General features: G+C 47.3%; 63 protein-coding genes and 1 tRNA gene (1 of these 64 only partly in view). 36 read left to right on the top strand and 28 right to left on the bottom strand.

Annotated elements, in window-relative coordinates; all coding sequences use genetic code 11:
• The 7 genes in view from A4V09_RS21845 to A4V09_RS21815 are tightly spaced (at most 49 nt apart) and all read right to left on the bottom strand, a layout consistent with a single transcriptional unit that may run on beyond the window.
• Positions 1 to 67, bottom strand: the beginning of a protein-coding gene (locus tag A4V09_RS21845) for a DUF5702 domain-containing protein (RefSeq protein WP_065544185.1). The gene continues 1,325 nt to the left of window position 1, outside the view; only the first 67 of its 1,392 coding nucleotides appear in the window; its start codon is at positions 65 to 67; its stop codon lies off the left edge, out of view.
• Between the two features lie 10 nt (positions 68 to 77).
• Positions 78 to 245 (bottom strand): Flp1 family type IVb pilin, encoded by a 168-nt coding sequence (locus tag A4V09_RS21840; RefSeq protein WP_065544184.1) that lies wholly within the window; start codon positions 243 to 245, stop codon positions 78 to 80.
• A 49-nt stretch (positions 246 to 294) separates the two neighbouring features.
• Complete coding sequence (locus tag A4V09_RS21835) at positions 295 to 1,530, bottom strand: type II secretion system F family protein (protein ID WP_084043721.1); 1,236 nt, start codon at positions 1,528 to 1,530, stop codon at positions 295 to 297.
• Positions 1,520 to 2,257 (bottom strand): type II secretion system F family protein, encoded by a 738-nt coding sequence (locus A4V09_RS21830; RefSeq protein ID WP_084043815.1) that lies wholly within the window; start codon positions 2,255 to 2,257, stop codon positions 1,520 to 1,522. Before A4V09_RS21830 ends, A4V09_RS21835 begins: the two co-directional genes overlap by 11 nt.
• A complete protein-coding gene (locus tag A4V09_RS21825) occupies positions 2,247 to 3,440 on the bottom strand; it encodes a TadA family conjugal transfer-associated ATPase (protein WP_065544182.1) in 1,194 nt (397 codons plus the stop codon). Before A4V09_RS21825 ends, A4V09_RS21830 begins: the two co-directional genes overlap by 11 nt.
• Complete coding sequence (locus A4V09_RS21820) at positions 3,418 to 4,431, bottom strand: P-loop NTPase family protein (RefSeq protein WP_065544181.1); 1,014 nt, start codon at positions 4,429 to 4,431, stop codon at positions 3,418 to 3,420. The genes A4V09_RS21825 and A4V09_RS21820 overlap by 23 nt, the downstream gene beginning before the upstream one ends.
• Positions 4,428 to 4,937, bottom strand: a complete 510-nt coding sequence (locus A4V09_RS21815; RefSeq protein WP_065544180.1) for an A24 family peptidase — start codon at positions 4,935 to 4,937, stop codon at positions 4,428 to 4,430. The genes A4V09_RS21820 and A4V09_RS21815 overlap by 4 nt, the downstream gene beginning before the upstream one ends.
• 387 nt (positions 4,938 to 5,324) lie before the next feature.
• On the opposite strand from A4V09_RS21815, the gene A4V09_RS21805 reads away from it, so the two are divergent.
• Positions 5,325 to 5,939, top strand: coding sequence for a GDSL-type esterase/lipase family protein (locus A4V09_RS21805; protein ID WP_065544178.1), 615 nt, complete (start codon positions 5,325 to 5,327; stop codon positions 5,937 to 5,939).
• Positions 5,940 to 6,008: 69 nt separating this feature from the next.
• Here the strand turns inward: A4V09_RS21805 and ybaK are convergent, their stop codons facing one another.
• The 3 genes from ybaK to cysK are packed head-to-tail and all read right to left on the bottom strand — an operon-like array spanning position 6,009 to position 8,808.
• Positions 6,009 to 6,503: a Cys-tRNA(Pro) deacylase gene (gene ybaK / locus A4V09_RS21800; protein ID WP_065544177.1), complete on the bottom strand. Its 495-nt coding sequence runs from the start codon at positions 6,501 to 6,503 to the stop codon at positions 6,009 to 6,011.
• A 12-nt stretch (positions 6,504 to 6,515) separates the two neighbouring features.
• The gene (locus A4V09_RS21795) at positions 6,516 to 7,859 is read right to left on the bottom strand and encodes an MATE family efflux transporter (protein WP_065544176.1); all 1,344 of its coding nucleotides are present in this window, start codon (positions 7,857 to 7,859) and stop codon (positions 6,516 to 6,518) included.
• Between the two features lie 19 nt (positions 7,860 to 7,878).
• Positions 7,879 to 8,808, bottom strand: coding sequence for a cysteine synthase A (gene cysK / locus A4V09_RS21790; RefSeq protein WP_065544175.1), 930 nt, complete (start codon positions 8,806 to 8,808; stop codon positions 7,879 to 7,881).
• Between the two features lie 142 nt (positions 8,809 to 8,950).
• On the opposite strand from cysK, the gene A4V09_RS21785 reads away from it, so the two are divergent.
• Entirely contained in the window at positions 8,951 to 9,220 is a 270-nt protein-coding gene (locus tag A4V09_RS21785) for a hypothetical protein (protein WP_065544174.1), read from the top strand.
• A 54-nt stretch (positions 9,221 to 9,274) separates the two neighbouring features.
• Here the strand turns inward: A4V09_RS21785 and A4V09_RS21780 are convergent, their stop codons facing one another.
• The 7 genes from A4V09_RS21780 to A4V09_RS21745 all read right to left on the bottom strand — a co-directional run bounded on the left by A4V09_RS21780 (position 9,275) and on the right by A4V09_RS21745 (position 18,140).
• Entirely contained in the window at positions 9,275 to 10,708 is a 1,434-nt protein-coding gene (locus A4V09_RS21780; RefSeq protein ID WP_065544914.1) for a CapA family protein, read from the bottom strand.
• A gap of 725 nt (positions 10,709 to 11,433) precedes the next feature.
• Entirely contained in the window at positions 11,434 to 12,606 is a 1,173-nt protein-coding gene (locus A4V09_RS21770) for an NAD(P)-dependent malic enzyme (protein WP_065544172.1), read from the bottom strand.
• A 114-nt stretch (positions 12,607 to 12,720) separates the two neighbouring features.
• Positions 12,721 to 13,950: an ABC transporter substrate-binding protein gene (locus A4V09_RS21765; RefSeq protein ID WP_065544171.1), complete on the bottom strand. Its 1,230-nt coding sequence runs from the start codon at positions 13,948 to 13,950 to the stop codon at positions 12,721 to 12,723.
• Positions 13,951 to 13,960: 10 nt separating this feature from the next.
• On the bottom strand, positions 13,961 to 15,070 hold the full coding sequence (locus A4V09_RS21760) for a glycoside hydrolase family 172 protein (protein ID WP_065544170.1): 1,110 nt from the start codon (positions 15,068 to 15,070) through the stop codon (positions 13,961 to 13,963).
• A 17-nt stretch (positions 15,071 to 15,087) separates the two neighbouring features.
• A complete protein-coding gene (locus tag A4V09_RS21755) occupies positions 15,088 to 15,942 on the bottom strand; it encodes a carbohydrate ABC transporter permease (RefSeq protein ID WP_065544169.1) in 855 nt (284 codons plus the stop codon).
• Between the two features lie 10 nt (positions 15,943 to 15,952).
• On the bottom strand, positions 15,953 to 16,810 hold the full coding sequence (locus A4V09_RS21750; protein ID WP_065544913.1) for a carbohydrate ABC transporter permease: 858 nt from the start codon (positions 16,808 to 16,810) through the stop codon (positions 15,953 to 15,955).
• Between the two features lie 85 nt (positions 16,811 to 16,895).
• Entirely contained in the window at positions 16,896 to 18,140 is a 1,245-nt protein-coding gene (locus A4V09_RS21745) for an ABC transporter substrate-binding protein (protein ID WP_065544168.1), read from the bottom strand.
• Positions 18,141 to 18,332: 192 nt separating this feature from the next.
• On the opposite strand from A4V09_RS21745, the gene A4V09_RS21740 reads away from it, so the two are divergent.
• Both A4V09_RS21740 and A4V09_RS21735 read left to right on the top strand, forming a co-directional pair.
• Positions 18,333 to 20,159, top strand: a complete 1,827-nt coding sequence (locus tag A4V09_RS21740; protein WP_065544167.1) for a sensor histidine kinase — start codon at positions 18,333 to 18,335, stop codon at positions 20,157 to 20,159.
• Complete coding sequence (locus A4V09_RS21735) at positions 20,134 to 21,735, top strand: AraC family transcriptional regulator (protein ID WP_065544166.1); 1,602 nt, start codon at positions 20,134 to 20,136, stop codon at positions 21,733 to 21,735. Before A4V09_RS21740 ends, A4V09_RS21735 begins: the two co-directional genes overlap by 26 nt.
• Before the next feature lie 20 nt (positions 21,736 to 21,755).
• Here the strand turns inward: A4V09_RS21735 and A4V09_RS21730 are convergent, their stop codons facing one another.
• The gene (locus A4V09_RS21730) at positions 21,756 to 23,075 is read right to left on the bottom strand and encodes a sodium-dependent transporter (protein ID WP_065544165.1); all 1,320 of its coding nucleotides are present in this window, start codon (positions 23,073 to 23,075) and stop codon (positions 21,756 to 21,758) included.
• A 205-nt stretch (positions 23,076 to 23,280) separates the two neighbouring features.
• Here A4V09_RS21730 and A4V09_RS21725 point away from each other — a divergent pair, with 205 nt between their 5' ends.
• On the top strand, positions 23,281 to 23,919 hold the full coding sequence (locus A4V09_RS21725) for a trimeric intracellular cation channel family protein (RefSeq protein WP_065544164.1): 639 nt from the start codon (positions 23,281 to 23,283) through the stop codon (positions 23,917 to 23,919).
• Positions 23,920 to 24,039: 120 nt separating this feature from the next.
• Positions 24,040 to 24,486: a GatB/YqeY domain-containing protein gene (locus A4V09_RS21720; protein ID WP_065544163.1), complete on the top strand. Its 447-nt coding sequence runs from the start codon at positions 24,040 to 24,042 to the stop codon at positions 24,484 to 24,486.
• Between the two features lie 127 nt (positions 24,487 to 24,613).
• Here the strand turns inward: A4V09_RS21720 and A4V09_RS21715 are convergent, their stop codons facing one another.
• The gene (locus A4V09_RS21715) at positions 24,614 to 25,636 is read right to left on the bottom strand and encodes an SDR family oxidoreductase (RefSeq protein ID WP_065544162.1); all 1,023 of its coding nucleotides are present in this window, start codon (positions 25,634 to 25,636) and stop codon (positions 24,614 to 24,616) included.
• A 147-nt stretch (positions 25,637 to 25,783) separates the two neighbouring features.
• Positions 25,784 to 26,578, bottom strand: a complete 795-nt coding sequence (locus tag A4V09_RS21710) for a SagB/ThcOx family dehydrogenase (RefSeq protein ID WP_065544161.1) — start codon at positions 26,576 to 26,578, stop codon at positions 25,784 to 25,786.
• Positions 26,579 to 26,827: 249 nt separating this feature from the next.
• On the opposite strand from A4V09_RS21710, the gene A4V09_RS21705 reads away from it, so the two are divergent.
• Positions 26,828 to 27,283 (top strand): helix-turn-helix domain-containing protein, encoded by a 456-nt coding sequence (locus A4V09_RS21705; protein WP_242963886.1) that lies wholly within the window; start codon positions 26,828 to 26,830, stop codon positions 27,281 to 27,283.
• 223 nt (positions 27,284 to 27,506) lie between these two features.
• Here A4V09_RS21705 and A4V09_RS21700 read toward each other — a convergent pair whose 3' ends face one another.
• Both A4V09_RS21700 and A4V09_RS21695 read right to left on the bottom strand, forming a co-directional pair.
• Positions 27,507 to 28,187, bottom strand: coding sequence for a nuclease-related domain-containing protein (locus A4V09_RS21700; protein ID WP_065544160.1), 681 nt, complete (start codon positions 28,185 to 28,187; stop codon positions 27,507 to 27,509).
• A 43-nt stretch (positions 28,188 to 28,230) separates the two neighbouring features.
• Positions 28,231 to 28,578, bottom strand: a complete 348-nt coding sequence (locus tag A4V09_RS21695) for a helix-turn-helix transcriptional regulator (RefSeq protein WP_065544159.1) — start codon at positions 28,576 to 28,578, stop codon at positions 28,231 to 28,233.
• 197 nt (positions 28,579 to 28,775) lie between these two features.
• Here A4V09_RS21695 and A4V09_RS21690 point away from each other — a divergent pair, with 197 nt between their 5' ends.
• From A4V09_RS21690 to A4V09_RS21635, 13 genes are all read left to right on the top strand, one after another.
• Positions 28,776 to 28,967, top strand: a complete 192-nt coding sequence (locus A4V09_RS21690; protein ID WP_065544158.1) for a hypothetical protein — start codon at positions 28,776 to 28,778, stop codon at positions 28,965 to 28,967.
• Positions 28,964 to 29,167: a hypothetical protein gene (locus A4V09_RS21685; RefSeq protein WP_065544157.1), complete on the top strand. Its 204-nt coding sequence runs from the start codon at positions 28,964 to 28,966 to the stop codon at positions 29,165 to 29,167. Before A4V09_RS21690 ends, A4V09_RS21685 begins: the two co-directional genes overlap by 4 nt.
• Positions 29,168 to 29,461, top strand: coding sequence for a hypothetical protein (locus A4V09_RS21680; RefSeq protein ID WP_065544156.1), 294 nt, complete (start codon positions 29,168 to 29,170; stop codon positions 29,459 to 29,461).
• 659 nt (positions 29,462 to 30,120) lie between these two features.
• Positions 30,121 to 30,456 (top strand): hypothetical protein, encoded by a 336-nt coding sequence (locus A4V09_RS21675; protein ID WP_065543344.1) that lies wholly within the window; start codon positions 30,121 to 30,123, stop codon positions 30,454 to 30,456.
• Between the two features lie 9 nt (positions 30,457 to 30,465).
• Positions 30,466 to 31,011, top strand: coding sequence for a hypothetical protein (locus A4V09_RS21670; protein ID WP_065544155.1), 546 nt, complete (start codon positions 30,466 to 30,468; stop codon positions 31,009 to 31,011).
• A gap of 13 nt (positions 31,012 to 31,024) precedes the next feature.
• Positions 31,025 to 31,201 (top strand): hypothetical protein, encoded by a 177-nt coding sequence (locus tag A4V09_RS24730; protein ID WP_157123516.1) that lies wholly within the window; start codon positions 31,025 to 31,027, stop codon positions 31,199 to 31,201.
• Positions 31,202 to 31,218: 17 nt separating this feature from the next.
• Positions 31,219 to 31,383 carry a major coat protein gene (locus A4V09_RS24725; RefSeq protein WP_157123517.1) on the top strand — a complete coding sequence of 55 codons (165 nt, stop codon included), beginning with the start codon at positions 31,219 to 31,221 and terminating at the stop codon, positions 31,381 to 31,383.
• A 153-nt stretch (positions 31,384 to 31,536) separates the two neighbouring features.
• Positions 31,537 to 33,108, top strand: coding sequence for a hypothetical protein (locus A4V09_RS25020; protein WP_065544154.1), 1,572 nt, complete (start codon positions 31,537 to 31,539; stop codon positions 33,106 to 33,108).
• 303 nt (positions 33,109 to 33,411) lie between these two features.
• Positions 33,412 to 34,116: a zonular occludens toxin domain-containing protein gene (locus A4V09_RS21655; RefSeq protein ID WP_065544152.1), complete on the top strand. Its 705-nt coding sequence runs from the start codon at positions 33,412 to 33,414 to the stop codon at positions 34,114 to 34,116.
• Between the two features lie 164 nt (positions 34,117 to 34,280).
• Positions 34,281 to 35,888, top strand: a complete 1,608-nt coding sequence (locus A4V09_RS21650) for a hypothetical protein (RefSeq protein ID WP_065544151.1) — start codon at positions 34,281 to 34,283, stop codon at positions 35,886 to 35,888.
• Positions 35,889 to 36,116, top strand: coding sequence for a hypothetical protein (locus tag A4V09_RS21645; RefSeq protein ID WP_065544150.1), 228 nt, complete (start codon positions 35,889 to 35,891; stop codon positions 36,114 to 36,116).
• Between the two features lie 24 nt (positions 36,117 to 36,140).
• A complete protein-coding gene (locus A4V09_RS21640; RefSeq protein ID WP_065544149.1) occupies positions 36,141 to 36,374 on the top strand; it encodes a hypothetical protein in 234 nt (77 codons plus the stop codon).
• 9 nt (positions 36,375 to 36,383) lie between these two features.
• Positions 36,384 to 37,361 (top strand): tyrosine-type recombinase/integrase, encoded by a 978-nt coding sequence (locus A4V09_RS21635; RefSeq protein WP_065544148.1) that lies wholly within the window; start codon positions 36,384 to 36,386, stop codon positions 37,359 to 37,361.
• A 201-nt stretch (positions 37,362 to 37,562) separates the two neighbouring features.
• Here A4V09_RS21635 and A4V09_RS21630 read toward each other — a convergent pair.
• From A4V09_RS21630 to trmB, 4 genes are all read right to left on the bottom strand, one after another.
• A tRNA-Lys gene (locus A4V09_RS21630) sits at positions 37,563 to 37,635 on the bottom strand.
• 159 nt (positions 37,636 to 37,794) lie between these two features.
• A complete protein-coding gene (trxA, locus tag A4V09_RS21625; protein WP_065544147.1) occupies positions 37,795 to 38,112 on the bottom strand; it encodes a thioredoxin in 318 nt (105 codons plus the stop codon).
• Positions 38,113 to 38,180: 68 nt separating this feature from the next.
• On the bottom strand, positions 38,181 to 38,324 hold the full coding sequence (locus A4V09_RS24715) for a hypothetical protein (protein WP_156087474.1): 144 nt from the start codon (positions 38,322 to 38,324) through the stop codon (positions 38,181 to 38,183).
• A 79-nt stretch (positions 38,325 to 38,403) separates the two neighbouring features.
• Positions 38,404 to 39,057 carry a tRNA (guanosine(46)-N7)-methyltransferase TrmB gene (trmB, locus tag A4V09_RS21620; protein ID WP_065544146.1) on the bottom strand — a complete coding sequence of 218 codons (654 nt, stop codon included), beginning with the start codon at positions 39,055 to 39,057 and terminating at the stop codon, positions 38,404 to 38,406.
• A gap of 259 nt (positions 39,058 to 39,316) precedes the next feature.
• Here trmB and A4V09_RS21615 point away from each other — a divergent pair, with 259 nt between their 5' ends.
• From A4V09_RS21615 to A4V09_RS21575, 9 genes are all read left to right on the top strand, one after another.
• Positions 39,317 to 39,628, top strand: a complete 312-nt coding sequence (locus A4V09_RS21615; RefSeq protein ID WP_065544145.1) for a hypothetical protein — start codon at positions 39,317 to 39,319, stop codon at positions 39,626 to 39,628.
• A 4-nt stretch (positions 39,629 to 39,632) separates the two neighbouring features.
• The gene (locus tag A4V09_RS21610; RefSeq protein WP_065544144.1) at positions 39,633 to 40,673 is read left to right on the top strand and encodes a V0D/AC39 family V-type ATPase subunit; all 1,041 of its coding nucleotides are present in this window, start codon (positions 39,633 to 39,635) and stop codon (positions 40,671 to 40,673) included.
• Between the two features lie 17 nt (positions 40,674 to 40,690).
• Entirely contained in the window at positions 40,691 to 42,640 is a 1,950-nt protein-coding gene (locus A4V09_RS21605) for a V-type ATP synthase subunit I (RefSeq protein ID WP_065544143.1), read from the top strand.
• Between the two features lie 21 nt (positions 42,641 to 42,661).
• Positions 42,662 to 43,099 (top strand): ATP synthase subunit C, encoded by a 438-nt coding sequence (locus A4V09_RS21600; protein ID WP_065544142.1) that lies wholly within the window; start codon positions 42,662 to 42,664, stop codon positions 43,097 to 43,099.
• A 40-nt stretch (positions 43,100 to 43,139) separates the two neighbouring features.
• Positions 43,140 to 43,448: a V-type ATP synthase subunit F gene (locus A4V09_RS21595; RefSeq protein WP_018595531.1), complete on the top strand. Its 309-nt coding sequence runs from the start codon at positions 43,140 to 43,142 to the stop codon at positions 43,446 to 43,448.
• Between the two features lie 18 nt (positions 43,449 to 43,466).
• A complete protein-coding gene (locus tag A4V09_RS21590; protein ID WP_065544141.1) occupies positions 43,467 to 44,054 on the top strand; it encodes a V-type ATP synthase subunit E in 588 nt (195 codons plus the stop codon).
• Positions 44,047 to 45,813 (top strand): V-type ATP synthase subunit A, encoded by a 1,767-nt coding sequence (locus A4V09_RS21585; RefSeq protein ID WP_065544140.1) that lies wholly within the window; start codon positions 44,047 to 44,049, stop codon positions 45,811 to 45,813. Before A4V09_RS21590 ends, A4V09_RS21585 begins: the two co-directional genes overlap by 8 nt.
• A gap of 12 nt (positions 45,814 to 45,825) precedes the next feature.
• A complete protein-coding gene (locus A4V09_RS21580) occupies positions 45,826 to 47,214 on the top strand; it encodes a V-type ATP synthase subunit B (protein WP_065544139.1) in 1,389 nt (462 codons plus the stop codon).
• Between the two features lie 79 nt (positions 47,215 to 47,293).
• Entirely contained in the window at positions 47,294 to 47,914 is a 621-nt protein-coding gene (locus A4V09_RS21575) for a V-type ATP synthase subunit D (protein ID WP_065544138.1), read from the top strand.
• An 80-nt stretch (positions 47,915 to 47,994) separates the two neighbouring features.
• On the opposite strand, the gene A4V09_RS26910 is transcribed toward A4V09_RS21575, so the two are convergent.
• A complete protein-coding gene (locus A4V09_RS26910) occupies positions 47,995 to 48,243 on the bottom strand; it encodes an ATP-binding protein (RefSeq protein WP_369858284.1) in 249 nt (82 codons plus the stop codon).
• Entirely contained in the window at positions 48,152 to 48,946 is a 795-nt protein-coding gene (locus A4V09_RS24710) for a histidine kinase dimerization/phospho-acceptor domain-containing protein (protein WP_157123542.1), read from the bottom strand. The genes A4V09_RS26910 and A4V09_RS24710 overlap by 92 nt, the downstream gene beginning before the upstream one ends.
• A 382-nt stretch (positions 48,947 to 49,328) precedes the next feature.
• Between A4V09_RS24710 and A4V09_RS21565 the strand changes: the two genes are divergently transcribed.
• The 7 genes from A4V09_RS21565 to A4V09_RS21535 all read left to right on the top strand — a co-directional run bounded on the left by A4V09_RS21565 (position 49,329) and on the right by A4V09_RS21535 (position 55,897).
• Positions 49,329 to 50,282 (top strand): substrate-binding domain-containing protein, encoded by a 954-nt coding sequence (locus A4V09_RS21565; RefSeq protein ID WP_065544136.1) that lies wholly within the window; start codon positions 49,329 to 49,331, stop codon positions 50,280 to 50,282.
• A gap of 63 nt (positions 50,283 to 50,345) precedes the next feature.
• The gene (gene pstC / locus A4V09_RS21560) at positions 50,346 to 51,224 is read left to right on the top strand and encodes a phosphate ABC transporter permease subunit PstC (RefSeq protein ID WP_065544135.1); all 879 of its coding nucleotides are present in this window, start codon (positions 50,346 to 50,348) and stop codon (positions 51,222 to 51,224) included.
• On the top strand, positions 51,217 to 52,080 hold the full coding sequence (gene pstA, locus A4V09_RS21555; protein ID WP_065544134.1) for a phosphate ABC transporter permease PstA: 864 nt from the start codon (positions 51,217 to 51,219) through the stop codon (positions 52,078 to 52,080). Before pstC ends, pstA begins: the two co-directional genes overlap by 8 nt.
• 30 nt (positions 52,081 to 52,110) lie before the next feature.
• Positions 52,111 to 52,869, top strand: coding sequence for a phosphate ABC transporter ATP-binding protein PstB (gene pstB, locus A4V09_RS21550; RefSeq protein ID WP_065544133.1), 759 nt, complete (start codon positions 52,111 to 52,113; stop codon positions 52,867 to 52,869).
• A 1-nt stretch (position 52,870) separates the two neighbouring features.
• Positions 52,871 to 53,542 carry a phosphate signaling complex protein PhoU gene (phoU, locus tag A4V09_RS21545; protein WP_065544132.1) on the top strand — a complete coding sequence of 224 codons (672 nt, stop codon included), beginning with the start codon at positions 52,871 to 52,873 and terminating at the stop codon, positions 53,540 to 53,542.
• A 10-nt stretch (positions 53,543 to 53,552) separates the two neighbouring features.
• Positions 53,553 to 54,230, top strand: coding sequence for a response regulator transcription factor (locus tag A4V09_RS21540; RefSeq protein WP_065544912.1), 678 nt, complete (start codon positions 53,553 to 53,555; stop codon positions 54,228 to 54,230).
• On the top strand, positions 54,227 to 55,897 hold the full coding sequence (locus tag A4V09_RS21535; protein WP_065544131.1) for a sensor histidine kinase: 1,671 nt from the start codon (positions 54,227 to 54,229) through the stop codon (positions 55,895 to 55,897). Before A4V09_RS21540 ends, A4V09_RS21535 begins: the two co-directional genes overlap by 4 nt.
• The last annotated feature ends 324 nt before the right edge of the window (positions 55,898 to 56,221 follow it).

The raw sequence follows: 56,221 nt of genomic DNA, 5'->3' as shown, positions 1-56,221 counted from the left end.
TAAGGATTCCAAGCATTACAGAGAGCATCATACACATGGCAATTGTCATACTTCCCTTTTGTCTCATTAGGACCTCACTAAATACTGTTACTCTGGCTTGTGATTTTTGAAAGAATGCTCTGTATGAGGCTGGTGAGCTGTTTCTTAAAAATGATGACAAGCCCAATCAGCACCACCAACACCAGCACGATTTCAATCACAGTGATTCCTGATTCATCATCATAAAAATCCCTGAATATCTTCATGATCATCACCTCCTTTCTAAACATTTTTATGGCTTTTTTCTTATATCGGCTAATAAAAACTCAGAAAAGCAGGAATCATGATCAGTGCCATAACCAACCCAAGCTGTATAAACATAGGGCCTAAAAGTTTTGTAGATGCCTGCTCCCCGCTAATTTTTGCCGCCCTTTTCCGCTCCTCCACAGCAGCCGTAGTTTCCCGTTCCAGAAGGGCTAATACACCCTGATTTCCCTTCTTTAGATTCTGTACCAACAGCACGGAAAGCACCTTATATTCCGGTGTATTACAACGGTTTCCCAACCTCTCATATGCCTGTATCTCGGGCATACCGCCTTCCATTTCTCTATAAGTCTCCACAAGTTCTTCATAGGCAGCGCGCTTCTTTTGACCATACATTTTGCAACTGTTGATGTAGTCTTTTGCAATCTTTTCCACTGCACTGTGCACCGTCAGTCCTGCCTGCAGAAACAGTAATATCCTGCTCACAATATCGGGATAATCTGCCTGCATTTGGGCCTTTTTTTCCCTGTCTTTTTCCTTCTCTTTTTCTCTGTACAAAGGGAGGATCAGCAGACCAAAAGATGTCCCGAAAAGGCAGATCAGCACGCCGTTTCCGCTCTGTTCTTTCTGAAAAATGACCTTGGTTCCGTCCACTTTTCCCGGCAGTTTTATCTTCTCCTCAGAGACATTGTTCTGTGTATCCACCACCTTCTGCACCTCCCTCTGCAGTCTTTCTTCACGGGTGATCTTCTCCGGATAGACCGTCACTTCTTTTTCCCACCGTTCCGTCTCCTGCCCCAGACTCAACTCGCACGTTAGGTTTACTTTTGTGCCGCCCTCCCCAGTATTTTCTCCGATTTTTCCTTCCCAGTTCAACACTTCAGGCATGTCAGTGCTCCACGACATATTTACAGGAAAATCAGGGCTGCGATCCGGCAGATGAAGGGGATAGCGGATTTTATCCAGGCTGCTGTTCTTCCCTGGGATAAGTGAGGGCATCTTATCTTTTACCCGATTGAGAATTTCTCTTGCCTCACTCGGTTTGTATTCTTTTTCACGGACACGGACCGTTATATTCTGCTTTCCCTGCCCTGACTTTACTGTCAGTTCTTCCTCATAATCACCCTGGCCATATTCCCGCCGCTCCAGATATTCCATTTTCTCTTTTCCGGCCCGCTTATTTTCCAGGATATACGTGGTAAGGCCGGCCGCATTCGCCAGTAAAACAACTGCCATGCCGGCTGCAAACGCTTTTTTCTCCCCAGTCAGGGTTTTCTTATACTTCAATCTCCACAATCCTCCTGCCCCAGATAAAAGCTCCCGCGTAACAGCCAAGTCCGGCAGTCATAATGCAGACCCCGGCAGCATTGTGGTACAGCACATCCATAAACCCCGGTGAGGTCAGACGCATATAGAGTATAATACCAACCGGCATGAAGCTCATGATGTTCTGTTCCATTTTTCTTGCAGCCAGCATGGCGTCAATCTCCTTTTTTACATCAATCTTATCCTCCATGATCCTTACACAGTTCTGAATGGTCTCCCGCATATTACCTCCCATACGCTTAGACTGTGCCAGAATCTCGGAAAAACTGCGGATATCCTCCACCCGGCTTCTGTGTCCCAGGTCATAAAATAGTTTTTCCACCGGAACGCTGACGCGCATCTGTGCTGCCATATATGCAAGTTCTCTGGATATCTCCCTGTCAGGCCCGTATATCCGGTTCATATCCTTTCCGGCTTCCAAAACCGCGTTCTCCAGGGAATATCCGGCTGAGATTCCCGCCCCCAGCGCATTCAGCGCATCCCTGAACTGGTGATGGAGCCTTCTGCGCCTCAGCAGAAGGAGCTGCCTTTTTCTCTGCCTGATATACCAGAAAGGAATGGGCAGCATAAACAGAAAGGTGATCAAACTCTGGTAGCACAGCGCATCTATGATCACGCAGATGAGTACGCTCTCCCCCAGATATCTGGCCCATTCCAGAATTGTCAGTTTGTAGTGTTCATAATCCATCTTCAAGTGTCATCCCCGCCTTTTCTAATTTTTCTCTGTGTCTCAGTTTTCCTTTCTGTACAAGGCCCCTTTCCTCCTCGTACAGAAACAGTGGATTCAAAAGTATTTCCCCGTCCGCCATCCCGTCTATCTCACAGATTTCCAGGATCCTGCGGGTCTTGTCCCTGAGCCGTCCCAGATGTACAAATATATCAAACCCCGCTGCTATCTGTCTCCTGACCGCCGGAAGGGGAAGGTTGATTCCCATGAGAACCATGGTCTCCAGCCTTGATATCATGTCATTACAGCTGTTGGCATGAATAGTGGACATACTGCCCTCTGCCCCCACATTGACAGCCTGCAGCAGTTCCTCCGCGTCACTTCTCACCTCCCCTACTATAATTCTATCCGGCCGCATCCTCAAAGCAGTCTTTAACAAGTCAGACATGGTGATCTCCTGCGACTCTTCTATATTGGCTGCCCTGCACTCCAGCCTCACCAGATTGGGAATCCCCTGTATCTGAAGCTCTGCGTTATCCTCTATGGTTATGATTCTCTCATCCTCAGGAATGAACTCGGACAATGCGTTCAGCATGGTGGTCTTGCCCGCCCCGGTCCCTCCTCCGATGAGGATGGTGTACTTGGCGCGCACCAGAGGGAGCAGCAGTCCAAGCGCTTCCTCCGTCACACTCCCTAAGGAGAGCAGCCGCTCTATGGTGACCGGTTCTTTTGGGAATTGGCGTATGGTGAGAATGGGGCCGTTCAGTGCCGCAGGTGCTATGACGGCATTGACCCTGGAACCATTCTCCAGTCTGGCATCTACAATGGGATGCAGGGTATTGATCACCCGGTTGCATTTTCCGGCGATCTGCTGGATCACATCATCCAGCTTTTCCGGGGATGTAAAATGCTTTTCCCAGAGGGAGATCCTGCCCTCCCGCTCCACAAAAATATGCTGCCACCCATTTACCATGATCTCCGTAACGCAGGAATCCTCCAAAAGCTCCTGCAGCACATCCAATTTGCGGATGGAACTAAATAATTCCCGGCGCAGCGCGCTTTTCTGCCCCAGATTCAGTCCAAGTCTTCTTCCCTCCGCCATAAGCAGACGGTCAATAAGCTCCATCACCTCCTCATCCGTACTCTCCCACATACTGTCCAGCCGTTCCATCAGGCTGTTCCTAAGTTCTGAAAATACCTCCATCCTGCACCAGCTTTCTCACATAATCCCCAAATCTGCCCACCGTAAGGCACTCCGGCCACGGCATCTCCCCCTGGGGAGTCACTGACGGAAGCATAAGCTTCTCCGTCTTTTTCAACACATCTTCCCGCCCCGTACTTCCAAGCCAGGCCTCATACTGCGCCAGCTTTGCCTCTGAAACCCTGTCTTGACAGACAGGCATATATATCTTGCTGCATGCATCAAACAGTTCTGACGCCTGGGTGATTCCCCCACCAAGATCCAGAATGATCACCTGATACCCACTGTAAAGCCTGAGTTCCTCCAACAGTCCGCTCCATTCCTCCCCGGTAATCTGCTCCACATCCTCCGGCGTAATGACCGGGGGCACATACGAAAGCCCTCCGGCCCCGCGCACCATAGCGGCAAGCTGCACTGCCGGCTGTCCTTTTTTTTGCCGGATATAGTAAAACAGATCTCCCAGATTCCTCTCAAACCCGCAGGAAAATAATTGCTCAAAACCGGAATACGGTTCCAGGTTTAAAAAAAGCACAGAATACCTTCTCGCAAGGAACTGCCCCAGCGCCAGCGCAAGGGAAGTCTTCCCCACACGTCCCAGGGGGGAATAGACTCCCAGAACATGCATCGCCCTTTGGGCAGCAGCACCCCTCCCCTCTGCCCGGGCTTCTTCCCCGTAGAGGGCGGTCACCTCCTGCATGATCTTTTCGCAGGACTGGTATTTCAGCACAGCGGGAAGCTCTGCGGGCACTGTGCCTTTCTCCTCGTCTAAAACCACAAGTTTTTTCACAGGCAGACCGCTGACCGCAGGACACATGGTTCCTTCTGCCACCAGCAGCAGCTCCACAGGATTCGTATGTACATAATCGCAGACTTTATCCACCCCTGTAAAAGCTATAAACTCAAAAGGGTAATGTCCCTTTCTCTCCAGCCATGCGGTGAATCTGCAGGCATAAGATGCCTCCTCATCACAGACTGCCAACACTTTTTTTCTCAACAAAAACCTCCCGCATACAGCATGATCCCCAGAAGTATAGGCACGGTAAAATGCAGATTCTCCGCCTGTGCCCCCTGTTTCCCATAGGGAACAGGACAATGCTTCTCTTTACAGACTTTCAGATAATGGAAAAAATAAGAAAAACGTTCCCGCAGATTCCCGCAGGAAATAAGAAATGCCAAAGAAAGTACAGCGCCCAGAATAAAGGCGCAGAACATCCCTTTCAGGATACCGGAAACACCCAGGATTCCGCCAAGTACAGCCATAAGCTTAATATCACCTGCTCCCATCATACGAAAACAGAACAGCGGAAACAGCAGCAGCAGCGGCAAAAACACACCTCCCAAAAACAGCGGTATCCCTCCCGCGCCGTGTGACAGCCCCTGGCACCCGGCGCCTGCCGCAAGCCCCAGGAGGATCCATTTGTTAGGCACCTTTTCCAGAAACAGATCGGTGCAGACCGCCCCGATGGAAAAAAACAATGCCATGCATGTGGCTAAAGACATAAAAACACCCCTTTTCACTCTTTACTTTTAAAAACCCCCGCCCGGCATCACTGCTGAACCTCACATACCGCACCTCCCGCAGAGGTGAGGCCGTCTTTGTTCTGTTACGAAATCTACATGGAATTCATTTGCCGAACGGCTGATCAAAAACAGAAATGCCAACTTCTAAGTGTGAGATGCAAACTTAAAGTGGCTGCAGCAGTCTTGCTGCTGTTGAAGATGATTATATACTTCCAGGCACGACTTGTCCATAGAAAAAATAACCAAAACGTCTTTTTGGCAACCCTTCACAAAATTACTATTTGCAATAACGGTCATTTTCAGTTAAAATAGTATATTATACAATCAGATGGCCTGAAAATGGTTATATGCCGAAGGAGAATCGCTATGGGTATCATTGTATTTTTAGGAGACAGCATTACCGATGCCGGCAGAATGACATCTGACAATCCTCTGGGTGATGGATATGTCAGCGAATTCGCGGCCTATATTACCGGAACCAACCCCAACTGGCGGGTTTTGAATAAAGGTGTGGACGGCAATATCACGGAGCGGATTGCCGGAGTTCTGCAGAGGGATTGTATTTCTTATCATCCGGATTACGTGAGTATTCTGGTGGGCATCAACGATGTGGGGCTTATTGTACAGGCTGACGTCTCGGAACAGGAAAAGCTTTATATGCTGGAGGACAGCATCCGCGCATATCATGAGATGCTTTTTGACCTATCCAGAGAAACCACAGCAGCAGTCATTACACTGGAACCGTTTCTTTTCCCGAAACAGGGAACGTATGACGACTGGGTGCCCTGGCAGCACAAAATGTCCAAAAATATCCGTAAGCTTGCCAGAAACTACAGTGCTCACTTTATTCCTCTGCAGAAGCCTCTGGAACAGCAGATTGAGAAGCACGGCTATGACGCCATCACCACGGACGGCATCCACCTGACCAGACTGGGACAAAAAATCCTGGCAGATATTGTCAGGAATGCTTTTCAGTTATAAAGAACTGTCGCGGAATGTTGAAACCCCTTTTAAACAGGTGCTTCACCATTCCGCAACAGTTCTCTTTTTTTACCCTTTTACAGTAAAAGCAGCAAAAGCGGCATGGGCCGCCCGCGCCAGATCCACAGGGTTCACCTTAATAGTTGAACCGATCCTTCCCCCGCTCACATAAATCCCGCTGTATTTCTCAGCGCTCTCCTGGATGATGGTCTTATACTGCTTTTTCATGCCAAGAGGACTACACCCGCCTCTCACATATCCGGTCACTGCCGTGATATCTTTTACATGGATCATCTCAATGGATTTTTCACCCAGCACCCTGGCTGCGGCTTTTAAGTCCACCTCCTCTGCAATAGGGAGGACCAGAACATAGTATTCCTTACTCTTTCCCCGGGCTACCAGCGTTTTAAAAGACTGCTCCACCGGAGCCCCTGTCTTCTCTGCCGTGTGCAGGCCGTCTATGAATTCATCACACGCATAGGTGATGGTCTCATAGGGAATCTTATTTTTATCCAGGATCCTCATGGCATTTGTCTTCACTTCTTTGTCCTTGTTTTTTGCCATTCTATCACCTTCCTACATCTCTGATCTCTTCATGTACCGTTTAAACAGAATCACTGCTGCTGCCGCTGCAATGGCCTCCGCCAGAGGGAAAGTCACCCACACGCCGTATATGCCCCATATTCTGCAGAACAAAGCAGACAGCGGCACAATGATCACAAGCTGTCTCAGTATGGAGATCAGAAGGGAGTGCAGTCCCTGTCCCAGTGCCTCAAAAGAGCCGGAGAGTACGCATCCTACAGTGGACACCACAAAACCAAGGCTGATAATGCGCAGCATGGGAACCCCCAGCCGCATCATTTCATCCCCTGCATCAAACAGCTTCATGATCCATTCCGGACACGCCAGAAAGAGTACAGTCCCCAGAAACATAATGGCACCAGCCACCTGAAGGCTGCTTTTCAGTGTCTCCATCATTCTCTTCCTGCTGCCTGCCCCGTAATTGTAGCTCATAATGGGCCGCATTCCCTGTACCACCCCGTTGGCCGGCATATATACAAAGGACTGGATCTTAATGTACAGCCCAAAAGCCGCAATAGCAGTCCCTGAAAAGGCGGCCAGTATGGAGTTCAAGGCACCTACCAGCAGGGAGGGCATGGAAATCATAATGGCAGAGGGGATACCCACCATATAAATCTTTTTTACAATTTCCCAGTCAAAGCGAAAACCGTGAAAGTCCAGTTTTACCTGGGTGCATTTCTTCAGATAGCAGACCATAGCTATGATCCCCGCTGTGATCTGTGCCGTGACAGTAGCCACCGCTGCCCCTTTCACTCCCATAGCAGGGAATCCCAGCAGTCCGAAGATCATGATGGGGTCCAGAATAATATTCAGAACCGCACCGATGGCCTGGAAGAACATGGGGAGTACCATATTGCCCACGGACTGAAAGATTTTCTCTGCAAAGAGGTGGTACATGCTGCCAAAAGAAAAGCAAAGCACAATACTGGCGTACTCACAACTCATTTTATAAATCTGCGCATCCTGGGTAAACATGCCAATAAAGGGTTTTACCAGCAGAAGGCCAACCAGTATGAAGAGGATACTGTGCACGGCTGTCAGTATCATACCATGAGCTGCCGCTGCCTCTGTCTCTTTTACATTTTTTGCCCCCAAAGCCCTGGCAACGCAGGCATTCAGACCAATGCCAAAGCCCACGGACACTGCCAGGATCAAATTCTGGAGGGGATAGGCCAGGGAAACTGCTGTCAGGGCATTTTCACTGACCCTTGCAACATACATGCTGTCCACAATATTGTAAAGTGCCTGTATCATCATGGACACCATGGGTGGTATGGACATGGAAACAAGAAGCGGAAGCACCTTTTTTGTCCCCATGATATTTTCTGTCTGTTTCATATTTTGTCATTCCTCTGCTTTAGTCATACATTGTAGTTGAAAGATAGTGGTCTCCTGTGTCCGGAAGAAGGGTTACTATGTTTTTACCCTTATTTTCCGGACGCCGGGCCAATTGAGCCGCTGCCCACACAGCCGCTCCGGAGGAAATCCCAACAAGGATCCCTTCACATTTGGCTATATCATTTCCTGTTTTATAGGCATCCTCTGTGGTGACACAGATAATCTCATCATAAATATCCCTGTCCAGAATACCGGGAATGAAATTAGCCCCGATTCCCTGAATACCGTGTGCTCCTGCCTGACCTCCTGATAATAGAGGAGATTCCGCAGGTTCCACTGCCACGATCCGAATACCGGGGTTTTGTTTTTTCAAATATCTGCCTGTACCCGTCAGCGTTCCCCCTGTTCCCACTGTGGCAACAAAAATATCTACCCTGCCGTCTGTGTCCCTGTAAATCTCAGGGCCTGTGGCAGTTTCATGTGCCTCCGGGTTAGCTTCATTGTCAAACTGCCCCATAATGACCGAACCGGGTATGGTGCGCTTAAGTTCTTCTGCTTTCTCTATGCTGCCCTGCATCCCTTTTTTCCCGTCCGTAAGAACCACCTCCGCCCCATAGGCGCGAAGCAGTTTCTGCCGCTCCACACTCATGGTCTCAGGCATGGTGAGAATGGCGTGATAACCCTTGGCAGCCGCCACGGAAGCAATGCCGATCCCTGTATTTCCGGAAGTAGGCTCTATAATTGTGGCTCCAGGCTTTAGCTTTCCTTCCTGCTCTGCTTTCTCGATCATGCGAAGGCCCACCCGGTCCTTGGCGCTGCCTGCCGGGTTGAAATACTCCAGTTTTGCTATAACATGCGCTGGCAGCCCATATTTCTTTTCGTAATTACACAGCTCCAAAAGCGGCGTATTGCCGATAAGCTGTGAAGCGCTTTTCTTAATATTTTCCATATACTATACACTCCTTAAAATTTTTCCGTTTCTCTCTTGTCAGGTAAAAGCATAGACTATGGCTGTTTTGTTTGTCAATGCATTTTCCCATATTTTCCGCACATACTATTACTACAAAAAACGCAGAAAGGAAACTTGCGAAATGAAAGATATCACCGAATCAAATGAATATAAAAATTCTGAAAACTGCCACAGAGGCGGCAAAGGCGGCAAGGGCCAGGGAAGCGGCACCGGAGGAAAGGGGGGGAGCAAGGATGTTTACCACGTGGAATCCAGCTCCTCCGATGACTTAGACGGACAGGCAGCTATGGAGATGACTGGGCTCATGTATAAACCACCCACCAGTCAGGCAGAACTGGACTCTTACAAAGAGGTCTATCCATTCTCTCCAGAACAATATGCCGAAGATTAAAGGATCTTCCGAATAAAGGGCGGAGCTGTGTCCTTACACATCTCCGCCCTAAGTTCAGGCTCTGTTTTCGACGCCTGAAGTGCTTTCCTTTTTATCCGTATTCTCTTTCTTGGTGTCTGAACCGCTGTCCTCCGGATCATCTGACTCCCCATCGGACACGCCTTTTCCCTTCACTTCTGTCTCCGGTGCGTCAGAACCGCTCTGTTCCGAGGCGGGGAATGCCTGTGGGGATTCATACTTTGCAGCATGCTCCTTGATGCTGTCCAAAGTAAATGTCTCCTCTGTCTGCCGGTGTATGCCGTGTTCTTTCGCCAGCTCCTCTGTATAGTCTGAGACCTTGTACACTGCACAGTTTTTCTTTTCACTGTCATAATGCATGACAAGGGGCGTCATCTTATAATCACTGACGGTCACTTCCCCTGTTTTGCCGTCCTTTTTCAGTGTAAAATCTGCCATGCCTCCCACAAGACCTTTGATCTGATCATCCGCGGAAACAAAATTGCCAAGTGAGCTGTAAACCAGCATATTTTTCCCATCCTGCCGCGGCATCATGCCATACGCCTGCAGAACATGGGGATTGCTGCAGATTACAGCATCCACTCCCTGCGCTGCCAGGAAATCAATCCTCTGCTTCGCCGTGTCAGAAAATTCCTCTGAATACTCAGCTCCGGCGTGAAGGAATACCATGACAAAGTCCGCTTCCCCTTTTGCTTTCTCCACATCTGCCTTTACCTTATCCTCTGCGTAGACATTGATCATATAAGAGTCCGCTTCGGAAAAGCCGGCATCCTCATCCACCCCGTATGTGTAATTCATCACGGCGATCTTCATGTTCTTCTTATCAATGACTTTCACACGGTTCTCCGCGTCCGCCTCATCCCCGTGAATGCCCAGAAGCTGAACATCCGCATGCTGTGTCTGCCAAAAAGCGGCTGAATTCAGGATTCCCGGCCTGCCCTTATCAAAAGCATGGTTGGTGGCCTGAGTCACCAGATCAAATCCTGCCTTTGCCAGCGCATCCCCGGCTTCAAGGGGCGTTCCCATAAGCCCGCTCCCGGATACATCCTTATGGTCATTGACAAAAGGTGGTTCCTGATTGACACAAGCAAGGTCAGCGCTCTGGATATCTTCTGCCACCTGTGCGTACAGGGCATCATAATTCCAGGTTTCTTCGCTCTCTTTTCCCGATTCGATCAAAGCATCCTGCAGAATGTTGTCACCTACTGCCAGGAAACGCAGTTCGCTGTCCGCCTCCTGCTTTTTTGCCTCTTCCTCCGCTTTCTTCTGCTGGGCGGCTTTGATCTCCTCTTCCTGTTTTACTTTTTTCTTGTGGTTGCCCACAGCGACGCTCACAATAATGACCAGTAATATTAAAACGGCTGCACCTGCCAGAATCATCCTTTGTTTCATTACCTGCTGACGGCGTCTCTCTTCACGAGCCTGGATCCGTTTCTTTCTCTCAATCTCTCTTTTTTCATCTTCGTTCATATATTCACCCTTTTCTGCCTGATTCTGCTGTAACGGATTACAACTGTATTCCGGTGTCAGTTTCATTTTACACTATTAATAACCATTATAACAAATATTTTTCAGAACGCAAATCCATTTCTTTGTAAATTTATCCAACACTTACCGTTATCCAGCCCAAAATTTCTATTTGCACCTGTTTTTATCCGGGCTGAAATGGATGATCTCTTCCTTCCACATGCCTTCGTTTATTTTTATATCGGGCTATTTTTCAAAGAAAACGCTGACTTTCGGAGAAATGGTACAAAAACTGGTTTCCGGCGTCTGGTTACCCCTTATCTGAGGAAAATCCCTGGGCATATGTTTATCGCCGTCACTGCGGGGGAGGACCGGAAGAATACTGGCAGCGCTTTCCCTGTATCTGGGAGGCTGCCTGCTTCTGGCCTATTCTTCAAAATCCATCTGACTCCGCAAATCTTTTACGGAAGATTCCTATCATGAGATAGGGGCGGCAGTCCTCACCTGGCTTTTTCCATGGACGGGCCGAACCGTTTCGTCACTAAGGTTTCTTCCCTGCCTGTCCCATCCATTTTCGGCAATGGCCCCGGAAAAAGCTCCGGGCATTTTTCCGGCAGATCCGGTGGTTTTGGGCGTAAAGGGTACTATCCTATGTAAGAAAATGGCTGTATTTCCACTATCCTTTCGGAGGCGGAAATACAGCCATTTTAATATTTATCCGGTTATTCTCAGATTCTGCTCACGCCTGTGTCTCTGGCCGCTTTTGCCACTGCCTGGGCAACCGCCTTTGCCACACGTTTGTCAAAGGGATTCGGGATGATGTAGTCCGGTGTCAGCTCTTTCTCATCAATAAGACCAGCGATGGCATAGGCTGCCGCCACTTTCATCTCATCGTTAATGTCCTTAGCCCTCACATCCAGCGCGCCGCGGAAAATCCCCGGGAAAGCCAGAACGTTGTTGATCTGGTTGGGGAAATCACTTCTTCCGGTTCCCACAACGGCTGCTCCTGCTGCCTTTGCAAGGTCAGGCATGATCTCCGGTACCGGATTTGCCATTGGGAAGAGAATGGGGTTGGGAGCCATGGTCTTCACCATCTCCTCTGTCACAGTTCCCGGAGCGGAAACACCGATGAACACATCAGCCCCCTTCAGCACATCAGCCAGGCTGCCTTTTTCCATGCCGCGGTTGCTGATCTTAGCCATCTCCTCTTTCTCTGCATTTAAGTCGCCCCGTCCTTCATAGATGGCGCCTTTTCTGTCGCACATGATAACCGTCTTCAGTCCCAGGCTTACCAGCAGCTTGATAATGGCAATTCCTGCTGCACCTGCGCCTGATGTAACCACTTTGATCTCCTCCAGCTTTCTGCCTGTGAGCTTTAAGGCATTGAGCATGGCGGCAGCGGTGACAACGGCTGTTCCGTGCTGGTCGTCGTGGAAGATGGGAATATCACAGCATTCTTTCAGCTTTCTCTCTATCTCAAAGCAGCGCGGCGCGGAGATATCCTCCAGGTTTACACCGCCGAAGCTTCCTGCCAGCAGACGGACTGTGTTTACGATCTCGTCCACATCATTGCTTCTGATACATAAAGGAAATGCGTCCACATCTCCGAATTCTTTAAAGAGCACACATTTTCCTTCCATAACCGGCATACCCGCCTCCGGTCCAATGTCTCCCAGACCCAGAACTGCGCTTCCGTCGGTCACAACTGCTACCATATTGTGGCGTCTTGTATACTTATAGGATAAATCTACATCCTCGGCGATCTTTAAGCAAGGCTCCGCTACACCAGGTGTGTATGCCACTGCCAAATCCTCCGGGGTCTCCAGCTTTGCACGGCTGATCACTTCAATCTTGCCATTCCATTCCTCATGCTGTTTTAAAGCGAATTCTTTTGCGTTCATGATTTATCTCCTTTTCCTATGGAATCTCATGTTGTTTGCTTCTGTACACACAGCCCCCTGCTGCATCTGCAGTTAGAAAACTGTGTGCGCTTTTATTCTAGCATAAGAAAAGCCTCAGGGCAATACTGCCCTTTGGCAAAATTCATCCAGGCTTATCTCATCTGTGATATACTGCTGAAAAAGCTCTCCTATGGCCTTGATATCCTTCATGGGTGTTTTTGACAGAGGGCGGGATTTCAGTTCCAGTTCCTCCGCGTATTTTTTCAGGATATCCAGATCCGGTATGTCCAGGTTCCCCTCCCTGATAATGTCAAGCCGGGCCGGCAGTTTCTTCATATGATCCGCATAGGCAGTGCTCCCTTCCCGGCCCGCTGCATAGGACAGGAATTTCTTTGCAGCCTCTTTGTGGACAGACGCCTTATTGAGCACATACTGCCATGTAGCCACGTTCGTAGCGTTGGCTTTGAACAGAGGCATGGGAGCCGCGTGGATTTTATCATCCCCGTACACCCCTGCCCGAAGAAAGGTATCCATGGCGCCGCTGTACATGAAAATAGCGCCGTATTTTCCCTGTATGAATTTTTGTTCCATCTGTTCATACTGGTCCACAAGCTGTTCCCTGGGTGTCAGGTCCTTCTCTGCCATGCCGTGCAGAAAGGCAAGGGCCCGTCTTGTATTTTCATCCTCCCAATCCCCGTATGTTCCTCCAAACATGTGGATGAACTGGGATAATTCATTGTACACATAGGTGGTCTCCCAGGCGCTGCCGTAGCCGTAATACCCATATCCGAATCTGCCGTCCAGAAGCGTTTCAAAATCTTCCTGACTGTTCACAGCATCAAGTCCGGCTTTATCCAGAAACTTTTCATTTACCCAGAAAACCATAAGGTCCATCACATAGGGGACGGAATATACTTTTCCCTCCGCCATGACGGTTTTCTCCATATAGTCTCCGGGATAGCAGGAACGTATCTCCTTGGACATCACATCTTCCCCCAGCGGCTCCAGATATCCCTGATACTTAAATTCCTGGATCATCTCATCATTCACCGCGATCACATCAACAGAAGTGTCCCCGGAAGAGAGAATGGTGGATATGCGGGCATGGCGGTTGTCCGCATTGACCGGGCTGGCAAGCAGATGGATGTCCAGATCCAGTTCTTTTTCCGCTTTCTCTATATACTGCCGGAATTCTGCCTTTTCCGCATCCGGGTGCATGAGGGTTATCTCCCCCCTGCCTTCCTCCTGATTCCCGGGTGCTTCCTGCCTTTTACTGTCCTTCCCGCCGCATCCGGCACATAAAATACTCACTCCCAATAAAATCCCCAAAATATATTTTTTCACCTTTTACACCTTATCTTGGCCAGCGCTCCTCTTTCTCCATCAGAACCGGAAAGGTATTGTGTGGTTCTGCCTGATACCAATACGCCACACTGGCAACATCATCCTGCCGTTCAAACAATCCCCTGTGGCCCACACCGATCTGCTGTATGGTCACACGCAAATCCTCCTCAAAGCAGACAGGGTCCTGGATATGCCACCTGTAAAAACCTCTCATGGGCGGACAGTCATCATTGTGGTAAAAGTTATGGACCGCCGTATCATGGGCGGAATAATAAGGATAGCCCAGATACGGGGTGCAGTAATTCTGCTCCACAGTCCTGCCGTCCACCTGCCCGGCGAAGCTCCAGGAGCCGCCGAAATAGTCCTCTGTCCCCGTACCGCAGATGGTGGGATAGGCCTCATCCCCGTCCAGATAGAACTTGATCTCCCCTTCCCCCCACCAGTAACGTTCCAGTGTGGTCAGCGCCATATATGTTCCCACATAGTGTCCCTTTCCTTTTACATTGTCAAGGATCACATAATCTTCCCGGAGTTTTGTGATCCTCTCCCTTCTCCACTGAGCATGAAAATAGGAAATATCATCCGGCAGTGTATCATACAGGCAGTAATCCACCTGATAGAAAAATGCGGGAATGGGATTTGCATGCTGGTTCTCCAGCGTGATCCTGGCCTTTTTGCGGAAGGGCATTTGAAAATAGCAGTTCATCCCCCGGCTCGGCACCACTGCCATGGGAAGGGAATTGACAGTGCATTCCCTGCCAAATCCGCAGCAGAAGAAATCCCCCAGAGGACTTTCCACAGACGGCTCTGTCTCATCATCCCAGTACATGCGCAGCACCAGGTCACGGAGCACAAAGCAGTCCGCCTCTGTGGTCTTGTCCGTCACTGTGACCCAGATATGGTTGATCACGCCCGGTCCCTCCATCTCGGCCAGGGTTACCGTTTCCCCGCTTTTTATGTCATGAAGGCAGGGGCTGCCCTTTCTGGAAGGGCCCAGATGGCTTGCCGCCATTCCGCCCTTTCCCTTTTCCCCTGTGGGGTTCTCCGCATTAATGGCTCTGCTCTTTCCATGCTTGGCATACGCCAGTGTTCCCAGACTTCCTCCTGTAAAATCAAACATATTCTTTTCCTCCCTGTTTACGCTTTCACTCCGCCTGCCATAATACCGTCCATGATCTGTTTTTCAAACACCGCCACAAACAGAATGATCGGCAGAAGGATGATCCATCCCATTGAACTTACCAGATCCCACGGCACGCCGTACATATTGTCCCGAAGCGGAAGCTGCACAATAGCCACGGACAGCACCTGAATGCCGTTGGAGTAATATAATGGTGTAAAAAAGTTGTTCAGGCATGTGATAAAGTTGATAATGCACACCGTTGCAATGGCCGGCTTCATCAGTGGCAGGACCACCAGAAACAGCCTCTGGGAAAAGCTGGCACCGTCTATAGCAGCCGCCTCCTCCAGGGATACCGGTATCTCTGACACAAAATTCCTGAGGATCAGTACAGTAAAGGGGATCACCGCACTGATATAGAGAATGATAAGTCCCGGATAGGTATCATACAGCCCCACCTTGCGCATGAACTCATATAAAGGTCTGGCAGTCACCACCTCAGGGATCAGCATGGTAGCAATAATAAACGCAAACGAAATACTGACAGCCTTTGACTGAAACCTTGAAAATCCATAGGCAGCCATGGCGCACAGCACAGTACTGACAACCAGGGTCACGCCTACAATTAATACTGTATTTCCTATTTTAGCAAGTAATCCTACATTTTCAATCAGAAATTTATAGCTTTCCAGTGTGGGATGTTCCGGCAAATACTGGATGGGCGTCTGAAACAGTTCACCCGGCGGTGTGATGGAGGAAATAAATATCCAGTACACCGGAAAAAGTATGAGAAAAGCCACAACTGCAAACAGCAGCCATCTGCCGGCTGTCACACATCCCCTGTAAATTCTGTATTTCTTGGTATCTCTCATGTTCACCCTCCTAATCAGACATCTTGCTCATAACCTTTATATTGAACCAGGAAAACAGCGCCATCACAATAAACAGCATCACCGCCAGCGTGGCTGCGTACCCCACATTCAGGTTGGTGAATGCCTCCATGGTGATCCTGTAGGCGATCAGGGACGTGTCCTCCCCCGGTCCTCCTGACGTCATGGCATATACCAGGTCAAAGGTGGTCAGCCTCCAAAGGGTAAATGGAATACACAGGGTGATCACATTGCGCGTGATCAGGGGAAGTGTGATCCTGAAAAAGCTCTGTATACCGTTTGCGCCGTCCACTTTAGCAGCCTCATAGATATCCCCGGATATGAACTGCAGGCCTGACAGTATCAGTATGGCAAAGAACGGCAGGTCTTTCCACAGGTCCATGGCGATCACCGCTGCCCTGGCAGACCCGGTATTGATCAGCCAGTTAAACTGGAAATCCGACACAAACCGGCGGATAAAATCATTGATCATGCCATAATCATTGTTGAACCCCCATTTTGCCGCCATACCGATGACGACTGCGGGCATAGCCCAGGGGATCAGCACAATTGTCCTTAAAAACCTGCGCCCCTTAAACTTCATGTTCAGAATAAGGGCCAGGGCTACGCCCAGGATAATATGGAAAACCATGGATACCACCACAAAAATCACGGTAAAGCTCATGGACGAAATAATCTTGGGGTCCTTAAACACATTGACATAATTGCTGAGTCCCACAAACTCATTGACCCCTGAAAGCACCTTAATGTCAAACAGGCTGTTTTTCAGGGTCGCCCCGATGGGATACAGCGTCGTAAATCCACGGATCAAAATAACCGGCAGGATCAGGATCCACGGTATCCATTTCATTGATTTTTTACTGATTGTCAATTGGCTCCTCCTCTCTAAAAAGGCACCGCGGGACAAGAATCTGCTGCGGTGCCTGTACCTGACTTTATTTCCTGTACTTATCCACCAGCTCCTGTGCCTTTTTGCAGAAATCATCCACAGTGATCTCATCTTTCATACAGGACTGGTAAATAGTTCCCATATCGGTAATGAATTCCATGGTCTGAGGAAGCATGGGACGTCCCTGTACCTTGCATTCCTCTGCATATCTGCTGTACATCTCCTTTGCGGGGTCCGTGTCCGGCACCACCTTTGCAGCCACATCAGCCCTGGCAGGATAGCGGTCAAATGCCTTGTAGGATGCTTCCATACCGCCCTCCTCAGCCATATATTTCAGAAATTTCTCTGCTGCCTCCTTGTTCTTGGAGGCCTTGTTCAGCACATAACTCCAGGAATCCGTAAAGATGGCGCGCTCACCCTTTCCGCTGAAATCAGGGACCATTGCCATATGTATCTTATCCTCGCCAAGCATATCCGCCTTCTCGTAGTCTGTTCCCAGCCCCCACATGAACCAGCTTCCGTATTTTCCGTCATTGGCCTTTGGATTCATCTGCTCATATTTATCAGCGATCTGGTCAATCGGTGTCTGTCCGTTCTGTACCATGTCATGCAGGAACCGGATGGCCTCTTTGTTTGCCGGGTTAGTCCAGTCAAAATAGTCGCCGCCGAACATGTTGACAAACTGGGCAACCTCATTAAATACATAGGTCTTTTCCCAGGAACCGCCGTATCCGTATCTGCCGTCCTTTGAAACAGCTTCCATATATTTCATGAAATCTTCCTTGGTGTCAATGGATGTAATACCCACCTGGTCCATGATCTCCTGGTTGACCCAGAAAGCCAGATATCCGGAATATCCGGGCACGCCCACAATGTTTCCGTCTTTGTCTGTGATCATGTCTTCCAGATAACCCTGCGGGAACTCACTCCGGATATCCTCTGTCATAACCGTATCATTCAACCCCTCCAGCCAGCCGGAATTTTTAAATGAAGCGCTCATCTCATCATTGATCTCTATAATATCCACACTGCTGTCGCCTGTGGAGAGGATGGTGGTGATCTTCTGCTGACGTGTATCGGAATCCGTGGGTGCTGCAATGACATTGAGCTTCAGCCCTGTGGCATCTTCCACATTTTTCTGCCATTCATCAAAGTCAGGGTCCGTGGTGTTGATACTGTAGAGGGTCAATTCATGATCCCCCTGGGCATCACTGGAATTTCCGCCGCAGCCTGCCAGCAGTCCGGCCGCCATTGTCACTGTGAGTAATACACTTACTGTCTTTTTCTTCATACTTCCTCCATTTCCGGCATTTTCATTCGTGCCGTCTGCATTTTTTATTGATAGCATAAAAATACCAGAGATAACCCTTTTTCTAAATACAATATTTTTTGATTCGTTTATATTATTTTTATCTCTGTTGAAATGGGGATTGCCTGTGTTCTATAATGAAAATCACTAAAACAAAGGAAAAAGGAGTCCGTTATGAAAAAATACTCTGACCGGATAAGGTCCGTCTTTTCCCATTTTCAGGCAAAGCTGCTGCTGGCCTTTCTCATCTGCACGCTGCTGCCCCTGGGCATCATTGGTTTTATCTTCTATCATGTAACTTATCAGATTGCGGAGGATAAGATCATGACCTCTGCGCTCCTGGCAGATGACCAGTTGAATGTCCAGATGAATGACCGCATACGGCAGACGGAAAATGTAGCCGATTCCATTCAGTATGATATGTACACCCTGTCACAGACAGACAGTTCCTCCACGCAGTCCCTGTCTGTATTCGGCAGTGTGAGAAACGATATCTCCATGTTTAAGACAACCTTTGGCTATTATCATATTTCCATATTTCTGCCCCGGGATCAGACAGGGGCAGACGAAGGCCTTTACTTTTATCCCCTGGAGGAACTGGAAAGCTTCCGCATTCCCGAAAAAAAGAGGCTTAATCCCGGCACGGACTCCATCTGGTTCTACCATCCCGATATGCAGATCCCTTTCATCCTGTCCGAAGGTTATACCGCAAGGGATGTACTCGTGTGCTGCCGGCTTCTGCGCAACCAGGGCACCGGTGCCACAGAGTATGCTTATACCATCCTCATAGACCCCTCTGAATTCTCCGACGCCCTTGCCGATACCTTCAGCGATACGGACATCACAAGCTATCTTGCGGCAGAGGACGGCACTATCATGGCGCACAGCCATGGGGCCCTCTGCGGCACTTCCCTGGATGCAGATACCCTGAACCTGATCACAAAAGAAGAGACAGGCACCTTAAAGGAAGGAGATATCAGTTATCACACAGCAAGGCTGGACAACGGCTGGTATCATGTTACGGAGATCCCCGGCAGCTACATAAGGAAAAACACCCAGATTCTTCTGAAGACCCTTGTATTCACCCTGCTGGTGTCCCTGCCGCTTACGGTTCTTGTCATCATCATGATTTCGGGCAACCTGGCAAAAAGGTTAAAAAAGCTATCCCTGGCCATGGAAACCTTCCATCTGGGAAAAAGCGCACACTACACCGTTCCGGAGCTGGCACCCCCTGCAAAGTCCCCCTCCTCTTATGACGAGATTGACCGCCTTGGGGTCACGTTTCGGAACATGCAGGAATCCCTGAATCAAAATATGGATTCCATCCTGGAACTCTCCCTCTCGGAGGAACGGCTGAAATACCAGCTACTCCAGTCCCAGATCAACCCGCATTTTCTCTACAACATCCTGGGATCCGTGAAGACCTGTATCAGCCTTAGACGACTTGAAACTGCGGAGCAGATGATTTCAGACCTCACGCAGTTTTACCGCCTTACCCTGCGCAAATCCGGAGACCTGATCCGCATTGAGGACGAGCTTGAGATCGCCCGCCTGTATCTGGAAATGGAAAAGCTGTGCCACAAAGACAGCCTGACCTGGGAAATCCATGCGGAGGACGGTATCCAGAACTTCCTCATATGCCGCTTTACCCTGCAGCCGTTTCTGGAAAACAGCATTCAGCACGGTATCTCCCGGCAGACCCCCTGCGTACACATATCCCTGGATGTCTCTTACGGTGATGATACGGTCATTATTACCATAACCGACAGCGGAGCCGGTATTGCGCCCAGACAGCTGGAAGAACTGCGGGCCACTCTGAAAAACAAAACCGTTGATCATCAGAAACACTTCGGCATCGGAAACGTAAACAAAAGACTCTCCAGCCCTTCCTTCGGAAACGGAACCGTTCACGTGGAAAGCAGGCTGAATCAGGGAACAAAAATAATAATTACATTTGAACAGATGGAGGACAGCGATGAAGAAAGTAATGATCGTGGATGACAATACCCTCTCCTCTGAGGGTATTGTCCAAAATATAGACTGGGAGCTTCTGGACGCGGAAGTCATCCACGTGGAGAACAACGGGGATTCCGCCATAGAATCCATGCGGCGTGCCCCTGTGGATTTGATCATCTCTGATATTGAAATGCCCAACCTGGACGGAATCTCCATGAGCAGCCTTGCCCTGTCCATGAATCCCCTGGTAAAAATCATCCTGATCAGCGCCTATGACAAGTTCGAGTACGCCAAACGCGCCATCCGTCTGGGCGTCTGTGACTATATTGAAAAGCCTCTGGACTACAGCTATCTCACGGAAAAAATACGCAATGCCTTCAGCATCATTGACAGGGAACGGCACAACCGGGAACTTGTGGAGCAGAGCCGCCCCCTGATGACAGAAAAATTCTTCACAGACCTGCTTCATTATTCCGGCAAGGACGCCGCTGCCCATCTGGGGCGCTATCCCGGATACCTGAACTTAAACCTTGACTTCTCCTGCTTTAATGTTCTGAAACTGGAGGTGGAAAATGCCTCCTCCGCGGAAGATGAACTGGGCATCACCCAATACCAGATCGAACTTTTGAACGTGTGTGACTTGTTAGCGGAACAGTGCGCCGTTTTCGGGCAGGTTTACTTTGTAAAAGAATTCAACGGCGTGATCGCCATCCTTGCACAGAACACAAGCAGTTCCAATCATTTTCTCCAGGCTGCCCACAAAGCGGTCCTGGGGCTGATGGAAAAGTACCGGGAAGGACTTTTTTCTCTGAATGTAGGCATCGGCACTGTGGTGGAGGATTTCTGGAATCTACATATCTCCTATGAAAATGCCTCCCACGCACTGAAATACCGTTTTTTCTTTCCTCACAAAAATATCTTTGACGCACGGGAGGCTCTCGGCCGGGAATTCAGCCTTTTCTCCTTCTCCGAATCGAAAGAGGAGGAACTTATCCGTCTCCTGTGCCAGAAAAACGCGCCTGCCATTGAGGAATGGCTCCGTGGATTTTTCCAGGAGATCTCCCTGAAATACCAGACCAAGAACATTGTATTCGTAAGGATATACTCTCTTCTGGGACGGATCCTGAAATTCTTATACGAGCTGAACATTGACACCGGGGACCTGGAACATGATATCATCTCTGTTTACAACCATTTTGAACTTTTCAATACCTATGAGGAATTCTATAAATGGATGAATCACCTCTGCCTTCAGGTCTGCCAAAAGCTGGACACCTCACTCCAGACTTACCATGACCAGATCTGCGGGCTGGTACTTAGCTACATCAGGGAAAACTTTGAGGACAACACCCTCTGTCTAAACGATATTGCAGGACATGCAGGTGTAAGCCCGGCGTATCTCAGCGCACTTTTTAAAAAAGTATATGGGCAGAGTATCAGCGACACCATAGCCGCCCAGCGGACAGAAGCTGCCTGCCAATATCTGAAAAGCTCCAACCTGTCCCTGAAAGAGATCAGTATCCGGTGCGGGTACGCCAACCAGTATTATTTCAGCAACAGCTTTAAAAAGAAAATCGGAATGTCACCCTCCGCATACAGAGAGCAGCATTCCGAAATATAAAAAACTATAGTTAAAAATCTTTATCCAATCCCTTTGTAGATAAGACCCAGGATAAACACAATCACCGCAAGAGGCACGTACAGATACTTTGCAGCCACTTGGAAAGCTTTTGGCAGGGGTTTCTTCCTGCCCTCCTCCAGTTCCTCCTTTATCTTGTCAAATCCAAGGATATAGTAGATGGAGACCGCACCCAGCACGGCGCCGAACGGCACAATGATAATGGTGATAAAATCCATCCAGTGCCCCACTTTTGACTCCTCTTCCAGAAACAGCCCCACCGCCAGCGCAACCCCGCCGCAGAGGGCAACTGCTTTTGTCCTCTGGAAGCTGAACTTATGCTGCCAGCTCTCGATCACCGCCTCAAACATATTGATGAGGGATGTAATTCCCGCAAAGCATACGGAAAGGAAGAAGATAACAGCAAACAGTCGTCCCATTGGCATCTGCTTGAAGATGTTCGGGATCGTGATGAACATCAGGGACGGCCCTGCGGATGGTTCAATCCCAAACGCAAACACAGCCGGCATAATAGCCAGCGCTGCCAGCATAGCCGCAATGGTATCAAAAACCGCTGTCTGTATGGAGGACTTGGGGATATCCTCCTTTTTGCTCAGGTAAGAGCCATAAACGATCATTCCTGAACCGGTAATAGACAGGGAGAAGAAAGCCTGCCCCATAGCCATGACCCAGGTATCCACCTTTGCCAGTGCCTCCCACTTTGGCACAAACAGGAAGCGGTATCCCTCATGGGACCCCGGCAGAAAGAACACCCTCACCGCCAGAATGGCAAAGAGGATAAAAAACAAAGGCATCAGTATTTTGTTCGCTTTCTCAATCTGGCTTGCCGCGCCTGTGATCAAAATGATCACTGTAATTGCGATCACAATCATATGCCAGGGCAGATTCTTCATATTCGCAGTGACCTGACCGAAAAATTCAGCGGAATCCTCTGTGAGCACCACATTCGTCACAGAGCCCGCCAGGAAACGGAGCACCCAGCCGATGATGATAGAATAACCGATAGCGATCCCCATAGATCCCAAAAGAGGGATCCAGCCCAGCACTTTTCCAACTGTCCCCTTCTTTCTGGATGCCCAGCAGTATTCATAAGACCCCAGCGTTCCTGTTCCGGCCCTTCGTCCTATGGCAAATTCAGCCGAAAGGCCTACAAAGCCAAACAGGCAGATAAAGATGAGATAGGGGATCAAAAAAGCCGCGCCCCCGTATTCTCCCAGTCTGTAAGGGAACATCCAGATGTTCCCAAGCCCCACCGCAGACCCCACACAGGCCAGTACAAAGCCCAGGGAATTGGTGAAGCTTCCATTTTTGTGTTTCTGCATTTTCTCTCCTCCGTGTGATCCGGCTGCAGGGACAGCCAGCTTTCGTCCCCTGACCGGTTGATGCGTTAGCTTTTTAAAGTATGTAGCATTAATGTATCAAACCAGGCAAAAAAAGTCAAATCCAGTTTTATTCTCTCCATTACTGACGATTTTTTTACATGTATACCGTATAATAAATAATAAAATCTATTTCAAAGGGGAAAATATGGATACCTTTATCTTTATATTGGAAATGATCGGGACAGTGGCCTTCGCCTCATCAGGGGCAATGATCGCCATTGAGAAGAAAATGGATATTTTCGGAGTCAATATTTTGGGGGCTACCACGGCGGTAGGCGGCGGTATGATGCGTGATATTATTCTGGGCATCACACCTCCCACTGCTTTTGCCAAACCAGTCTATGTGCTTTTTGCCATCCTGACCGCTACCCTGCTCTTTGCCATCACCTACACGAATCCGGAAATTCTAAAGTCCAGGGCCAAGAACAAATATTATGATAATGTCATGATGCTCTGCGATACTTTCGGACTGGGTATTTTCACTGTGGTAGGTATTCAGGCCGCCGCAAGTGTTGTGACGGAGAATAATACTTTCTTTTTTGTTTTTGTTGGTGTTCTGACCGGTGTTGGCGGAGGTGTGCTTCGGGATATCCTGGCAGGGGAGACGCCTTATATTCTGGTACGTGAGATTTATGCCTGCGCTTCCATTGCGGGGGGAATTGTCTGCGTTGTGTGCAGGGACTCTATGGGGGAACCGGCAGGAGTTATACTGGGGTTGATCGTTACGGTGGTCATCCGGTTGTTGGCTTCTTATTTCAGGTGGAATTTGCTGAGAGTGCGGTGAATTTTCACAAAATAAAATGTGGCACCCTCCCGATTATAGTGGTATACTAATAAGCTAGAACGCAGACAGCATCCTCACAGATGCCTGCTGCCATGAAAAAAAGAAAAGGAGATTCCGACAATGAGTAAAATTGATGAAGTGAGAAAAGCCATGGTCGCTGCCATGAAAGCAGGCGAAAAAGAAAGAAAAGAGTCCTTGTCCATGCTGCTGTCAGCCCTGAAAAACAAAGCCATTGACAAGAGAGAAGACCTGACTGAAGCGGAAGAGAATGAAGTGGTATTAAAAGAGATCAAACAGACCAAAGAAACTCTGGAACTGACTCCTGCAGATAGAAGCGACATCTTTGATGAGTGCACAAAACGAATTGCCGTCTATGAAGAATTTGCTCCCAAGATGCTCAGTGAAGAGGAAATCAAAGAAGTTATTGAGGGCGTACTGAAAGAACTGGCAATTGAAGCCCCTACAGGTAAAGATAAAGGAAAGATCATGAAGGTACTGATGCCGAAAGTAAAAGGTATTGCAGACGGCAAACTGGTCAACCAGGTTCTCGGAAATATGATGAAATGACATATAGGAACAATACTGCGGACCGGCTTTAGAAACCCGGTCTTAAAAGTCCCTGTTTCCCACAGTCAGCAATGGCCGAAGGATACTGTTCTATCCTTCGGCCATAACTTTACCACTTCTCTGTTTCTTATCTTCCTGCTCTCACATATTCTTTTGCCTGTTCCAGCGCTTCCACTACCCTGTCACAAAATGCATCAAACACCGGGTCCAGGATCTGGCATTCCGGGTGGCTTTCAATATATGCAAGACTTTCCCTGACGCCCTGGTCAAAACGCTTTTCAGCAGAAAATCCGGGCACCAGCCGCTTCAGCTTATCATTTAAGAACACCACAGAATTGGATTTATCCCCCATCATGCTTCCATTGTAATCATAGTCACTGCAGCTATCCAGAAAATCGCTGGATACCCGTACAGGATGAAGCTGCACGCCAAGCGCGTCCGCAACTGCCCGGTAAATCTGGTTCCAGGTCAACGTCTCATCTGAGGTGATCTGCACAGCCTCCCCGATGGCATGGATATTTCCCATAAGTCCCACAAACCCCTTTGCAAAATCAGAGTTATGGGTCACAGTCCAAAGTGATGTGCCGTCCCCCGGTATCAGCACAGGCTTTCCCTCTTTGATCCGTCTGACCACCTGATAGCTTCCGTTGTCCCCGTGTAATCCTATGGGAACATTCCGTTCATCATAAGTATGGCTTGGACGCACAATAGTCACAGGAAATGCCTCTTCCCTGTACTTTTTCATAAGAAACTCCTCACAGGCGATCTTATCCCTGGAATACTGCCATTTGGGATTGGAGAGGGGCGTCCCCTCTGTCATTCTGTAATCAGAAGGGGGCTTCTGGTATGCAGATGCGGAACTGATAAAAATATACTGTCCGGTCCTGCCTTTAAACATCCTGTAGTCACGCTCCACATGTTCCGGCGCAAATGCAATAAAGTCCGCAACCACATCAAACTTCATGCCTTCTGTGAGTCTGCACACCTGCTCCTCATCCTCTATATCCCCGGTTAGCCCCATAGCTCCCGTGGGCAGCTCTTTGTTTCGTGTTCCCCGGTTCAGCAGATACACTTTATGCCCCTCTGCCAGCAGTCTTTTGGTAATTGCCATGCTGATCGTCCCGGTGCCCCCAATAAATAGCACTCTCATCTGTTTTTGTCCTCCCTGGAATCATATGATTACCGGCTTTTACTTTGCCCGGCCTGTATCTTTTATTATAGCCCGGAGAAATGCAGTGTACAAGCCTTTACTTTTGCTTTCTTCTCTCTTTGGCACAGGTTTCACACCCCTGCCCTGCTACTCCTTGGCCACAGCCTTCCCCACACTTGCCGCGTACACTGCGCACTCATATTCCTCCCCGGCAGACGGTCCCGGTGCAAATCCCAGAAGCTCATCAAGGCTGTCCTGGTCATAGGCACCAATGGCACAGGTTCCGCAGCCAATGGCCTCACATGCCAGATACAGATTTTCACACACATGTCCTGCATCCAACAGGATGTACTTATGTGCCTTCATGCCGTACCGCCATTCTGTCCGGTAGGGGATCACGCTCCACACAAATGTCACAGGCGCTGAGGCCGCAAAATACTGTCCGCAGAGCGCCTGGGTCAATTCCTCCTCAAAATCCTGTCTCTCATCCCATACCTCAAGGGCATGTTCCAGGGGAAGATAGTGGTAGATCCCTTTCTCAAGTCCGTCCACATGATTCACAAACAGGTATGTCTCAAAGGCGTGCCGGCAGCCGGCTGAGGGAACATTCCTGAGCGTGGCAAGATGGTTCTTTCCAATCACTCTCCTGATTCCCTGGACAGCCCACAAAAGAAGAGACAGCTCTCTTAAGGTAACTGCCTCGCCGCTGTATTTCCTCCTGCTCACCCTGCTTTGCAGAAGGCAGAACAGATCCGCATTTCCCGCAATCCCATCAAAATCCATTGTCAGAGATATGATGTACTCTCCCTTTTTCTCCTTCACAAAAGGCACTTCCGGAAGCTTCTGCTCCTGGTCCGTGGCCTCGGCCCCGGCATCGGAGACATTATAGGCCTTTAACAGTTCCCGGTTCTGCATGATTTTATATTTTGTCTCATCATTCATTTCCTAATCCTCCCTGTCCGTTCTGCCTTTATTATAACAAAATCCTGGTATCCGTACAATCAGATTCCCACCCGTTACGTTTACGTCCCATGTCCCGGTAGACGTTATCCCCAAGGAGATGCTGCGCGCTGTGCAGCAGAATCCCTAGTCCGTCAGGGGCAGAATGCAATTCATTTTTACTCTACGCAGCGTAGGTTGTGTTTTTGCTCCCGGTAACGTACTATAAAGAAAAAACAAAGGAGTTTGATTATGAATCACTATATCACCGGCAGCACCATACGGGAGCTGCGGGAAAAAAAGAAAATGACCCAGACAGAGCTTGCAGGCAGGCTGGACGTAAGCGACAAAACCATATCTAAATGGGAAACTTCCAAAGGCCTTCCCGACATCAGCCTGATCGAACCTCTGGCTAAAGTGCTGGGCATATCCGTGGTGGAGCTGCTGACCGGGGACTGTGTCTCCAACAGCAACATTTCCAGCAATATGCTCCGCTCAAAGCTCTATGTCTGCCCTGTATGCGGAAATGTGATACACACCATGGGGGAAAGCGTTGTAAGCTGCTGCGGCATCACCCTTCCTGCCCTGGAAGCCGAAACCGCAGATCCAGGACACACCTTTACCACACCTCCGGACGCTTTGAGCTTGTCAAGCTCTATCCCGAACAAAGCCCTGAATTCAGATTTCCCCAAAAGGGGCATGGCATAATACTGCAGCCGGCATGGGCTGATGAAAATAAAAATATAAAAAACCGCCTGGATTTTACACGCCGGGCGGACACAAAAAGAAAAGCACCGTCCCCGCAGCTCCAACTCTGCAAAAACAGTGCTTTTTAGTGCGCCTTCAGGGACTCGAACCCTGGACAAATAGATTAAGAGGAAAAATAGCCTTAAATATCTGATTACGATACTTTTTTACCTGATAGACAAGTTTATTTATATTTCTTATTTATGTTATCAATGTGTGCTTTTTTTTGTTCCTTTGATACATTTGTGTACGGTAATAACTTTTCGTATATGGTATTTATTTGTTCCTGGGACAGTAAGTCAATGTGCGGTTCTTTCAAAAAATTGCGTAGTTGACTCATATCGAATACATATGTGTTGTTATCAGGCAATGATACCTTTTTAATTGTTGCTCTGTTGAACACAATTATAGATTTAAAGTAATTTTCTGGTATAGATGATAGTGTATTGCTCAAATATTTTATGTGAGTTTTATTTTGCCAGATTGGGTTGTAAAAGAAATACTTATTTTTGTTTAATGTTTGGCACCATTTTTTTCTGTATGCATCTCCAAATATCCAACCTTTATAATTTTTATTTTCTATAACCCAGATTCCCTTTTCTGTGATTGCGACAATATCAATTTCTGTTGTTTCACCATTTGTTTTTGGTATGTAACAGTTATATATGATTTTATGAGGATATTTTACTAATTCAAACTGGCGTGATGTTTTATATTCTCCCAGTGCTCCATCGTCAGTTAGGATTTTCCATAGTCCTTCTTTGTGGCTTTTGCCATAATCGGTTTTTCTGTATGCTACGCTTCCCCAGATGTATATGATCAGTAGGCCTATTACAAAGCATATTATACTTGTCGATGTATTCATAAATATATTCCTCCCATGATTCTCCAATTTTTATTTATTTTTTTTAGCCAGTCCTTGAAGATGATAATTCTTCCCCTTCTACCCTCTGTGACGTTATTTCTGGGATATCCAGAAGCTTTTTCGTGGCTTGTTGAATTGCTGGGTCTGCTTTTCTGTAGGCCATGATGATGCTATTTTCCTCTTTTGAAAGTTCTGTACATTCTTTTCCAAAGATAATGTATTCCGCAGTCGTTGCGAATATATCGCACATCGCAATCACCTGTTCAACCGTCGGTTTTGCTTTTTCATTTTTCCAGTCTGTAAGTGGGCTTTTCTTTAACCCTAATAAAGCTCCAAATTCTTTGCCATTTAAACCTTTTTTTTCGCATAAGTCTTTAATTCTATTGTACATAGTCATCCTTTCAATAATTGCGAAAATTACGCAATTCTCTATTGACATTGCGATATTTTCGCATTATAATTAAAATATAAAAAGTGATACCTTTTCACTTTATTAATATTTAATTTTACCATGTATCTATCAAAAAGACAATCGTATTTGTGCAAGGTTACTATGCCGGGCCGTGCGAAAAAAAAGGAGGAAAATGCATGGAAACCTTAAAAGAGTATCGTTATAAGATTGTTCGAGAAGACCTTTTGACCGGAGAACAGGCAAAGCGTGGGCGGGTAATACTCCGCTGGGAGCCGCTGGACGTTGGCGGCCTGTATATGCATCTGTATGGCAAATCCGGGGCATATCGTGTTTTAGCTTGCATCAGTGAGGAGGAGGTCGAGTTATGACAATGTTAAATAAGATTTATGGATTTACAGATTATCATATCTTTGATAATGGTTCTTGGATGATTGAACAGTGTGTAGATGATGGATTGCGTTATACCTGTAATATCCTCCGTGATGGCACTGTGTGTGTCTTTGTTGAGACTACGGACAAATTCCCGAGGTTGGTCACTTCCTATAAGTATAAAGAGGAGTTGGTTTAAATGATAAAAGTACCAAAAAATAACGCCAAATCCGTCCGCATGTCAGATACAGTTTTAAAATATGTTGAATCTCAGGATGGTGAGGGATTTAATCAGAAATTTGAAAATATGGTCCTATTCGCCATGAAGACCGAACAGGACCGAAAAGACCGGATAGCCTTTCTGGATGCCGAAATATCCCGCAAGCGTGATATCCTGCAAAGTCTCCAGGCGATGGATAATAAGCTCGTCTGGATCAAGCGGGCACTGAACAGTTTGGGTGACCAGGTGTCCGGCCTGGTTGATGATGTGTAACTCATTTATCCCGCTGCGACGTCGGTTGCCGGCATCCTGGTGAGATACAAGATAGTATGTAACTCATTTATCAACCTGGCCTCCGGCTCCAGCTCCCCGATTTGAGATACAAAGTTGTAAATGCACGTGCACCCGTGCTTTACATAGATTTAAGTAACTAATGTGTGGCCGGGGCACCAACACCGCCCTGGCAGTCCCTAAAAACCTTAATCCTACCTTGCAACAAAGCAATCTTTATCCGCCGTAACCTTGAGGCGCTCTCCCCCTTTTTCCTTGGGCGTTGGCGCGTAAGCGCTATAAACCAGCGTCCCGCTTTTTGGGCACCCGGGCGCCGGGTCCCATGGGGCGGTGGGGCGCCGGGTGAGCGGTCGGGGCCATCATGCAGTGCACTGGGTGACGTAGTAGTGGTTGAGGCAAACAATTAAAAGGGGGATTTTATGTATATCAGTGTTTATAACATGTACATCCTGTTTGACAAGCTGTCTGCTTTATCAAACGTCCGCTTTTTTGCTCTTTTATTTACGGCTGTTGCTTTGTTTTTTTATTATGTCTGGTATAACATGTAATCCGCCTGTTTATAGGCTGGCGGTTTATATAGATAACAAATTATTATGTTTTGACTGTCTTGCTTATATGTAGGACAGCAGAGAGGAGAAAAAATGAACACACAAAGAATTTTGTTACTGTACGCTGGGGAATACGATATGAAGGCTAAGGATACCGGAGAGATCGTAAAGGGCTGTACATTTAAGTATCTTTTTTTTGGTGAAAAAGGTGAACTGTTAAAATCTCATTATGATCAGGTAGGAGGAGTTGGTTATCAGCCCGCCAAATGTACTGTTGATTTTGACAAAAGAAGTCAGGTTGTATCTGCTCCGGCAATTTATGATGCAGAGTTTATCATGAAGGTTGGTAGTGATGGCAAACCCGTCCTGGTTGTTGATACGTTGCATTATCTTTGTGATGCAACCTTTGGTATGCTTGAAAAGAAATAGGTGGTATATATGCAGGAACAGGTAGAAACGATTGAGACTACTGGCTATTTACCGCAATTTGATTCCCTTCATCAGGATTTGATTGGTATTCAGGGATCGCTCACTGATATACAATCTGCCCTGGCGGAAACGCCATATACAGATGTTTTTACGCTGATACAAGAAAAGCTGGAATTGATCGACGGGAAACTGGTTGAACCTGTCTTAGTAGAAGATATGTTATGTGTCCCTGTCTATCAGCAATTGCAGTCAGAAGAAAGTGGTGGTACTGATGAAAGTGTACAACAGGAAGACCCGGAAAAAGAAACTCCTGTTACAGATAATCCAGAAAAAGCTGTTGAAAATAACCCTGCCATTGAACCAGCGGTTACAGCCGACTATACAGAGGATATACAAGCTCTGCTTTTGGCTGTTAAGGATGTGAATAAGCATCTCGAGAAGGTAGAGATCTATCAGCAGAATATGCAGAATATCCAGATTCCTATTATGGGCTGTGTAGCTCTTATATTCGGCGGAATCCTGGCTCTTATATGCAGTAACTATATTAAGCATTAAGGAGGTAAGACCTATGGAAAAAGTAGTACATACAGCAGAGGTTTTATCCTCTGCCGCAGAAGTCCTCCCGTTAGGGGAGATCGCAAAACTTATGATTTCATTTATCCCTGTTGGCTTTGTCTTAGGCTTCATCTGCCTGTTATTGGGGCTTTGCATTTCCGGGATAATGAAAATATTTAAAAGGGTATAACCCGGAAAGGAGAAATTATGGAAGCTATTACAACCGCATTAACGACCCAAATGACAGAGATCGGCACATCCCTTACCAGTCTTGTGACAAGCACCCTGCCGATTGCCTTACCTCTTATTGGTGGTGTTTTCCTGATTACAAAAGGTATTAGTGTATTTAAGAAAGTCACAAACAAAGCTTGACAGATTGGGATGCAAAATCCCGGTGGAGGGGGAAGCTTCCCCCTCTAATTTTTTAACTTTTTTTATGAAAATGTACCTCAAATCAGTTGTGCTGCGGAGCTGGATGCGTCCCGATCGGGAATGCTGTTGAGATACAAGAAAGGAAGGTGTGATGTGAAGAAAAGAAAATCAAGAATCTGGAAGAACCGGAAAAGGATAATATGCATCCTGCTCTGCTGTAACACTCTTCTGTCATCAATGTTTTATGCTTATGAAAATGCAGAAGATGTCCAGGCTTTTTTTATTGCTGATGATGCCGTCTATCTGGCAATTGCTCTTATGGCAGCTTGTGGAACCGGCTATATAGGATATGAGTGGTATAATTCGGGGGCTGCTGATGATTTTGCAGACCAGCTTGCACAGGTTGGAAGATATATCCAGGCAGGGTATGACAATATTGTGAAACAGGCGGCTGGTTCTTCCGGTCAAGATCCAGATGATTTTGACCCGGATAATGATGACCCTGAAAAGAAATTTGCAACCTTTGAGAAATTGAAGTTATGGTTTAAAGCACATCCAAATGCAACTGTTGCACTTGAAGCAGGTGGGGCTTTGGCTACTGTTATTGGTTCTCTTGCTATTGAAGTCTGTCAGTGGCAAAAAAATGGTAAATATAAACCGGAAGATGTTACATTGCCTGATGGTTTGATAAGTGATATTAATGCCAATGTATCTGATTATCCATATTGGAATATCAATTATATTTATAATAATGGACATCCATGGTATCAAATACGGATGTATAGGGATTATCCTTTAGTTTATAAAACTGGCGAATATGTTGCTTTTGATTCTCTTACATTTCCTATGTATAAGCGTTCTTGGTCTATAAATTCTGATGGAAGTAAATCAAATGTAGTGGATGGTGAGTATTCTAATGGGGAACGTTTTAATCCTGGTACTCTTATACATAATATGTATGTGTACGATAGTTATGAGGAAGCGAAAAGGGCACAGCATAATGGTATTGTATATCCAGGCATAATAAATCCTAAAACACTACCGTTGTCTACTGATATAGAGGATTGGATCAAAAAAAATCCAGATAAAAATGCATTAGATTCTCCATTGTATGACAATATTCGTCTTCCATCTGGGGACGAAATGGACGAATTGTTGCGCCGTATACAGGAAATCAATACCGCTGATAACCCTGAAATAGACCCAGAGCATGAGAATAAAGCATTGATTGAGGAATTGATAGAAACTCTTACAAATCCAAATCAAAATCCTGATCCGGATCCTGACCCAAATCCTGATCCGAATCCTGACCCAAATCCTGACCCAAACCCTGATCCTGACCCAAATCCGAATCCTGACCCTGACCCGAATCCTGACCCGAATCCTGATCCAAATCCGAACCCTGACCCTGACCCTGATCCTGACCCAAATCCGAATCCCGGTGGTGAGGGGGAAATCGGTGATTATACGGCTGACTTGACAGAGATATTCCCCTTTTGTATCCCTTTTGATTTAATCAAGGCTTTCAAGGTTTTGTCTGCTAAAGCCGAAGCTCCGGTCTTTAAACTGCCATTTAAACTGGATTATGGTCCGGTCCATATTGATGAAAAATGGGAACTTGATATGTCAGATTTTGAATCTGTGGTACAAATTTTAAGAGTCATTGAAACATTGGGCTTTATCGTTTCTCTTATCCTTGTCACAAGAAATTTAATTAAGGGGTGATCTTATGGAGATTGTTACCAAATTTTTGGATGCCGTTTTATCTTTGTTACCCAGGAGTCCATTTGTTGCATTTATTGACGCAATGGAAAATCTACCTTTTTTGTCTGCCTTAAATTATTTTATTCCAATATCAACCTTTATAAGTATTGGTGAAGCCTGGCTGGTGTCCGTAGGGGTATTTTATCTTTACAGCATCCTGCTCCGGTGGATACGGGCAATATCATAACATCATAATGTGATTCAAAACTTCTTCTGCAGCCAGGGTATCTGCAGAAAAAATGAGATACAGAAAGGAGCGGTAATATGATAATCTTTTATTCCGGTACCCCCGGCTCCGGGAAGTCCCTGCATGTTGCCAGTAACCTGTATTGGTGGATCAGGGCAGGCAGACCCGCGATCGGGAATTTTGACATCAATCTGGACCGGATTAAGACACGTAATAACAAAAGGTATACATATCTGCGCAATAATGAGATAACGCCTGATTATCTCATGCGTTTTGCCCAGGATTATATCAAGGAGACAGGCAAAGTCCGGGAAGACAGTATCCTGCTTGTCCTCGACGAATGCCAGCTTATGTTCAACGCCCGTGACTGGTGCCAGCGCGGCCGTAATGATTGGCTACAGTTTTTCACACTGCACCGTCATCTTGGGTATCGGATAATATTGATCGCTCAATTTGATCGGATGATAGATAGGCAAGTCCGGAGCTTGATCGAGTATGAGTATATACACCGAAAAGTCAGCAACTTTGGCTTAAAGGGAAAGATCATCTCCATGCTTGCATTCGGAAATCTTTTTGTCTCGGTAAAAATCTGGTATCCAATGAAGGAGAAAGTGGACAGTGAGTTCTTCCGGGCGAAAAAACTCTATTACAGGTTGTACGACACCTATGTGCTGTTTGACCGCCAGGACGCCCGCCCGACTGAGGAAGGGGGCACGGGGGCCCCGCCGAAGGCGGACGGGCATCCTGCCGCAACCAGCCCAGAAGTGCCGGAAAAAGCCTGACCACGAGCTTGTACTACGTGGTCTGAAAATACATATGAATTACACAATGAAACCCGCGTGGTTGACAGGAAAACAGGGGGAAAACCCGTTTGGCCAAATGGCCTTTCGGCCAAAAACTGAAAAAGGACTGTTTTGAGATACAAAATGGAAAATGAGGTGAAAATTTGGTTGATAAGAGAGACTTTAAAACTTGCCAGATAATGGCTGAAATGTCTGAACAAGATTCAAATTATTGGTTTGATTATAAAAAAAGTAAGTTCCTACATCAGATTGATACTTTTTACTATTCCGTGAAATTTAATAATGATTTTACGGAAGAAACCCGTGATGATCAAGTTATCCGGCTTCGGCATTATTTTGAATTAAAGCGAAAAGAATTGTTTGAAGTATACGGAAACGTGGTGCCGATATACATAAAGGATTTGGGCAATTTAAATCTGGTTCCGATAACATTCAGCGGATTTTATAACATCTGTCTGGAAAAGCCGGAAGAATTTAATATTTTTATTGCTCCCCGGGTCCCCCGTAGTCAAGAGGGGGCATCCGTTACCAGTGAGATTATTGTACAGATACGATCGTATATGCTCTGGATGTATGGAGTTCATAATGCATTTGAGCGATCACTTGCCTATGTAAAAGGTATTGCAGATTTTTTTCATTTGGATATAGATTTTGTCCAGGAAAATCGTGCTGATTATTGTTGGCACTCGAATTACTTGGCAAATCCAGAAAAGTTCTTTAGTATTGAGAATTTTTACAAGATGCGCGTTGATCGGTATAAGGGTGCTCATTTCAATACGGAAAAAGTCGGTTCTGAAGATTACCTGATTGATTATGTGGCCCTTGGTAAGCGCGGGCAGAAATGCTTTGTCAGGATCTACTTAAAGAGTAAGGAAGTTGTAGAAATGGGATATAAGCCGTTTTTCTTCAAAGTCTGGCTATTTCACGGACTTATTAACCGTTACGATTTTTATTGCTATGAGGAGTGCTTTAAGCGTGGCTCCTGGGGCTATTTGGATATAGCTCGAATAAAATATTATGCGGAATATGGACAAGATGAATCTTTGTGCCGTAGGGCAAAGCAAATTGTCCTGGACAATGAGAGTCAGTTACATGTGACGGATGATATTAGGCGGTTTGCTAATATGCTTACCCCAAAAATCAATCTGATTGTCAACGTTGAGTTCCAGACTATGCGAAAAGCGTCTAAAAATTATCCCTTAATACCATTTAAGGATAATAGTGATAAGGGGTGCTGCCAGCGTATCTATGATTACTTGGACAACCATTATATGATTGCAAATTACCTTACCAGTAATATCCTCCGGTTGGTAGAGACTACGGGTGATAGTAACAAGTCCAGGCGGCCTGATTGTGGTTTTTGGCGTGCGCTCCGTAACACCAAGATGGTGGATGCCCTGGTCCCGAAGGTGCAATTACCATTTATAAGGCAATATAATCGTAATCTCTCTGCTGATGTCATGAAGCGGCAGTTAATCAACAAAGCGGTCATGTTATCTTTTTACAACAAGGGAATTAACGAGGATAGTCCGGCAAGAGATGCCATGGAAGCTGTATTAACCTTAAATGATAATGATGTAAAACAGGCTATGAGATATAAACAAAAAAAATCCAGACAGCTATCTGGTCAGGAACTGTCTGGATTAAGAGATAACTACTCTAGTCTTGATGTAACAATTGTTGATAATGCAACAGGTGTTGTCTATGGTTATGATAGCATGGATGACCTGCTTTTACAAGGGGGCGATTAGATGGATATTGAAAAATATTATAATGAATGCTGTCGAATGGCAACCCTTAAAAAACAGGATGAAAATATCAAAAAAGTATATGCTGATGTTAATTTCCAGCGTTTAATTGACAGGGTTGAAGATTATTTATTGCATCAACGATATCTGGATGCTGGGGATTATATTTTTAATAATGTAACTCAAAACGATTGTGCTACGGAGGCAGCTCCAGTCCGATCGGCGAATTAAGTGAGATACAAATGGAGGTTAGATATGCTGGAAAAAATTTATAATTATTTCTTCTTTGATAAAGAGTTTCATACGTTTATGACTTATGAATTTATTTTTCTTACTCTTACTTTTGGTGTATTGAATTATGATACTGATTATCTTTTTGGTATCTATTTTCTTATTTTGTTTTTCGTTTATAACCGGGAAAGACTTGCGGAAGAGGACAATGAACGTTTTGATAAGTATTTTCTCGATACATACAAATGGTTAATATGAGGTGATATTATGATAACAATTTTAGTAGCTTACAATTTATTCATTGCAGACAGGGAAACCTTTTGTTCTGCAAAGACAATTCAATATTATGCAAAGAATTTAGGATTTTTTCTTGACTTTTTGTATACTGAGGTTCCCGGCTGTACGTCTGGAAGTGATATAGCTGTTTTGCCTGATAAGATAATGGCTGATTATATCCGTATGTTACGACACAAGCCCAGATTTTCCAGACATCCTTTTGCTGTGCCGTCTGATGTATGTATTAAAAATACTACGATACGCACCTATTGTCGTGCGGTTAAAGCCTTTCTCAATTTCTGCAATGCGGAATTTAATTTAAATTTTAAAACAAACGTGAAGATGCCAAAAGATGATAGTGAGGAAAAAGTTCCTCTGTATCAGGATGAGGTTATGGCTATTGATAAACTTTTCAGTTTGAAAACCGAAACCGGATTGAGAAATTATTGTATCGTACATCTTATGCTTGATGCTGGGTTTCGGGCGGAAGAGGTCGAATCGCTTCGGCTTTGTGACATATACTTTGATAAGAATATTGTAAAGATAATTAATACAAAGGGTGAAAAGTCCAGGGTCGTGCTCCTTTGTCCAAAACTTAAGAAAGCTCTTTATACTTATGTAATGTTATACCGGGGATTTACGGATAATCTGGATGATAAGCAATATACTTTACAGCCAGCGTTCGCTCGGATTCGTGGCGAAGGGTATATAAACTATAATTGCATCAAGCAGCTCTTTGCCCGGATCAAACGTAAAACTGGTATAGCTCGTCTTACTCCTCACCTGCTCCGGCACACTTTTGCTACCAGTTATGTTATGGGAGGTGGAAACCTCGAAAATCTAAGATTGTTTTTGGGCCATTATGATTATACAGTAACCAGAACGTATCTTCATTTGGCGAACACCTATAAAATGATGGGTGCCAGTATTTATCAATTGGATGGAATTTTTTTCAGAACTGGATATTGAAAGAATTGCCCGGCTCCATGCCGGGCATTTTAAATGTATCTCAAAACAGTTGTGCTGCAGCTCCCGATCGGGCCGGACCGGAAGAACATTTGAGATACAAATTCCGGATTTTTTAGGCCAGTAGATTATCAGTATTATTGCGATCGCAAAAGAAAAGCACCGTCCCCGCAGCTCCAACTCTGCAAAAACAGTGCTTTTTAGTGCGCCTTCAGGGACTCGAACCCTGGACAAATAGATTAAGAGTCTACTGCTCTACCAACTGAGCTAAAGGCGCATATTTTGTAACGCAAGACATATTATAAGCGATATTCCAAAAAAATGCAAGTATCTTTTTTACATTTTTTTATGTTTTTTATCATATACATTTAACACTGCACCCAAATAACGCAATTTCCGCTGTTTTTCCACATCCGGCCGCAGGCCGGGGGCGGCTTTACAGCCACACCCCAAGTTCCTCTGCCAGCTCTTCCTTGCTGATCCCTCCGGTCTCCCGGCTCATTACCTTGCCGTCCTTAACGAACAGGAAGGTGGGAACCTGCAGGATTTTATATCTCTGGGCCAGATTGATATTTTCATCTACATTGACCTTGCCGAACAGGGCCTTGCCCTCCAGATCCTCAGACAGCTCCTCGATCACCGGCGCCATCTGCTTGCACGGGCCACACCAGGTCGCATAAAAATCCACCAGTACAGGCAGATCTGCCCCCATCACAACCTTGTCAAAATTCTGTTCCGTAATCACTTCAACCATGATTTTCTCCTTTCCGGTTAAGCGTTACACGCTTTCTTATAGTAGTTTTTACTGTTTTCCCCTTTTTCTTACTTTTTCTTTTTCCCGGCTGAACTTAAAAGCTTATTCACTTCTCCGACTGATTTCAAGATATCAGCAGTTTTGCTGCCCATTTTCCTGTTTGTATATGCCCATTCAAAGAGGGAGTTCTGCATATTTTTCTTCTTCGCCATAGGATACTTCCTTTCAGGTAAAACTGCTTCTCTATATCATATGACAAAAATCCCGGACCGAAACCCGGTTTCTGCTTCCCTATCTGGCTGCGGTCAGCTTGTGGATAGGATTCCCCATGGAGGAAAACTTCTCCTCATATTCCGTCATCACATTCCCCCGGTTCAGTTCCCCGTCGTGATGCAGGTCATAGGTGCAGGCCAAAAGTTTCCACCCGGCCTCCTTAAATTCCTCCACGGAAAAGTCAAAAAGCTCCCTGTTGTCTGTCTTGAACTCCACCGTACCGTCCTTAGCCAGTATGGCATCATAGCGCTCCAGGAACTGCCTTGATGTGAGCCTTCTCTTTGCATGGCGGTCCTTGGGCCACGGGTCGGAAAAGTTTAAATATATTCTGTCCACTTCTTCGGGATTAAATACAAGCGGCAGCTCCCTGGCATCCATTCTCATGAAAAATAAATTGTGAGGTGCCTCTGTCCCGTTTTCCCGCTCTTCCATCTTCTGGAGTGCCCGCAGCAGGATGCTGTCATACATCTCGATCCCTACATAATTAATATGCGGGCTGCGGGCCGCCATGTCCATAATAAAACGGCCTTTTCCCATTCCCACCTCTATATGGACAGGATTATCATTTTGGAACACCTCATGCCACTTTCCACGGTTTCCCTGAGGATTCTGTATCACATAAGTGCTCCCGGCAATGGCCTCCTTTGCTCCGGGTATATTTCTCAAACGCATTTCATATCCAGCCTTTCTTCACATCTTTCTTGCAGACGAAGCCAGCCGGCATACACAGCCGGCATTTTCCGCCTTCTTTCAGTATAACTGAAAACTTTTTGCTTTGTCAAAGATTACCGCAAAATTCGCCAAAAAACATAAGAAAAACACCCGTCACAATTATATCTTTTGTATAAATCAGCTGAAATATTATGAAGATTTCTATGGATTTTTTCTGGAAAAGGTGTATGATATATAGAAGACACAAGGAGGAAAATCTATGGAAGATGTAATCAGCAAACTGGCAGAAATCGAAGCCGCTGCTTCCCGGATCATGGAGGACGTTGCTGTCCAGAAAAAAAAGCTTTCCGAAGACAATGATGCCCAGATCAAAGCCTTCGATGAGGAAGCTGACCGGAAAACTGCCAAAGAACTGGAATCCATCCGCAGAGACCTGGAAGTCAACATGGAAAAAGAACTGGATAACCAGAAAGCGGAAACGGATGAAATCCTGCATAAAATGGAAAAGTATTATGAAGCCCATCACCAAGAGATGGCTCAGAAACTGTATGACAAAATATTAAGGATGTGATGTTATGGGAACCCTGTTATCTTACAGCGGTCTTTCAACAAAAATCCGTGCCATGCAGAGCAAGCTCATGACGGAAAGGCAGTATCAGGAAATCTCTCAGTTAGAATCTGTTCCCCAGGTGGTTGCGTATCTAAAAAAGCAGCCCGGATTCAAAGAACTGTGGGCTGACCTGGACGAAAACTCACTCCACAGGGGTGACATGGAAAAACTGCTTACCCACACGATCCATCAGAACTTTGCTAAGATTTACAAATTCGCCAATCCCTCCCAGCGCACCTTTATGGCTCTGTACTTTAAGCGGTATGAGATCGCCATTATGAAGGAATGCCTAAGAAGGGTATTTGACAAGACCCGGGAAGGGCTGGATTTATCGCTGTTCAAGGATTTCTTTGACCGGCATTCCAAACTGGATTTGGAAAAACTGACCCAAGCAGCTACAATTGAAGAATTTGTAAACAGTCTGAAAGGTACGGAATATTACTCCCCACTGTCTAAGATCGGGGAAGAATATACACCGCTCCTTTTTGATTACGGCATGGCGCTGGACCAGTATTATTTTGCGAATATCTGGTCTGTAAAAGATAAGCTGTTCAAAAAAAGAGATCTGCAAGAAATCATAAAAGCCTACGGCAACAAATTTGATATGCTTAACCTGCAGTGGATCTACCGTTCCCGCAGGTATTACCATATGGCCCCGGCTGATATCTACGCACTGCTCATACCTGTGCACTACAAGCTCTCCCACAAAGAGATCACCGCACTGGTGGAAGCAGCGGACAAGGAAGAGTTCCGCCGCGTACTGGATACCACTGCCTATAAAAAACGTTATCCGGAACTTGCGCCGGAGAACCTGGAAGAATACTATACTCTGAATCTCAGGAATGTCCTGGAATCGGAGGCAAGAAAATACCCGCACTCAGTCATTATGATCTATTCCTATTTTTATCACAAGGAACATGAAGTAGACCGGCTCACTACTGCCATAGAGTGTATCCGCTACGGACTGTCCCCGGCTGAGACGCTGGATTATATTCACAAAAACTAACCTCGGAGGTAATTGACATGATTGAGAAAATGAAATTCTTGAGCATTACCGGTCCGAAGTCTGACATTGACAGAGTTGTCAACGAATACCTGGCTAAGTATGAGATCCATCTGGAAAATGCCATGGCACAGCTGACGCAGGTGCAGCACTTGTCCCCTTATATTCAGATCAACCCTTACAAGGAACTTCTGAACAAAGCCGCAGAATTTGCAGGGCTGCTGCAGAATACAGAGGACGTGCCGGTCCGGGATATTTCCCTGGATGAAGCCACGGATCTTATTGACTCCCTCAGCCAGAAGCTCTCAGACATCAATGCAGAATGCGATGACCTGAAGGCACAGCGGACGGCAGTTGTGGAAGACTTAAACCGTATCACCCCCTTCCTGAATCTGCCGGAAGATGTGGATAAATTGGTACACTACCGTTTTGTCCAGGTCCGTTTCGGCCGGATCGCGAAAGAATATTATAACAAATTCAAAGAGTACGTCTATGACGGCATGGACACCTGGTTCTATCCCTGCCATGAAGACGAATATGTATGGGGCGTCTATTTCGTACCCTGGACCAGGATGGAGGAAGTTGACGCAGTCTTCTCTTCCATGCATTTTGAAAGGATTTACCTGAAAAAAGATTACTACCACGGGACACCCCAGGCCATACACAGGGAACTGAAAATAAAACTGGAAACCATAGACAGGCACATGGCCTCCTGCCAGGAAGAAATACGGCTGCTGCTCCGGGACGACGCTTCCGCCATACTCTCCGCAAGAGAAGCCCTAAGTGCTCTCTCCACCAACTTTGACGTGCGAAAAGTAGCGGCCTGCGTCAAAGAACACCAGGAGACCTTCTATATTCTCTGCGGATGGATGACCGAGCTGGATGCCCTGGCTTTCCAGAAGGACATTGAAAACGATGCCAAACTGTTCTGTATCATTGAGGATGACCAGAACAACATACGCACACAGCCGCCGACCAAGCTGAAAAACCCCAAGGTTTTCAAACCTTTTGAGATGTATGTTAAAATGTACGGCCTTCCCGCCTACAATGAGATGGACCCCACCATGTTCGTGGCAGTCACCTATTCCTTCATCTTCGGCGCCATGTTCGGCGATGTGGGACAGGGTCTTTTGCTGGCTATCGGCGGATTTTTGCTTTACAAATTCAAAAAAATGGATCTGGCCGCCATCATAGGCACAGCCGGTATCTTTTCCACTTTCTTTGGCTTCATGTTCGGCAGTATCTTCGGATTTGAAGATGTGCTGGAACCCATATGGCTGCGGCCTGTGGATGCCATGACCAATGTACCCGGCCTTGGCAACATGAACACTGTGTTTATTGTGGCGATCGTCTTCGGTATGTTCCTCATACTGCTGACCATGATCTTCCATATCATCAATGCAGTGAGATGCCGCGATACGGAAAATATCCTGTTTGACCAGAATGCAGTCTGCGGCCTGGTCTTCTACGGGGCACTGACCGTTATGATCCTGCTGTACCTGACAGGACATTCTCTTCCGGCAACGGCGATCCTGGTCATCATGTTCGGCGTACCGCTTATCCTGATCATGCTGAAGGAGCCGCTGACACGTATCATTAAGAAAAAACAGCCTGTTGTGGAGGGCGGAAAGGTCATGTTCTTTGTTCAGAGCTTCTTTGAACTGTTTGAGGTAATGCTGAGTTATCTCTCCAACACCCTTTCCTTCGTCCGTATCGGCGCATTTGCTGTCAGCCATGCAGCCATGATGGGTGTTGTACTCATGCTTGGAGGCGCTGAAAGCGGAGGCAGTATCAACTGGCTGGTCATCGTGCTGGGCAATGGCTTTGTATGCGCTATGGAGGGCCTGATCGTAGGTATCCAGGTACTCCGTCTGGAATATTACGAGATGTTCAGCCGCTTCTATAAAGGCAGCGGCAGGGAATTCCACCCATTCTTAAAGCGCGTAAAAAGAGAAAACAAAAATGCATAAACCTAAGGAGGATTCATTATTATGACAACATTAATTCAATTTACTATAGCAGCGGCATTAATTTTAAGCATCATTGTTCCCTTCGGATACTTTTTCCTGGGAGAGAAAAATAAAAAGCGTTACAAAAAATCACTGGGCGTGAACTGTTTCTTCTTCTTCGGTACCCTTCTGGTGGCTTCTGTTGTGATGATCGGCGGAACCGCTTCCGTAAGCGCTGCCACTGACACAGCTTCCGCAGGACTTGCCACAGGCCTGGGCTACATCGGCGCCGCACTGGTTACCGGACTTTCCGGCATCGGTTCCGGTATCGCTGTTGCCTCCTCCGCAAGCGCTGCACTGGGTGCTATCAGCGAGGACGGTTCCCTGTTTGGTAAATCCATGATCTTCGTAGCCATGGCAGAAGGTATTGCTCTGTACGGACTTATCATTTCCTTCATGATCTTAGGTAAACTGGGATAAGGGCTGCCTTATATTTTTAATAGAAAGAGACTGATGCATTATGAAAATGTTTTTGATCAGCGATAATATTGACACCTATACAGGAATGCGGCTTGCAGGCGTGGAAGGTGTTGTGGTGCATGAACGCGAAGAGCTGAGAAAAGCTCTGGAGGACGCCATTGCCAACAAGGAAAACGGCATCATCCTGCTGACGGAAAAATTCGGCAGGGAGTTTCCCGATATCATTGACGACATGCGGCTGAACCATCGTCTGCCGCTCATTATAGAAATCCCCGACAGACATGGTACCGGCCGTGCACCCGATTTTATTCTTTCTTATGTCAATGAGGCGATCGGTTTGAAATTATAGATAAAGAAGGTGAACGACATGACAACCGAAGAAAAACTGCAGCATTTCTACGAAGTATCTATGGAAAGCGCACGGGAGGAGTCTGAAAAGGCCCTGGAAGAATACCGGGCTGCCCTCTCCCAGATGCTGGCTGAACATAAAGAAGATAAACAGAAAAATGCCGCCAACCAGTTAAAGCTGGAGACAGAGAACGCAAAACGTGAAATAAACAAGGCATTGTCTGCGGAGCAGCTTCACATTAAAAGACGTCTGTCCAAGAAACAGCAGGAACTGCGTGAGGAATTGTTTGTGGAAGTAAGAAACAAACTGGAGACCTTCATGGGCAGCTCCGAGTACCTAGTCTGGCTGGAAGAAAAAATCCGGGAAGCCCTGAGCATTGCCGGAGAGGACGAAGTACAGATTTATCTGACCCCTGCGGACGCCAACCTGCTGGAAACCCTTGCGGCCAGATGCGGGACTCCCCTCTGCCTGTCGGAAACTCCCTTCATGGGCGGCGTCCGTGCTGTGATCCCGGCGAAGAATATTTTAATTGACCACACATTCAAAACTTTATACGAGAACGAAAAAGAAGAATTTAATTTTGACGGAGGACTGCTACATGAATAGAACAGGAATTATCTACGGCATCAACGGTCCCGTCATTTATCTGAAAGGTAATACAGGATTCAAGATGTCGGAAATGGTATACGTGGGAAAGGAAAACCTGGTAGGCGAGGTTATTTCCCTGAAAAAGGATACCACCACCGTTCAGGTTTTCGAGGAAACCAGCGGTTTAAGACCGGGGGAGACGGTCACTGCCACAGGTGATGCCATCTCTGTTATGCTGGGGCCGGGTATCCTGGACAATATTTTCGACGGTATCCAGCGTCCCCTCTCTGTCATTGCCGAACAGTCCGGCAAATACATCTCCCGCGGTATGCAGGTAGATTCCCTGGACACAGAGAAAAAATGGAACGTTCATATGACAATAAAGGACGGCATGGAGGTGCACGGCGGCACCATCATCGCGGAGCTGCCGGAGACCCCGTCCATTGTACACAAATCCATGGTTCCGCCTCAGGTGGAAGGTATTGTATCCAAAGTGGTAAAGGACGGCGCATACACCGTGACTGACGTTTTAGCGGTGGTCCAGCTTGCGGACGGCAGCGAATATCCGTTGAAACTGGCGCAGAAATGGCCGATCCGTATTCCGCGCCCTACCAACAAGCGTTATCCGGCCACCATCCCTCTGGTTACGGGACAGCGTATCCTGGATACCCTGTTTCCCATTGCCAAAGGCGGTACAGCGGCCGTTCCCGGCGGTTTCGGAACAGGTAAGACCATGACCCAGCACCAGATCGCAAAATGGTCTGACGCGGACATCATTGTCTACATCGGCTGCGGCGAGCGCGGCAATGAGATGACCCAGGTTTTGGAGGACTTCTCAAAGCTCCACGATCCCAAGACAGGCAATGCCCTCATGGCCCGCACCACACTCATCGCCAACACCTCCAACATGCCGGTGGCTGCCCGTGAGGCTTCCATCTACACAGGTATCTCCCTGGCGGAATATTACCGGGATATGGGATACGACGTGGCGATCATGGCCGATTCCACATCCAGGTGGGCCGAGGCTCTGCGTGAGCTGTCCGGACGTCTGGAGGAAATGCCCGCGGAGGAAGGCTTCCCGGCTTATCTGGCCTCCCGCCTCTCCGCATTCTACGAGAGGGCAGGCATGATGCAGAACTTAAACGGTACGGAGGGTTCCGTATCCATCATCGGGGCCGTGTCCCCCCAGGGCGGTGATTTCTCCGAGCCTGTGACCCAGAACACCAAGCGTTTTGTGCGCTGTTTCTGGGGGCTTGATAAATCCCTGGCATATGCCAGACATTTCCCGGCGATCCACTGGCTTACCAGCTACAGTGAATATCTGGGCGACCTGTCCCACTGGTACAGTGAAAATGTATCACCCAGATTTGTGGATGACAGAAACCGCCTGATGGCTATCTTAAACCAGGAGAGCAGCCTGATGGAGATCGTAAAGCTGATCGGAAGCGATGTACTGCCGGATGATCAGAAACTGACTCTGGAGATCGCGAGAGTCATCCGTCTGGGCTTCCTGCAGCAGAATGCTTTCCATCCTGACGATACCTGTGTATCTCTGGACAAACAGTTTAAGATGATGGAGGTCATCCTTTATCTGTATAAGCGCTGCAGAAACCTGATCGCCATGGGTATGCCCATGTCAGTGCTCCGCAAGGAGAATGTATTTGAGAAGATCATCTCCATCAAATATGATGTTCCCAATGACAAGCTGGAACTGATCGACGATTACATGAAGGCCGTTGACGACTTCTACAACACCGTCATGGAAAAAAATGCATAAGGAGGAACGATCATGGCAATTGAATATCTCGGCTTGAGCGAAATCAATGGACCTCTGGTTGTGCTGGAGGGCGTGCGCGATGCCTCCTTTGATGAAATTGTAGAGTTCAAGGTGGACGACGGCTCCAGAAAGCTGGGCCGGATTGTTGAAATATATGAAGACAAAGCAGTCATCCAGGTGTTTGAGGGCACGGAAAACATGTCCCTTCTGAACACCCACACAAAGCTCACAGGCCATCCCATGGAGGTGGAGCTTTCCTCCGATATCCTGGGAAGAACCTTCAATGGTATCGGAAAACCCATTGACGGCCTTGGCCCTGTCATGCCGGAGGTCCGCTCCAACATCAACGGGCTTCCCCTTAACCCTGTGACCAGGGAGTATCCACGTAACTATATCCAGACCGGTATCTCAGCCATTGACGGCCTGACTACCCTGATCAGGGGACAGAAGCTGCCCATTTTCTCCGGAAACGGCCTTCCCCATGACCAGTTGGCAGCCCAGATCGTACAGCAGGCCTCCCTTGGGGGAGACAGCAATGAAAAATTCGCTATCGTGTTTGCCGCCATGGGTGTCAAATATGACGTGGCTGAATTTTTTCGCCGCACCTTTGAGGAGAGCGGTGTTGCAGACCATGTGGTCATGTACCTGAACCTGGCAAATGACCCGGTTGTGGAACGGCTGATCACCCCGAAAGTGGCCCTGACCGCCGCGGAGTATCTGGCATTTGAAAAAGGAATGCATATTCTTGTTATCCTGACCGATATCACCTCCTTTGCGGAGGCCATGCGTGAGGTTTCCTCCTCAAAAGGGGAGATCCCTTCCAGAAAGGGTTATCCCGGATATCTGTACAGTGAGCTGGCAACTTTGTATGAGCGCGCCGGCATTGTAAGAGGCGGGACCGGCTCTGTCACACAGATCCCGATCCTAACCATGCCCAATGATGATATCACACATCCGATCCCTGACCTTACAGGCTACATCACGGAAGGCCAGATCGTATTGGAGCGGCAGCTTCACGGGCAGGCTGTCTATCCCCCTATCAATGTACTGCCTTCCCTGTCCAGGCTTATGAAGGACGGTATCGGTGAGGGCTACACAAGAGGTGACCATCAGGATGTAGCCAACCAGCTTTTCTCCTGTTACGCTAAAGTGGGAGATGCAAGGGCACTGGCATCCGTTATCGGTGAGGATGAGCTTTCACCGCTGGATAAAAAATATTTGAGATTCGGAGATGCCTTTGAACATGACTTTGTAGGCCAGAGACCGGATGAGAACCGGAGCATTGAGGAAACCCTTGATCTGGGCTGGAAACTGTTAGGTATGATTCCCAGAGACGAGCTGGACCGTATTGACACCAAGATTCTGGACCAGTATTATCATCCTCTGGAAGAGGACGCATAAGAAAATGGCCGCAGTCAGGCAGCCGCTGCTGTGAAGCCCGAAGGCTTTACAGCAAAGTCTTTATAGAAAGGGTGATGTTATGGATCCAAATACCTTTCCAACCAAAGGTAATCTTATATTAGCAAAAAATTCCCTGGCTCTGTCCAGACAGGGCTTTGACCTGATGGACAAAAAGAGAAATATCCTCATCCGTGAGCTGATGGACCTGATCGACCAGGCCAAGGATATCCAGGACCAGATCGATATCACCTTCCGCACCGCCTATGCAGCACTCCAGAAGGCCAACATGGAGATCGGCATCAGCTATGTACAGGAGATATCCCGCACCGTACCTGTGGAGGACTCTATCCGCATCAAGACCAGAAGCGTCATGGGAACGGAGATCCCCCTGGTGCAGTCTGACCCGGCTTCAGGTGCACCCACCTATGCCTTCTACGGCACCAAAGCCTCCCTGGATGAAGCAAAAGCGGCCTTTGAGAAGGTAAAGCAGCTCACCATCCGCCTGTCCATGGTAGAAAATTCCGCCTACCGGCTGGCTATCAACATTAAGAAAACACAGAAGCGCGCCAATGCGCTGAAAAATATCACGATCCCCAAATTTGAGGATTTGACAAAATCTATTTCCAATGCACTGGAGGAAAAAGAGAGGGAAGAATTCACCCGGCTGAAGGTCATCAAACGGATGCAGCATAAAGGGTAGCATAATAGAGATCACACTTCGCGGTATTTTTCCGGGAAAGCCTTAAACGGCTTTCCCGGCTTTTTTATATTGGAAGAACCTCATACACTTAAGGGCATCACAATGGTAAATACCACGCTGCTTTCCTGATTTGCAATGCTGAACCGGAAGTCATGATATTCCAAAAACGATTTTACGATATACAGCCCTAAGCCTGTTCCGTTCCCTGTACGGGATTTATCTACTTTGTAGAAAGGCTCAAAAACGTGGCGGATTTCTTCGTCCGGTATGGAACTGTTTACATTCTTCACAGTCAGAACACATTCTGATCCCCATGATTTTGTTGTGATATAAACAGAAGAGCCCTCCGCAGAATGGACAATGGCTGAACTGGATGATATCCATAGTTATTTCTCCAATATCAGCAGAACGCATTCCCCCGTCATGATGGATCATCTGCGTCCGTGCCGCTGCCAAGATATCTTTGATCATTTTTTCCATTGTTTCTATGACTTGCATGGAATGTAAAAGATATTTATCCCGGTTGTGGAAGGGAGCTAAGTTCTGCAGCATACCCTCCGTCCCGCCTTTCAGAATGGTAAGGGGCGTTTTCAACTCATGTGAAATAGACATAAAAAAGTCAGAGCGCTGCTTGGCCTGCACTCTTTCTTTTTCCATATCCGATTTGAGTTTACTGTTGGCTCCCTCTATCTCCTTCAGTGTTTTGTCCAGCTTTTCCATTCGCCGGGCAATATTACTTATTTCCACCATGGGCTTGGCGATATGCTTTGAATAGATAACCGCTATAGCAGCAGAAGCGGCAAAGATCACAAGCAATACCAAGGGGTACATTTCCTTTATGGCATCTGTGACCTCTGATCCTTTATTATGGGAAATGGATATGTTCAGATCTTCAGCCCGGACGGTATTTTGGTCCATCTCATATCGCGGATCAAGATAAAAGCAGTCCGCCGGCTTTTGTTCCAGGCCGGCTAAAGCATCATTGGCGGCCTCCCTAATGGATCGGATAGTAAACGCCATTATATTTATCACAAAAAACACAACCAGTATGAAACATGCACGTGATTTTCTGCGTGTTAAGTATTTGACTGCCAATGCTGCTCTGTTTATGTATCCTCTCTCCCTTTCCCTATACAAATTCTTATTATGAGATAACTATAGCAGGAAAAAGTATAGAAAAAATATGGAAGTGGTATGGATTTGGTATGGATTTTGCATTTTCTGTAATGATAGACTTTATAGGACCTTTAACATTTAACAATTAAAAGATCAATCCTATTTAACTTTACTTACATTTAACAAAAGTGAGATTTTGTATTTAACGTTCCCCATATATACTGAAGCTTGTAACGAGGACGTACCAGTTGCATGAAAACAATACATTAGATAATTCGAGGAAAAAGGAGATCAAAACATGAAAAGATCAGCAGCAATTTTACTCGCCGGAGTGATGGTATTAGGACTGGCAGCCTGCGGTGCAAATGAAGATGCAGGAAGCACAAAAGACACAAACCAAGGCACGGAATCCACTGCCGATAAAGCTGATACAGACAGCAGTTCAAAGGATGACAAAAGCGGTGACTGGGACAGCAGCAATGACATTACCGTAGTGTCCAGAGAGGACGGCTCCGGTACACGTGGTGCATTTGTAGAACTCTTCGGCATTGAGGAGGAAGTAGACGGAGAAAAAATGGATATGACTACAGAGGAGGCTAACATCACCAACAGCACTTCTGTCATGATGTCCTCCGTGGCACAGAACGAGTACAGTATCGGCTATATTTCTCTCGGCTCTTTAAACGATACGGTAAAAGCTCTGAAGATTGACGGAACAGAAGCCACAGCAGAAAACATCAAAGCCGGAACTTACAAAATTTCCAGACCGTTTAACATTGCAGTGAAAGAAGATGCAAGCGAAGCCGCACAGGATTTTATAAACTATATCCTGAGCAAGGAAGGCCAGGCTGTTGTAGCTGACAACAATTATATTCCCCTGGATAACCCAGAGGCCTACACATCAAACGGAGCTTCCGGCAAAGTGGTAGTGGCAGGTTCTTCCTCCGTATCACCTGTTATGGAAAAACTAAAAGAAGCTTATGCGGATGCCAACAGCAAGGTGGAGATTGAAATCCAGACAAGTGATTCCACCACAGGTATGCAGAACGCTATTGACGGTGTCTGTGATATCGGAATGGCTTCCAGAGAGCTGAAAGACTCCGAGCTGGACGCAGGTCTCACCCCCACAGTCATTGCCCTGGACGGTATTGCCGTTATTGTCAACAATGACAATCCTACCGATGAAATGACCTCCGAGCAGGTAAGATCCATCTTCACCGGAGATGCTCTGGCCTGGGATGAAGCGCTTTGATCCTAACGGTTCCGATACCTGAATTCTTCCTTTTCGTCATCACTTATGACCGAGGTTTATAACATGAAAAATTATTTCACAAAGCAAAATAAGCATAAAGAACAAGCAATGCAGGCAGTCTTTTTTATAGCTGCCTGCGCATCTATATTTGCAGTTGTATTAATATGTCTCTTCCTTTTTGTAAACGGTATACCTGCCATGAAAGAGATCGGCCTTTTCGATTTTCTTCTTGGTGAACGCTGGAAACCGGGCAACAATATTTTCGGCATTTTCCCCATGATCATGGGAAGTATTTATGTGACGGCCGGAGCCATTGTGATAGGCGTGCCCGTGGGCATCCTGACTTCCGTCTTCATGGCTGAGTATTGTCCGAAAAAAATTTATCCGTTTCTGAAATCAGCCACAGAACTGCTGGCGGGAATCCCCTCCGTGGTATACGGATTTTTCGGTCTTGTGGTACTGGTACCTCTCATCCGCAGCCTTTTTAGAGAAGGCAACGGAAACAGTATGCTCACTGCCTCCATTCTTCTGGGTATCATGATCCTGCCCACCATCATCGGTGTCAGCGAATCCGCGCTGCGGTCTGTTCCCCGCACGTATTATGAGGGCGCTCTGGCACTGGGAGCCACACATGAGAGAAGTATTTTCGCCATTGTCCTTCCCGCAGCAAAATCGGGTGTCATAGCCGGTGTGGTGCTGGGGATCGGCCGTGCCATCGGTGAGACTATGGCAGTGGTCATGATCGCAGGCAACCAGCCCAGAATGCCGAGAGGGATCTTAAGAGGTGTCCGCACCATGACCGCCAATATCGTTTTGGAAATGGGCTATGCCGCAGACCTGCACAGGGAAGCTCTCATCGCCACAGGTGTTGTACTCTTTGTCTTCATCCTGCTGATCAACTTCTGCGTTGCCCTGCTCAATCGGAGGAACCGCCATGCATAATAAAGAATATCTTGGGCAGAAGCTAAAAGAATATAAACGGGCACCCGGCTCCTTTCTCCTTATGCTGCTGGTCATGCTCTGCACTGCCGTTACCTTTGCCGTCCTTTTTTTCCTGGTTGCCTATATTTTAATAAACGGGGTTCCCAACCTGAATCCCGGCCTTTTTGCCTGGACCTATACATCCGAGAATGCATCCATGATGCCTTCTATTATCAACACCCTGATCATCACATTCTTATCACTCCTGATCGCCGTCCCACTCGGCATTTTTTCCGCCATATATCTGGTGGAATACGCCAAACGGGGCAACAAATTTGTGGAGATCATCCGGCTTACCACAGAGACGCTTTCCGGCATACCTTCCATTGTATACGGACTGTTCGGCGCTCTTTTCTTTGTAACTACCCTGAAGTGGGGATATTCCCTGCTGGCCGGCGCCCTGACGCTGTCCATTATGATCCTTCCCCTCATCATGCGCACTACGGAGGAAGCCTTGAAATCTGTCCCTGATTCTTTTCGCGAGGGAAGCTTCGGCCTTGGCGCCGGAAAGCTGCGCACGGTCTTCAAGATCGTGCTGCCAAGTGCCGTCCCCGGTATCCTGGCAGGCGTTATTCTGGCAGTAGGCAGGATCGTGGGTGAGACAGCCGCCTTGATCTATACAGCCGGAGCTGTGGCTGAGGTACCCTCAAGCGTTATGTCCTCAGGCTCCACACTGGCTGTCCATATGTACAATCTCTCCAGAGAGGGGCTGTATATGGATCAGGCCTACGCTGTATCTGTCATACTGCTTCTGCTTGTGTTGGTCATCAACTGGATCTCCGGCACACTGGCAAAAAAACTGACGAAGGGAGTATAATAACTGTATGGAACAGTTATAGAATGTAAAATGAACAATACGGAAAAGATATCCATCAGCAGCCTGGACTTATATTATACCGATTTCAAGGCGCTGAAAAACATAAACTTAAAGATACCTGAAAATAAAATCACCGCGTTCATCGGTCCCTCAGGCTGCGGAAAATCCACACTCCTCAAATCCCTGAACCGCATGAATGACCTGGTTGAGGGATGCCGCATAGATGGAAGCATCCTTCTGGATGGGGAGGATATTTACGGTAAAATGGATGTAAACCTGCTCAGAAAAAGAGTCGGTATGGTGTTCCAGAAGCCCAATCCCTTCCCTATGAGTATTTACGACAATATCGCCTTCGGCCCCCGCACCCATGGTGTCCATTCCAAGGCAAAGCTGGATGATATCGTGGAAAGATCCCTGCGGAATGCAGCCATCTGGGATGAAACCAAAGACCGTCTGAAGCAGAACGCCCTGGGCATGTCCGGAGGGCAGCAGCAGAGGCTCTGTATCGCCCGGGCGCTGGCGGTTCAGCCGGAGGTCCTTCTCATGGATGAACCCACATCCGCACTTGACCCTATATCCACATCCAAGATCGAAGACCTGGCTGTGGAGCTGAAGAAGGATTATACCATTGTCATGGTAACCCACAACATGCAGCAGGCAGCCCGTATTTCCGACAAAACCGCATTTTTCCTGCTGGGAGAGATCGTGGAATACGGAGAGACGGAACAGATATTCTCAATGCCTCAGGATAAACGGACTGAGGACTATATTACAGGAAGGTTTGGTTGATATGCGCACAAGATTTGATAAACAGTTAGAACAGCTTCATGTGGAGCTGATCAAAATGGGAAGCCTGTGCGAGCAGGCCATCACCCTGGCCGCACAGGCACTGGATGAACCGGAGCCGGAGGTGGTAAAAAAAGTAGCTGCCATGGAGGGCGAGATTGACGAGAAGGAACGTGAGATTGAAAATATCTGTATGCGGCTTCTTCTCCAGCAGCAGCCCGTAGCCCGTGATCTGAGGATCATATCCGCCGCGCTTAAAATGATATCGGACCTGGAGCGGATCGGTGACCAGGCAGCGGATATCGCGGACCTGGCTCCCTACATTGTCAGAAGCAGCATCAGCAGCAAAGTACAGATCCATAACATGGCAGCAGCCACCATCCGTATGGTTACCTTAAGCGTAGATGCCTTTGTAAAAAATGACCTGGAGCTGGCAGGATCCGTAGTCATCTCCGATGATATTGTGGATGACCTCTTCAACAAAGTAAAGGGAGAGCTTCTGGAGCTGATCCAGAAAAGAAATGCCGACCCCAGGGCAGCCCTGGATATCCTCATGGCTGCCAAATACTTTGAGCGTATCGGTGACCACGCAGTGAATGTGGCCGAATGGGTACAGTATTCCATAACAGGCATCCACCAGAGCGACGAACATCATCTGGATGCCGAAAAAGAATGAGGTGAATAAATTGATCTATCTTGTAGAGGACGATGAAAATATCCGGGAGCTGGTCACTTACACACTGAACAGCCAGGGACTGGAGGCTGAGGGGTTTGCGCGGCCTTCTGATTTTTGGGAGGCCATAGCTACAGGGGTCCCCTCTCTGGTCCTTCTGGATATTATGCTTCCGGAGGAAGATGGACTGAGCATTTTAAAAAAGCTCCGCACATCCAGAGATACCAAAAAGCTTCCGGTCATCATGCTGACTGCCAAGGGGAGCGAATATGACACGGTACTGGGCCTGGACAACGGAGCCGACGACTATATTCCAAAACCTTTCCGGATGATGGAGCTGATTTCCCGCATCCGTGCCCTGCTGCGCCGCAGCCAGGAGCAGGAAAAGATTTTGGAATACCGCCTCGGCTCCCTCTACGTCTGCCCCTCACGGCACATTGTGCGGGTGGACGGTGAGGAGATCATCCTGACTTTAAAAGAATTTGAACTGCTCTGCCTGCTTCTGTCCGAACAGGAAACCGTATTCACCAGAGCACAGCTTTTAGACCGCATCTGGGGATATGAATTTGACGGGGAGAGCCGGACCATTGACGTCCACGTCCGGACCCTGCGGCAAAAGCTGGGAAATGCAGGTGACTGTATCAAAACGGTGCGGGGCGTAGGCTATAAAATTGGAGGAATAACCCCATGACAAAACGAATCTTCCGCTCCATAATGCTTGTATCGGCTCTGGTGCTGGTCATCGGACTGGGTTTCATTATGGGCATTTTATATCACTATTTCGGCAGCCAGATTGAAAAAGAGTTGAAGTCTGAGACTGCATATCTGGCTATCTCTGTGGAGAACATGGGCATCTCTGCCCTGGATAAGCTTCCTGTGGAATCCGCCAGAGTCACTTTGATCGCCGGGGACGGCACCGTTCTCTTTGACAACAAGGCTGAGGCTTCCGGTATGGAAAACCACGCTGACCGTCAGGAAGTGATCGCAGCGAAATTAAAGGGCACCGGAAAGGCCACCCGCCAGTCCGATACCCTTGCGGAAAAAACCATTTATTATGCGAAACAGTTGGAAAACGGCCAGATCCTCCGTGTTTCCAGCACCCAGTATACGGTTGCAGCACTTATCGGAGAACTGGTTCAGCCTATGCTGTATGTGCTGCTCATGATGGTGGTACTCTCCGCCCTCTTTGCTGCCAGGATTTCCAAAAAGATCGTCTCACCTATCAACAGCCTGGATCTGGACGAACCTGAGCGCACAGAGGCCTATGATGAGATTTCCCCGCTGCTCACTAAGATCAACAAACAGCAGCGCACCATCCGCAGACAGCTCTCGGATGCCAGAAGGCAGCAGCAGGAATTTTCCATTATCACTGAAAATATGAGCGAGGGTCTTTTAGTCATTGACGCGCAGACGGATCTTCTCTCCTACAATTCCAGCGCCCTGCACCTGCTGGACGCCACGGAAGCACAGGCACACGCCAGTGTTCTGGCGCTGAACAGAAGCGAACCCTTCCAGCAGACTGTGGATGTGGTTCTGTCCGGCAAACATACTTCATCCAACCTGCAGATAGGGGAGAATTTCTGTCAGGTCATTGCCAATCCTGTGCTGCGAGATAAGGAAGTGACAGGCGCAGTGCTGTTATTGGTTGACATAACTGAGAAAATCCAGAGGGAAAACCTGAGGCGTGAATTTACTGCCAATGTGTCACATGAATTAAAGACACCTCTTACCTCTATCTCCGGATTTGCGGAGATCATTCAGGACGGATTTGTGAAACCTGAGGACATCAATAAATTTGCAGGAAAAATTTTCGATGAAGCCCAGCGGCTGATCGCTTTGGTTGGCGATGTTATTAAAATATCGCAGCTTGATGAAGGCTGTCTTCCGTATCAAAAGGAGGAGACAGACTTTTATACGCTGGCGAAGGAGACCCTGGAACGGCTGCGGGAGCCGGCCAAACGCAGGCAGGTTTCACTTTTTCTGGAAGGGGAACATGCAGTGCTTGCCACTACAAAGCCGATCTTGGAGGAAGTGTTGTACAATCTGTGTGACAATGCCATTAAGTATAACCATCCGGACGGGAAAGTGACGATCACTGTGCTGAACGGAAAGAACACGGTCAGTATATCTGTAGCAGATACCGGAATCGGAATCCCCATCGCGGATCAGGCCAGGGTGTTTGAACGGTTTTACAGAGTGGATAAGAGCCATTCTAAAGAAATCGGCGGAACCGGGCTTGGGCTGTCGATCGTAAAGCACGGGGCGGCTTATCTGGGGGCGCAGGTGGAACTGGATAGTGTAGTTGGTGAGGGGAGTACGTTTCGGCTTATTTGGGGGAAGAATGGGAGCATAAGGTGAGGGGTGTTATGGATCCGGGTACATGAACCGGAGGCCGTTTCTCCAATATTCCGCCTGAAGTTCCGCTTCTCTGTATCTGTTGGTTTAGGCGGGGGGGTATGTGTTAAGCTGTAGTGGTAGAAGTCTACTAGCGTGTGCAGCAGCACGGCAGATGGCGAAATAGGCGATGCTGGCAGTTTGATATCTGGGCGTGCAGATTGTCGGAACTGTTGTTATGGGAATATCAGGCCAGGTGTTGTTTTCTTCGAGTGTATCAGTAAGAGCGAATAGCAGCCGCACTGCCAGCAGGACGCTACCTTCCCAAATCCATATCCCTTCAACTGT

This window comes from Blautia pseudococcoides (assembly GCF_001689125.2).
In the GTDB taxonomy this organism is placed as follows: Bacteria; Bacillota; Clostridia; order Lachnospirales; family Lachnospiraceae; genus Blautia; species Blautia pseudococcoides.
This window is presented reverse-complemented; position numbering and strand designations above follow the sequence as displayed.

What these genes read in the sequence shown, in the direction of transcription:
- ybaK (WP_065544177.1), bottom strand. Translation starts at nt 6,503, where the DNA reads ATGGCAAAAAACAAGGACAAAGAAGTGAAGACAAATGCCATGAGGATC.
- A4V09_RS21780 (WP_065544914.1), bottom strand. Translation starts at nt 10,708, where the DNA reads ATGAACGAAGATGAAAAAAGAGAGATTGAGAGAAAGAAACGGATCCAG.
- A4V09_RS21760 (WP_065544170.1), bottom strand. Translation starts at nt 15,070, where the DNA reads ATGTTTGATTTTACAGGAGGAAGTCTGGGAACACTGGCGTATGCCAAG.
- A4V09_RS21670 (WP_065544155.1), top strand. Translation starts at nt 30,466, where the DNA reads ATGCAGGAACAGGTAGAAACGATTGAGACTACTGGCTATTTACCGCAA.
- A4V09_RS24730 (WP_157123516.1), top strand. Translation starts at nt 31,025, where the DNA reads ATGGAAAAAGTAGTACATACAGCAGAGGTTTTATCCTCTGCCGCAGAA.
- A4V09_RS21740 (WP_065544167.1), top strand. Translation starts at nt 18,333, where the DNA reads ATGAAAAAATACTCTGACCGGATAAGGTCCGTCTTTTCCCATTTTCAG.
- A4V09_RS21730 (WP_065544165.1), bottom strand. Translation starts at nt 23,075, where the DNA reads ATGCAGAAACACAAAAATGGAAGCTTCACCAATTCCCTGGGCTTTGTA.
- A4V09_RS21645 (WP_065544150.1), top strand. Translation starts at nt 35,889, where the DNA reads ATGGATATTGAAAAATATTATAATGAATGCTGTCGAATGGCAACCCTT.
- A4V09_RS21675 (WP_065543344.1), top strand. Translation starts at nt 30,121, where the DNA reads ATGAACACACAAAGAATTTTGTTACTGTACGCTGGGGAATACGATATG.
- A4V09_RS21840 (WP_065544184.1), bottom strand. Translation starts at nt 245, where the DNA reads ATGAAGATATTCAGGGATTTTTATGATGATGAATCAGGAATCACTGTG.
- A4V09_RS21705 (WP_242963886.1), top strand. Translation starts at nt 26,828, where the DNA reads ATGAATCACTATATCACCGGCAGCACCATACGGGAGCTGCGGGAAAAA.
- A4V09_RS21830 (WP_084043815.1), bottom strand. Translation starts at nt 2,257, where the DNA reads ATGGATTATGAACACTACAAACTGACAATTCTGGAATGGGCCAGATAT.
- A4V09_RS21785 (WP_065544174.1), top strand. Translation starts at nt 8,951, where the DNA reads ATGAAAGATATCACCGAATCAAATGAATATAAAAATTCTGAAAACTGC.
- pstC (WP_065544135.1), top strand. Translation starts at nt 50,346, where the DNA reads ATGAAAAATTATTTCACAAAGCAAAATAAGCATAAAGAACAAGCAATG.
- A4V09_RS24715 (WP_156087474.1), bottom strand. Translation starts at nt 38,324, where the DNA reads ATGGCGAAGAAGAAAAATATGCAGAACTCCCTCTTTGAATGGGCATAT.
- A4V09_RS21575 (WP_065544138.1), top strand. Translation starts at nt 47,294, where the DNA reads ATGGATCCAAATACCTTTCCAACCAAAGGTAATCTTATATTAGCAAAA.
- A4V09_RS21605 (WP_065544143.1), top strand. Translation starts at nt 40,691, where the DNA reads ATGATTGAGAAAATGAAATTCTTGAGCATTACCGGTCCGAAGTCTGAC.
- A4V09_RS21600 (WP_065544142.1), top strand. Translation starts at nt 42,662, where the DNA reads ATGACAACATTAATTCAATTTACTATAGCAGCGGCATTAATTTTAAGC.
- cysK (WP_065544175.1), bottom strand. Translation starts at nt 8,808, where the DNA reads ATGGAAAATATTAAGAAAAGCGCTTCACAGCTTATCGGCAATACGCCG.
- A4V09_RS21725 (WP_065544164.1), top strand. Translation starts at nt 23,281, where the DNA reads ATGGATACCTTTATCTTTATATTGGAAATGATCGGGACAGTGGCCTTC.
- A4V09_RS21745 (WP_065544168.1), bottom strand. Translation starts at nt 18,140, where the DNA reads ATGAAGAAAAAGACAGTAAGTGTATTACTCACAGTGACAATGGCGGCC.
- A4V09_RS21700 (WP_065544160.1), bottom strand. Translation starts at nt 28,187, where the DNA reads ATGAATACATCGACAAGTATAATATGCTTTGTAATAGGCCTACTGATC.
- A4V09_RS21610 (WP_065544144.1), top strand. Translation starts at nt 39,633, where the DNA reads ATGGGAACCCTGTTATCTTACAGCGGTCTTTCAACAAAAATCCGTGCC.
- trxA (WP_065544147.1), bottom strand. Translation starts at nt 38,112, where the DNA reads ATGGTTGAAGTGATTACGGAACAGAATTTTGACAAGGTTGTGATGGGG.
- pstB (WP_065544133.1), top strand. Translation starts at nt 52,111, where the DNA reads ATGAACAATACGGAAAAGATATCCATCAGCAGCCTGGACTTATATTAT.
- A4V09_RS21635 (WP_065544148.1), top strand. Translation starts at nt 36,384, where the DNA reads ATGATAACAATTTTAGTAGCTTACAATTTATTCATTGCAGACAGGGAA.
- A4V09_RS21720 (WP_065544163.1), top strand. Translation starts at nt 24,040, where the DNA reads ATGAGTAAAATTGATGAAGTGAGAAAAGCCATGGTCGCTGCCATGAAA.
- A4V09_RS21535 (WP_065544131.1), top strand. Translation starts at nt 54,227, where the DNA reads ATGACAAAACGAATCTTCCGCTCCATAATGCTTGTATCGGCTCTGGTG.
- A4V09_RS21805 (WP_065544178.1), top strand. Translation starts at nt 5,325, where the DNA reads ATGGGTATCATTGTATTTTTAGGAGACAGCATTACCGATGCCGGCAGA.
- A4V09_RS21580 (WP_065544139.1), top strand. Translation starts at nt 45,826, where the DNA reads ATGGCAATTGAATATCTCGGCTTGAGCGAAATCAATGGACCTCTGGTT.
- A4V09_RS21585 (WP_065544140.1), top strand. Translation starts at nt 44,047, where the DNA reads ATGAATAGAACAGGAATTATCTACGGCATCAACGGTCCCGTCATTTAT.
- A4V09_RS21695 (WP_065544159.1), bottom strand. Translation starts at nt 28,578, where the DNA reads ATGTACAATAGAATTAAAGACTTATGCGAAAAAAAAGGTTTAAATGGC.
- A4V09_RS21825 (WP_065544182.1), bottom strand. Translation starts at nt 3,440, where the DNA reads ATGGAGGTATTTTCAGAACTTAGGAACAGCCTGATGGAACGGCTGGAC.
- A4V09_RS21595 (WP_018595531.1), top strand. Translation starts at nt 43,140, where the DNA reads ATGAAAATGTTTTTGATCAGCGATAATATTGACACCTATACAGGAATG.
- A4V09_RS21615 (WP_065544145.1), top strand. Translation starts at nt 39,317, where the DNA reads ATGGAAGATGTAATCAGCAAACTGGCAGAAATCGAAGCCGCTGCTTCC.
- A4V09_RS21735 (WP_065544166.1), top strand. Translation starts at nt 20,134, where the DNA reads ATGAAGAAAGTAATGATCGTGGATGACAATACCCTCTCCTCTGAGGGT.
- A4V09_RS21590 (WP_065544141.1), top strand. Translation starts at nt 43,467, where the DNA reads ATGACAACCGAAGAAAAACTGCAGCATTTCTACGAAGTATCTATGGAA.
- A4V09_RS21685 (WP_065544157.1), top strand. Translation starts at nt 28,964, where the DNA reads ATGACAATGTTAAATAAGATTTATGGATTTACAGATTATCATATCTTT.
- A4V09_RS21680 (WP_065544156.1), top strand. Translation starts at nt 29,168, where the DNA reads ATGATAAAAGTACCAAAAAATAACGCCAAATCCGTCCGCATGTCAGAT.
- A4V09_RS21795 (WP_065544176.1), bottom strand. Translation starts at nt 7,859, where the DNA reads ATGAAACAGACAGAAAATATCATGGGGACAAAAAAGGTGCTTCCGCTT.
- A4V09_RS21710 (WP_065544161.1), bottom strand. Translation starts at nt 26,578, where the DNA reads ATGAATGATGAGACAAAATATAAAATCATGCAGAACCGGGAACTGTTA.
- trmB (WP_065544146.1), bottom strand. Translation starts at nt 39,057, where the DNA reads ATGCGTTTGAGAAATATACCCGGAGCAAAGGAGGCCATTGCCGGGAGC.
- A4V09_RS21755 (WP_065544169.1), bottom strand. Translation starts at nt 15,942, where the DNA reads ATGAGAGATACCAAGAAATACAGAATTTACAGGGGATGTGTGACAGCC.
- A4V09_RS21770 (WP_065544172.1), bottom strand. Translation starts at nt 12,606, where the DNA reads ATGAACGCAAAAGAATTCGCTTTAAAACAGCATGAGGAATGGAATGGC.
- A4V09_RS21565 (WP_065544136.1), top strand. Translation starts at nt 49,329, where the DNA reads ATGAAAAGATCAGCAGCAATTTTACTCGCCGGAGTGATGGTATTAGGA.
- phoU (WP_065544132.1), top strand. Translation starts at nt 52,871, where the DNA reads ATGCGCACAAGATTTGATAAACAGTTAGAACAGCTTCATGTGGAGCTG.
- A4V09_RS21640 (WP_065544149.1), top strand. Translation starts at nt 36,141, where the DNA reads ATGCTGGAAAAAATTTATAATTATTTCTTCTTTGATAAAGAGTTTCAT.
- A4V09_RS21750 (WP_065544913.1), bottom strand. Translation starts at nt 16,810, where the DNA reads ATGAAATGGATACCGTGGATCCTGATCCTGCCGGTTATTTTGATCCGT.
- A4V09_RS21815 (WP_065544180.1), bottom strand. Translation starts at nt 4,937, where the DNA reads ATGTCTTTAGCCACATGCATGGCATTGTTTTTTTCCATCGGGGCGGTC.
- pstA (WP_065544134.1), top strand. Translation starts at nt 51,217, where the DNA reads ATGCATAATAAAGAATATCTTGGGCAGAAGCTAAAAGAATATAAACGG.
- A4V09_RS21690 (WP_065544158.1), top strand. Translation starts at nt 28,776, where the DNA reads ATGGAAACCTTAAAAGAGTATCGTTATAAGATTGTTCGAGAAGACCTT.
- A4V09_RS21715 (WP_065544162.1), bottom strand. Translation starts at nt 25,636, where the DNA reads ATGAGAGTGCTATTTATTGGGGGCACCGGGACGATCAGCATGGCAATT.
- A4V09_RS21655 (WP_065544152.1), top strand. Translation starts at nt 33,412, where the DNA reads ATGATAATCTTTTATTCCGGTACCCCCGGCTCCGGGAAGTCCCTGCAT.
- A4V09_RS24725 (WP_157123517.1), top strand. Translation starts at nt 31,219, where the DNA reads ATGGAAGCTATTACAACCGCATTAACGACCCAAATGACAGAGATCGGC.